This is a genomic window from Streptomyces sp. NPDC048434, assembly GCF_043200375.1.
Taxonomy (GTDB): domain Bacteria; phylum Actinomycetota; class Actinomycetes; order Streptomycetales; family Streptomycetaceae; genus Streptomyces.
On record NZ_JBICXQ010000023.1, the window covers coordinates 111,448 to 164,817 of the forward strand.

General features: G+C 70.8%; 42 protein-coding genes and 2 pseudogenes (1 of these 44 only partly in view). 22 read left to right on the forward strand and 22 right to left on the reverse strand.

Features of this window, described 5'->3' with window-relative positions:
• On the forward strand, nucleotides 1-557 hold the 3' portion of the coding sequence (locus ACGFWI_RS26005) for a hypothetical protein (protein WP_393908431.1). It extends 439 nt beyond the left edge of the window; the window shows 557 of its 996 coding nt (coding positions 440-996); its start codon lies beyond the left edge, outside the window; its stop codon occupies nucleotides 555-557.
• 7 nt (nucleotides 558-564) lie between these two features.
• Here the strand turns inward: ACGFWI_RS26005 and ACGFWI_RS26010 are convergent, their stop codons facing one another.
• The gene (locus tag ACGFWI_RS26010; RefSeq protein ID WP_393908432.1) at nucleotides 565-1,506 is read right to left on the reverse strand and encodes an NADP-dependent oxidoreductase; all 942 of its coding nucleotides are present in this window, start codon (nucleotides 1,504-1,506) and stop codon (nucleotides 565-567) included.
• 431 nt (nucleotides 1,507-1,937) lie between these two features.
• Between ACGFWI_RS26010 and ACGFWI_RS26015 the strand changes: the two are divergent.
• Nucleotides 1,938-2,267: pseudogene (locus ACGFWI_RS26015) on the forward strand (winged helix-turn-helix domain-containing protein); the annotation flags it as partial.
• Nucleotides 2,268-2,341: 74 nt separating this feature from the next.
• Nucleotides 2,342-3,499: an ABC transporter ATP-binding protein gene (locus tag ACGFWI_RS26020; protein ID WP_393908433.1), complete on the forward strand. Its 1,158-nt coding sequence runs from the start codon at nucleotides 2,342-2,344 to the stop codon at nucleotides 3,497-3,499.
• A 94-nt stretch (nucleotides 3,500-3,593) separates the two neighbouring features.
• On the opposite strand, the gene ACGFWI_RS26025 is transcribed toward ACGFWI_RS26020, so the two are convergent.
• From ACGFWI_RS26025 to ACGFWI_RS26035, 3 genes are read right to left on the reverse strand one after another with little or no spacing between them, the layout of a single operon-like run.
• Nucleotides 3,594-4,544 carry an ABC transporter substrate-binding protein gene (locus tag ACGFWI_RS26025; RefSeq protein WP_393908434.1) on the reverse strand — a complete coding sequence of 317 codons (951 nt, stop codon included), beginning with the start codon at nucleotides 4,542-4,544 and terminating at the stop codon, nucleotides 3,594-3,596.
• Nucleotides 4,541-5,215, reverse strand: coding sequence for an ABC transporter permease (locus ACGFWI_RS26030; protein WP_393908435.1), 675 nt, complete (start codon nucleotides 5,213-5,215; stop codon nucleotides 4,541-4,543). The genes ACGFWI_RS26025 and ACGFWI_RS26030 overlap by 4 nt, the downstream gene beginning before the upstream one ends.
• Nucleotides 5,212-5,961: an ABC transporter permease gene (locus ACGFWI_RS26035; protein ID WP_393908436.1), complete on the reverse strand. Its 750-nt coding sequence runs from the start codon at nucleotides 5,959-5,961 to the stop codon at nucleotides 5,212-5,214. The genes ACGFWI_RS26030 and ACGFWI_RS26035 overlap by 4 nt, the downstream gene beginning before the upstream one ends.
• A 300-nt stretch (nucleotides 5,962-6,261) precedes the next feature.
• On the opposite strand from ACGFWI_RS26035, the gene ACGFWI_RS26040 reads away from it, so the two are divergent.
• Nucleotides 6,262-7,134 carry a polysaccharide deacetylase family protein gene (locus tag ACGFWI_RS26040; protein WP_393908437.1) on the forward strand — a complete coding sequence of 291 codons (873 nt, stop codon included), beginning with the start codon at nucleotides 6,262-6,264 and terminating at the stop codon, nucleotides 7,132-7,134.
• A gap of 88 nt (nucleotides 7,135-7,222) precedes the next feature.
• On the opposite strand, the gene ACGFWI_RS26045 is transcribed toward ACGFWI_RS26040, so the two are convergent.
• The 3 genes and pseudogenes from ACGFWI_RS26045 to ACGFWI_RS26055 form a co-directional block, all read right to left on the reverse strand.
• A complete protein-coding gene (locus ACGFWI_RS26045) occupies nucleotides 7,223-7,795 on the reverse strand; it encodes a VanZ family protein (RefSeq protein WP_393908438.1) in 573 nt (190 codons plus the stop codon).
• Between the two features lie 179 nt (nucleotides 7,796-7,974).
• On the reverse strand, nucleotides 7,975-9,291 hold the full coding sequence (locus ACGFWI_RS26050; RefSeq protein ID WP_393908439.1) for an alpha/beta hydrolase: 1,317 nt from the start codon (nucleotides 9,289-9,291) through the stop codon (nucleotides 7,975-7,977).
• Nucleotides 9,292-9,550: 259 nt separating this feature from the next.
• Nucleotides 9,551-9,819, reverse strand: a pseudogene (locus ACGFWI_RS26055) (alkaline phosphatase PhoX); the annotation flags it as partial.
• A gap of 379 nt (nucleotides 9,820-10,198) precedes the next feature.
• On the opposite strand from ACGFWI_RS26055, the gene ACGFWI_RS26060 reads away from it, so the two are divergent.
• The 3 genes from ACGFWI_RS26060 to metG all read left to right on the forward strand — a co-directional run bounded on the left by ACGFWI_RS26060 (nucleotide 10,199) and on the right by metG (nucleotide 15,566).
• Nucleotides 10,199-11,737 (forward strand): VWA domain-containing protein, encoded by a 1,539-nt coding sequence (locus ACGFWI_RS26060; protein WP_393908440.1) that lies wholly within the window; start codon nucleotides 10,199-10,201, stop codon nucleotides 11,735-11,737.
• 438 nt (nucleotides 11,738-12,175) lie between these two features.
• Nucleotides 12,176-13,651 (forward strand): MFS transporter, encoded by a 1,476-nt coding sequence (locus tag ACGFWI_RS26065; RefSeq protein WP_393908441.1) that lies wholly within the window; start codon nucleotides 12,176-12,178, stop codon nucleotides 13,649-13,651.
• Between the two features lie 196 nt (nucleotides 13,652-13,847).
• Entirely contained in the window at nucleotides 13,848-15,566 is a 1,719-nt protein-coding gene (metG, locus tag ACGFWI_RS26070) for a methionine--tRNA ligase (protein WP_393908442.1), read from the forward strand.
• Between the two features lie 177 nt (nucleotides 15,567-15,743).
• Here metG and ACGFWI_RS26075 read toward each other — a convergent pair whose 3' ends face one another.
• Both ACGFWI_RS26075 and aspS read right to left on the reverse strand, forming a co-directional pair.
• On the reverse strand, nucleotides 15,744-17,477 hold the full coding sequence (locus tag ACGFWI_RS26075) for a hypothetical protein (protein WP_393908443.1): 1,734 nt from the start codon (nucleotides 17,475-17,477) through the stop codon (nucleotides 15,744-15,746).
• 202 nt (nucleotides 17,478-17,679) lie between these two features.
• Nucleotides 17,680-19,452, reverse strand: coding sequence for an aspartate--tRNA ligase (gene aspS, locus ACGFWI_RS26080; RefSeq protein ID WP_393908444.1), 1,773 nt, complete (start codon nucleotides 19,450-19,452; stop codon nucleotides 17,680-17,682).
• A 277-nt stretch (nucleotides 19,453-19,729) separates the two neighbouring features.
• On the opposite strand from aspS, the gene ACGFWI_RS26085 reads away from it, so the two are divergent.
• Entirely contained in the window at nucleotides 19,730-21,883 is a 2,154-nt protein-coding gene (locus tag ACGFWI_RS26085) for a SpoIIE family protein phosphatase (protein ID WP_393908445.1), read from the forward strand.
• Here ACGFWI_RS26085 and ACGFWI_RS26090 read toward each other — a convergent pair.
• The 3 genes from ACGFWI_RS26090 to ACGFWI_RS26100 all read right to left on the reverse strand — a co-directional run bounded on the left by ACGFWI_RS26090 (nucleotide 21,823) and on the right by ACGFWI_RS26100 (nucleotide 24,699).
• The gene (locus ACGFWI_RS26090) at nucleotides 21,823-22,959 is read right to left on the reverse strand and encodes an AI-2E family transporter (RefSeq protein WP_393908446.1); all 1,137 of its coding nucleotides are present in this window, start codon (nucleotides 22,957-22,959) and stop codon (nucleotides 21,823-21,825) included. The genes ACGFWI_RS26085 and ACGFWI_RS26090 overlap by 61 nt on opposite strands.
• Before the next feature lie 98 nt (nucleotides 22,960-23,057).
• Entirely contained in the window at nucleotides 23,058-24,011 is a 954-nt protein-coding gene (locus ACGFWI_RS26095; protein WP_393908447.1) for a pirin family protein, read from the reverse strand.
• Between the two features lie 214 nt (nucleotides 24,012-24,225).
• Complete coding sequence (locus ACGFWI_RS26100) at nucleotides 24,226-24,699, reverse strand: SseB family protein (RefSeq protein WP_393908448.1); 474 nt, start codon at nucleotides 24,697-24,699, stop codon at nucleotides 24,226-24,228.
• A 163-nt stretch (nucleotides 24,700-24,862) separates the two neighbouring features.
• On the opposite strand from ACGFWI_RS26100, the gene ACGFWI_RS26105 reads away from it, so the two are divergent.
• The 7 genes from ACGFWI_RS26105 (at nucleotide 24,863) to ACGFWI_RS26135 (ending at nucleotide 34,688) form a co-directional block, all read left to right on the forward strand.
• Nucleotides 24,863-26,689, forward strand: coding sequence for an acyl-CoA dehydrogenase (locus ACGFWI_RS26105; protein ID WP_393908449.1), 1,827 nt, complete (start codon nucleotides 24,863-24,865; stop codon nucleotides 26,687-26,689).
• A 288-nt stretch (nucleotides 26,690-26,977) separates the two neighbouring features.
• Nucleotides 26,978-28,273, forward strand: a complete 1,296-nt coding sequence (locus ACGFWI_RS26110; protein ID WP_393908450.1) for a M18 family aminopeptidase — start codon at nucleotides 26,978-26,980, stop codon at nucleotides 28,271-28,273.
• Between the two features lies 1 nt (nucleotide 28,274).
• On the forward strand, nucleotides 28,275-30,389 hold the full coding sequence (locus ACGFWI_RS26115; protein WP_393908451.1) for a BTAD domain-containing putative transcriptional regulator: 2,115 nt from the start codon (nucleotides 28,275-28,277) through the stop codon (nucleotides 30,387-30,389).
• 164 nt (nucleotides 30,390-30,553) lie between these two features.
• Entirely contained in the window at nucleotides 30,554-31,378 is an 825-nt protein-coding gene (locus ACGFWI_RS26120; protein ID WP_393908452.1) for a DUF4232 domain-containing protein, read from the forward strand.
• 375 nt (nucleotides 31,379-31,753) lie between these two features.
• A complete protein-coding gene (locus ACGFWI_RS26125) occupies nucleotides 31,754-32,776 on the forward strand; it encodes a hypothetical protein (RefSeq protein WP_393908453.1) in 1,023 nt (340 codons plus the stop codon).
• A gap of 157 nt (nucleotides 32,777-32,933) precedes the next feature.
• Nucleotides 32,934-33,809, forward strand: coding sequence for a helix-turn-helix domain-containing protein (locus tag ACGFWI_RS26130; RefSeq protein WP_393908454.1), 876 nt, complete (start codon nucleotides 32,934-32,936; stop codon nucleotides 33,807-33,809).
• Nucleotides 33,810-34,034: 225 nt separating this feature from the next.
• Nucleotides 34,035-34,688: a DUF4232 domain-containing protein gene (locus ACGFWI_RS26135; protein WP_393908455.1), complete on the forward strand. Its 654-nt coding sequence runs from the start codon at nucleotides 34,035-34,037 to the stop codon at nucleotides 34,686-34,688.
• 70 nt (nucleotides 34,689-34,758) lie between these two features.
• On the opposite strand, the gene ACGFWI_RS26140 is transcribed toward ACGFWI_RS26135, so the two are convergent.
• On the reverse strand, nucleotides 34,759-36,567 hold the full coding sequence (locus ACGFWI_RS26140) for an NHL domain-containing thioredoxin family protein (RefSeq protein WP_393908456.1): 1,809 nt from the start codon (nucleotides 36,565-36,567) through the stop codon (nucleotides 34,759-34,761).
• 64 nt (nucleotides 36,568-36,631) lie between these two features.
• Between ACGFWI_RS26140 and ACGFWI_RS26145 the strand changes: the two genes are divergently transcribed.
• Together ACGFWI_RS26145 and ACGFWI_RS26150 are read left to right on the forward strand one after the other, a co-directional pair.
• Nucleotides 36,632-37,162 carry an LURP-one-related/scramblase family protein gene (locus ACGFWI_RS26145; RefSeq protein ID WP_393908457.1) on the forward strand — a complete coding sequence of 177 codons (531 nt, stop codon included), beginning with the start codon at nucleotides 36,632-36,634 and terminating at the stop codon, nucleotides 37,160-37,162.
• A 151-nt stretch (nucleotides 37,163-37,313) separates the two neighbouring features.
• On the forward strand, nucleotides 37,314-38,138 hold the full coding sequence (locus ACGFWI_RS26150; protein WP_393908458.1) for a maleylpyruvate isomerase family mycothiol-dependent enzyme: 825 nt from the start codon (nucleotides 37,314-37,316) through the stop codon (nucleotides 38,136-38,138).
• Between the two features lie 158 nt (nucleotides 38,139-38,296).
• On the opposite strand, the gene ACGFWI_RS26155 is transcribed toward ACGFWI_RS26150, so the two are convergent.
• The 3 genes from ACGFWI_RS26155 to ACGFWI_RS26165 all read right to left on the reverse strand — a co-directional run bounded on the left by ACGFWI_RS26155 (nucleotide 38,297) and on the right by ACGFWI_RS26165 (nucleotide 41,376).
• Entirely contained in the window at nucleotides 38,297-39,550 is a 1,254-nt protein-coding gene (locus tag ACGFWI_RS26155) for a nitrate/nitrite transporter (RefSeq protein ID WP_393908479.1), read from the reverse strand.
• Between the two features lie 98 nt (nucleotides 39,551-39,648).
• The gene (locus tag ACGFWI_RS26160; protein ID WP_393908459.1) at nucleotides 39,649-40,332 is read right to left on the reverse strand and encodes a GntR family transcriptional regulator; all 684 of its coding nucleotides are present in this window, start codon (nucleotides 40,330-40,332) and stop codon (nucleotides 39,649-39,651) included.
• 177 nt (nucleotides 40,333-40,509) lie between these two features.
• Nucleotides 40,510-41,376: a GNAT family N-acetyltransferase gene (locus ACGFWI_RS26165; RefSeq protein WP_393908460.1), complete on the reverse strand. Its 867-nt coding sequence runs from the start codon at nucleotides 41,374-41,376 to the stop codon at nucleotides 40,510-40,512.
• A 207-nt stretch (nucleotides 41,377-41,583) separates the two neighbouring features.
• On the opposite strand from ACGFWI_RS26165, the gene ACGFWI_RS26170 reads away from it, so the two are divergent.
• Entirely contained in the window at nucleotides 41,584-41,760 is a 177-nt protein-coding gene (locus ACGFWI_RS26170) for a hypothetical protein (protein WP_393908461.1), read from the forward strand.
• A gap of 24 nt (nucleotides 41,761-41,784) precedes the next feature.
• Here ACGFWI_RS26170 and ACGFWI_RS26175 read toward each other — a convergent pair whose 3' ends face one another.
• The 5 genes from ACGFWI_RS26175 to pdhA are packed head-to-tail and all read right to left on the reverse strand — an operon-like array spanning nucleotide 41,785 to nucleotide 46,891.
• Nucleotides 41,785-42,195, reverse strand: coding sequence for a VOC family protein (locus ACGFWI_RS26175; RefSeq protein ID WP_393908462.1), 411 nt, complete (start codon nucleotides 42,193-42,195; stop codon nucleotides 41,785-41,787).
• A 51-nt stretch (nucleotides 42,196-42,246) separates the two neighbouring features.
• A complete protein-coding gene (locus ACGFWI_RS26180) occupies nucleotides 42,247-43,164 on the reverse strand; it encodes a helix-turn-helix domain-containing protein (RefSeq protein ID WP_393908463.1) in 918 nt (305 codons plus the stop codon).
• A 6-nt stretch (nucleotides 43,165-43,170) separates the two neighbouring features.
• Nucleotides 43,171-44,664, reverse strand: a complete 1,494-nt coding sequence (locus tag ACGFWI_RS26185) for a dihydrolipoamide acetyltransferase family protein (RefSeq protein WP_393908480.1) — start codon at nucleotides 44,662-44,664, stop codon at nucleotides 43,171-43,173.
• 23 nt (nucleotides 44,665-44,687) lie between these two features.
• On the reverse strand, nucleotides 44,688-45,671 hold the full coding sequence (locus ACGFWI_RS26190) for an alpha-ketoacid dehydrogenase subunit beta (protein ID WP_393908464.1): 984 nt from the start codon (nucleotides 45,669-45,671) through the stop codon (nucleotides 44,688-44,690).
• A 2-nt stretch (nucleotides 45,672-45,673) separates the two neighbouring features.
• Nucleotides 45,674-46,891 (reverse strand): pyruvate dehydrogenase (acetyl-transferring) E1 component subunit alpha, encoded by a 1,218-nt coding sequence (gene pdhA, locus ACGFWI_RS26195; protein WP_393908465.1) that lies wholly within the window; start codon nucleotides 46,889-46,891, stop codon nucleotides 45,674-45,676.
• A gap of 327 nt (nucleotides 46,892-47,218) precedes the next feature.
• On the opposite strand from pdhA, the gene ACGFWI_RS26200 reads away from it, so the two are divergent.
• The 3 genes from ACGFWI_RS26200 to ACGFWI_RS26210 all read left to right on the forward strand — a co-directional run bounded on the left by ACGFWI_RS26200 (nucleotide 47,219) and on the right by ACGFWI_RS26210 (nucleotide 49,519).
• Entirely contained in the window at nucleotides 47,219-47,878 is a 660-nt protein-coding gene (locus tag ACGFWI_RS26200; RefSeq protein WP_393908466.1) for a response regulator, read from the forward strand.
• A gap of 128 nt (nucleotides 47,879-48,006) precedes the next feature.
• On the forward strand, nucleotides 48,007-48,423 hold the full coding sequence (locus ACGFWI_RS26205) for a pyridoxamine 5'-phosphate oxidase family protein (RefSeq protein WP_393908467.1): 417 nt from the start codon (nucleotides 48,007-48,009) through the stop codon (nucleotides 48,421-48,423).
• Nucleotides 48,424-48,475: 52 nt separating this feature from the next.
• Entirely contained in the window at nucleotides 48,476-49,519 is a 1,044-nt protein-coding gene (locus tag ACGFWI_RS26210; RefSeq protein WP_393908468.1) for a phosphotransferase, read from the forward strand.
• Nucleotides 49,520-49,537: 18 nt separating this feature from the next.
• On the opposite strand, the gene ACGFWI_RS26215 is transcribed toward ACGFWI_RS26210, so the two are convergent.
• The gene (locus ACGFWI_RS26215) at nucleotides 49,538-51,151 is read right to left on the reverse strand and encodes a protein kinase (protein ID WP_393908469.1); all 1,614 of its coding nucleotides are present in this window, start codon (nucleotides 51,149-51,151) and stop codon (nucleotides 49,538-49,540) included.
• A 312-nt stretch (nucleotides 51,152-51,463) separates the two neighbouring features.
• On the opposite strand from ACGFWI_RS26215, the gene ACGFWI_RS26220 reads away from it, so the two are divergent.
• Complete coding sequence (locus ACGFWI_RS26220) at nucleotides 51,464-53,134, forward strand: protein kinase (RefSeq protein WP_393908470.1); 1,671 nt, start codon at nucleotides 51,464-51,466, stop codon at nucleotides 53,132-53,134.
• Nucleotides 53,135-53,370 lie beyond the last annotated feature (236 nt).

A 53,370-nucleotide genomic window follows, 5' to 3' on the forward strand; every position in this document is an offset into this window, starting at 1 on the left:
CCTTGGACGGCAGTCTGACCGCCCCCGGCCGCTCCGCGGTCACCCTTGATCTCACCCCCGTCGTGGAGCGGGTCAAGCATCAGCTGTCCCACAACGGCATGGGGCTCGACATCCTCCGCCGGGTGCCGAGGGCCGGGGTGGAGATCGTGCTGCTGAAGGCACCGGACGTGCCGCGGATCGCGGCCGTCTACAAGGTCGTGCAGACCGGGGCGCTGCTGTTGCCGCCCGCCGCGGCGCTGTGCCTGGCCGGCGGGCTGCTGCTGACGCGGCGCCGGCGGCGCGCGCTGATCTGTACGGGGCTGGGCTGCGCCGCGGCCGCCGCCCTCCTGGCCGCCGCGCTCGCGCTGGCCCGCAGCCGTGCCCTGGACGCGCTGCCCGCCATGATCTCCCGGCCCGCCGCGCACGCCTACGCCGATGCGCTCGCCGGCCCGTTGCTCACCGGGGTCTGGGGAGTGGTCGGCGCGGGCATCCTGACCGCGGCGCTGGCCGCGGCGGGACCGCCGACGACCCGGACGCTGCTCGCGCGCCGGCTCGCCCGCGCCGCCGACGGCCGCTGACCTCCGCTCAGATCGCCAGGACCGTCTTGCCCTGTGCCCGGCCGGTACGGCTGGCCTCCAAGGCCTCCGGCGCCTCTTCCAAGGCGACCTCGCGTCCTACGAGGACCGTCAGACGGCCCGCGTCGACCTGGCCGGCGAGGATCTCCAGCAGCTGCTGGGAGGGGCGGTTGACGAAGTTGAAGCCGCGCAGGTTGTTGTCGGTCAGCTCGTCGGCGTCGGCCGAGCCGATGAGCGAGACGGCCGTGCCCCCGTCGCGTACGGTCCGGGTCAGCTCGCCGAACTCACGGGGCCCGCTGGTCATATCGATCAGCACATCGACGCCGTCCGGATGGGCCGCGAGGACCTGGTCGGCGACCGGTCCCACGGTGTGGTCGACGGTCTCCGCGGCACCCAGCGTCCGCATCAGCTCCGCCTTGGCCGGGCGCGCGGTGGCGATCACCTCGGCGCCGCGGCCGGACGCCAGCTGGGTGGCGAAGGTGCCGACGCCGCCGGTCGCGCCGACGATCAGCACCCGGATGCCCTCGGTGACCCGGGTCTCCTCGACCAGGTTGTATGCGGTCATGCCGGCCGTCGGCAGCGCCGCGGACGTGGCGTAGGTGACGCTGCGGGCGGCGTGCGCGAGGCGGCCCTCGTCGGCAACGGCGAGTTCGCCGTACGAACCGCCGCCCTGATCCGGCCGCTGGAACTGGCCGAACACCGCGTCGCCGACGGTGAACCGCCGTACGCCGTCCCCGATCGCGAGTACCTCGCCCGCGCCGTCCGCCCCCAGGACGAGGGGGAAGACGGCCGGTACGGCATCCCCGAACATGCCATCGGCGATCTTCCAGTCGATGGGGTTGAGTCCGGCGGCGGACAACCTCACCAGGACCTCACCGGGCCCTGGTTCGGGCTGTGGCAGATCCATGAGCTGCGGCTTTTCACCGAATGCGCTGACTGCTACGGCTCTCATCGTGGCGTTCCCTTCCACCCTTCCGACCGGTGGCCGAAGTGGATCGTAAGCACGCCGGTGGGGCCGGACGCGGCAGGAGGAGAGGCGGTGCGGCCGAAGCAACTCGTACGGCCCCTCACGCCGGGGCTGTCCGGCCCTCCGTTCGGCGGGGCGCGGCCGTTGGGGCCCCCGGGCCGGCCGTGCGGTCCACGCCGACGGCGCTCCCCGCCGCGTTTCCTCCGGGCCGGGGCGCCTCCCGGCTCCGGGCGCGCCTCCGGCTCCGGGCGGCTCCCGGCTCCAGCGTGGTGAATTCCCCGGTCCGCGGGTCGCGGCGCAGGGTGGTTCCGGCCCCGCACGGTCCGCCTCGGGTACATATGACGCCATGCGCGTACTGGTCGCGGCGGCCGAGGAGTTGGCCGCGGACATGATGGCCGCGGGGCTGCGCCGTGCCCGTCGACACCGTGCGCCGGCCGGCCGTACGCGACGGCCGGGCGCCGGCGCGGTCCCGCACGGAATGCGGGGTGCTGGAGGTGCTGCTGCGCGCCCGTGGCGCGGTGGTCGGCGGCGACGAGCTGATCGAGGAGGTCCGGGAGGAGCACACCAGCTACCGCACCAACGCCGTCCGCGTCACGCTCGGCAGGCTGCGCGCCCAGCTCGGCGACCCGCCGGTGATCCAGACCGTGCCGGGCGCCGGTTACCGCGTGGGCGACGGGGTGGGCGCGGCCGACCTGCCGGTGCCCGTCGGGGAGCCGGAGGCGGGAGCGGTGCCGGGAGCGGTCTGACGGCCCGTAACCCCGTCCGCACCCGATTGCCCGCCTGACGGGTCCGCTCGCGGGCCGCGGGATTCAATGGCTCAATGATCCGGTTCGAGTCCGTCACCAAGCGCTACCCCGACGGGACCACCGCCGTCGACGACCTCTCCTTCGAGGTCGGCGAGGGTGAGCTGGTGACGCTGGTCGGACCGTCCGGCTGCGGCAAGACGACGACGATGATGATGGTCAACCGGCTCATCGACCCCACCCACGGGCAGATCTATGTCGACGGCTCGGACGTCGCCGGTGTCGACCCGGTCGAACTGCGCCGCCGGATCGGCTATGTCATCCAGCAGACCGGCCTCTTCCCCCACCGCACCGTCCTCGACAACACCGCCACCGTGCCCTTTCTGACGGGCTGGAAGAAGGCCACGGCACGCGAGCGGGCCGCCGAATTCCTGGAGCTGGTCGGCCTGGACCCGGCGGTCTACGGCTCGCGCTACCCCGAACAGCTCTCCGGCGGCCAGCGGCAGCGGGTCGGGGTGGCCCGTGCGCTCGCCGCCGATCCACCGGTGCTGTTGATGGACGAGCCGTTCGGTGCGGTCGACCCGGTCGTCCGCGACCGGCTGCAGAAGGAGTTTCTGCGGCTCCAAGCCACCATGCACAAGACGGTGCTGCTGGTCACCCATGACATCGAGGAGGCCATCCGGCTCGGCGACCGGATCGCGGTCTACGGGGAGGGACGGATCGAGCAGTACGACACCCCCGCGAGCGTCCTCGGCGCCCCCGCCACCCCCTACGTCGCCGAATTCGTCGGTACCGACCGCGCGTTGAAGCAACTGTCGGTCACCGGTATCGACATCGGCGACCTCGAACACCCTCCACTCGTCGGGCTCGGCGAACCCGCCGCGGACGCCGCGAGACGGCTGCGGGCCGAGGGCGCCCGCTGGGCGGTGGTGCTGGACGAGGACGGCGCACTGCATGGCTGGGCGGGCACGGAGGAGCTGGCGGGAGTGGCGGGCACGGTTGCCGGTCATGCCCGCCGGATGGAGGCCTGGGTGCCGGTGACGGGCACCCTCAAGGCGGCCTTCAGCGAGATGCTCAAACACGATGCCGGCTGGACCGCGGTCCTGGACGGCCACCGGTTCCTGGGCGTCCTCACCCCGACAAAGCTCCATGAGGCACTGCGCCGCACCATCGACTCCGATGAACGGGGAGTACCCCGGGAGCGGGCCGAGGTGGATTCCGTTCCTACGGAGTGAGCTCGCAGGGTGGGCCGGGGCTGTTCCACGTGAAACGCCTCGCCCTGCCTGCCTGGCGTTTCACGTGAAACAGCCCCGCCCTCACCGGCCGATGTCAGCCCTTGGGTAACAGCCCTTTGGACTGGAGGTAGTTGCGGGCCACATCCGCCGGCAGTCGCCGCCAGCTGTCCACCTGCTCGTTGAGGTGCGCCAGGTCGGCGGTGGTCAGGACCTTGTTGAGGCGGTTGAGGGCGGCGGCCACCCGTTCGCTGCCCGCGCGGGCGCGGTTGACGACGGGGACGACGTAGTCGGCGTTCTGGAGTTTTTTGTCGTCGGCAAGCAGCACCAGACCGAACTGGTCGAGGGTGGCATCGGTGCTGGTGGTCAGCACCATCTGGTCCTGCCCGTTCTGTACGGCCTGTTTGGCCGGCGTGGTGCCGACGCCCTTCGGATCGATGGCCGTGATGTTGATCCCGTACCGCTTCCTGAGCCCCGGCGCGCAGAACGGCCGCTGCACACACTCATCGCCCGCCGCCAGACGCACCGGCAGCTTGGCGCGGCCCAGGTCGCTGAGGGTCTTGAGATGGTGCTTGCGGGCGAATGCGGCGCTCACCGCGAAGGCGTTCTGGTCGACGGCCCGGCCGGCCGGGAGCACGGTCAGACCGCGGGGGCCGGCGAGCCGGCGCAGCGCGGCCATGGTCGCACCGCGGTCCGGCGAGGCGACCGGGGCCGCCTTGGCTCCCTTGTCCTTGGCGTTGAGCCAGTCGGCGGAGGTCGCGGCGTACTCGGGGACCACATCGATCTGCCCGGCCTCCAGGGCCGGTTCGTACAGCTCACGGTTGCCGACCGTCAGGACATGGGTGCGGTATCCGGCGTGGCTGAGCAGCGCCGCATACATCTGGGCGAGCAGCTCGCTCTCCGTGAAGCCCGCCGAGCCGATGGCCAGATCGCGGCTGTCGCCGGGGGAGGCGGTGATCGCGGAGCGGGTCTCCAGGGAGGGGCCGCCGGCGCAGGCCGAGAGCCCGAGGGCAGTGAGGACCGCAAGCGCCGCGGCAGCCGCTCTCACCGGATCCGCCCCCGCGCCCAGTCCGGCACGAACCGCTGCGCCAGCTCGAAGGCGGCCTCCATCAGCAGCGCGAACACCGCGACCAGCACCGCGCCGGCGACCACCTGAGGCGTGCTGGCCAGGTTGAATCCCGCGGTGATGATCCGGCCGAGGCCGCCGCCGCCCACCAGCGCGGCCAGCGTGGCGGTGGCCACCAGCTGGACCGCGGCGATCCGGATGCCGGTCACGACGAGCGGAAAGGCGAGCGGCACCTCGACCCGCCACACCAGCTGTGTCCCGGTCATCCCCATGCCCCGCGCGGCCCGCACCACGCTCTGGTCCACCTCGCGCATCCCGACGTACGCATTGGTCAGCAGCGGCGGAATGGCGAACAGCACCAGCGCGATGATCGTCGGCCACTGCCCGTACCGTCCGATGGGCGTCAGCAGAAGCAGGACCAGTACGGCGAAGGTCGGCACCGCCCGGCCGATATTGGCGAGATTGACGGCCAGCGCGCCACCGCGGCCGAGATGGCCGAGGGTCAGCGCGACCGGCAGTGCGATCAGGGCACTGATGACCAGGCAGGCGAAGGTGAGCACGAGGTGCTGTTCGAGACGGTGCCAGACCCCGTTCTCACCGGACCAGTTGGCGGCCGTGGTCAGCCAGGTCCACACCGCGGAGAGGGTGTTCATGTCCGCCGCCCGGCGGCTGTGGCCGGCCGCTTCGCTCCCCCGCCGGCCCGGGTCCGCACCCGCGCCTTGCGTCCGGCCCGGCGCCAGGGGGTGAGCAGCCGTTCCGCGCCGAGCAGCAGCAGGTCGAAGACGATCGCGATGAGCACGCACAGCACGGACGCGGTGAGCACCTGCGCCTTGAAGAAGGAGTTCATTCCGGCGTAGATGAGGTTGCCCAGCCCGCCGTACCCGACGATCGCCCCGACGGTGGTGAGCGCGACGGCCGAGACGGTGGCGATCCGCAGCCCGGCCATCGCGGCCGGCACGGCCAGCGGCAGTTCGATGGCCAGCAGTTGGCGCATCGGCCCGTACCCCAGGCCGCGGGCGGCCTCCTTGGCCTCGGCGGGGACCCCGTCCAGCCCCGCCAGGATGTTCCGTACGAGCAGGGTGAGGGAGTACAGGGCGAGGCCGACCACGACGAGGGTGGCGGACAGCCCGTAGACCGGCAGCAGCAGCGAGAACATCGCCAGCGACGGGATGGTGTAGATGACCGTGGTGATGCCGAGCACCGGTCCGACCGTCCAGCGCCTGCGGCGGGCCAGCAGCGCCAGCGGGACCGCGATCACCAGCCCGAGCGCCACCGAGATCACCGTCAGCTGGATGTGCTGGCCGACCGCGTCGAGCAGGATCTGCCGACGGGTGCTCAGGTAGTCGCCGCAGATCCAGTCGTTACGGGCCAGGCAGTCGTCCGGCGGCGGTGCGGTCACGGTACGAGTCCACCCCGGCGGGGGCGGGGTGTCGCGGCGGACGCGTCCGATCGGGGTGGGCGCGGACGGCCTCCGCCGACGGCCGCTCCGCCCGCCCCCTTCCTCTCCCCACCTCGCGTACACACCCCACGTATACACACAGCGTGTACTGCCTATGTATAGTCCAGCTGAGCCTGTTCGACCCGGGTGACCGAAGGTCGGCGCGACGCGGCGATGCCATCCACGCGTCGGCTTTGCCATGCGCAAAAAGCGCAGGTCATGGGCTCACTGCCCACCGCCCACGCCCGAAGAGAGACCCGCATGCCGAAGCAGAATTCCGCGGCCCGCAACACGTCCATAACCGGGCTGCTGGCGGCCACCACCCTGGCCCTGACCCTCAGCGGCTGCGCCAGCTACGACGTCACCGCCCCGGCCGACGCCCGCGCCGACGCCCCGGCGGCCGACGTCCAGGCGAAGGACGCCCGGCTCGCCGCGTCCGAGGACGCGAAGAACGGGGACGGCAGGAACGGGGACGCGAAGGACGGCGGGCAGACCACGGCCGGGAACGGCGCGGGCGGTGACGTCGACTGCCGCACGGCGAAGTGCGTCGCGCTCACCTTCGACGCGGGCCCCAGCGAGCACACCAACCGGCTGCTGGACATCCTCAAGAAGGAGAAGGTGCACGCGACCTTCTTCATGCTCGGCGAGAACCACGTCGACAAGCGCCCCGCCGAGGTGAAGCGGATCGACGCCGAGGGCCATGAGCTGGCCAACCACACCTGGTCGCACCAGATCCTGACCGACATCCAGCCGCGGGAGGCCAAGCGCGAGCTGTCCCGCGTGCAGGAGGCGGTCCGCAAGATCACCGGCAAGAAGCCCCGGCTGATGCGCCCGCCGCAGGGCCGGACCGACGAAGAGGTGTCCAAGATCAGCAAGGAGCTCGGCCTGGCGCAGGTCCTGTGGAGCGTGACCGCCAAGGACTACCAGACCAACGACTCGGCCCTGATCACCAAGCGGGTGCTCGACCAGACCGAGCGCGACGGCATCATCCTGCTGCACGACATCTACAAGGGGACCGTGCCGGCCGTCCCCGGGATCCTCAAGGAGCTGAAGAAGCGCGGCTACACGGTCGTCACGGTCTCCCAGCTGCTCTCCCCGGCGAAGCCGGAGCCGGGGATGGTCTACCGCCCGTAGCGCCCGGCGCGGAGCGGACGCCACGGGACGGGCGCCACGCAGCGGACGCCACGGCACGGGTATACGGGGCGGGCACCCTACGGGGTTCCTACGGGGCGGGCGCCTTGGAGGCCCTCGGCTGCCCCACCGCCGCCCCCTTCCCGCTGAGCCGGTGCCACCAGTGCCGGCGCCGCGGATGCACCGCGCGGCCCAGCCGGTACCCCAGCAGCAGATAGCCGATCAGCGCGCCGGCACAGTTGAGGATCACATCGTCGATGTCGAACGCCCGGCCGGTGATCAGCGCCCCCTGCACCAGCTCCACCAGCAGCATCACCAACGCCGTCGCCACCCCGACCCGGAGCAGCCCGCGCGCCCGCGGCACCAGCACCGGCAGCAGCACCCCGAACGGCAGCCCCAGCAGGACGTTGCCGCCGAGCTGCTTGACCGTATCGGCCAAGTGCGGCTGCGCCAGATAGCTCCGGATCGAGTCACCGGGGCGGAGGTTGGGGTGGGTCAGCGGCACCGAGGCCGCCGACGGGGTCAGCGTGACCCGCGCCAGCGCCACCGCAAAGGCCACCATCGCGGCGAACGCCAGCACCAGCAGAAGGATCCGGACGGCCAGCGGGGCCCGCGCGGCCATGGGTGACCATGCCGCCTCATCGCCCTGTTGCGTATGCGCCATGAGGTCACTCCCCGGTATGCGAGATGCGCAGTGCGCCGATGGGAAGTTCGGTTACCCGGGGTCCGACGAATCATGTAGCCGGGGGCGACGGCTGCCCTCACGGCACCCACGCCACCGCCTCACCACAGGCAACAGGGGCGCCGGACAGCTCCGGCGCCCCTGCTCGGCTCATGTGCGGCTCACCCCCGGGGGCGCTCCGCCTCCACCCGTCGGCGTCCCTTGTCGTCGGACGCCGTCGGCGCCTTGGACGGTCCGGTCTGCCGCCCCGGGCCCGGGGCGCCGCCCTTCCCCGCCGCTCCCGCGCCCGGCTTGCGCTGCGGAGCGACCGCCTGCGTGTCCTGCGGGAACGTCAGCTGCTGGCTCTGCCACTCCAGGGCCGGCCCGACCTCGCGCCGCCAGGTCGCGAACTGGTGGCTGCCCTGCGGCAGGATGATCGAGTCGACGGTCATCGGCGACTTCGCTGCATGGATGAACTTCATGGTCTCGCCGTAATCCGCCTCGCCCTTACGGCTGCTGGCGACCAGCGCGGAGATCTGCGGCGTGGGAAGGTTCTTCAGCCGCCACAGCAGATCGTGCTCGCGCTCCCGCTGGGCGCCCGTCGGGCCGGGCCCGAAGAGGCTGCCGGTGGTCAGATCGTCCTTGATCGCGTAGTCACCGGAGAGCGAGACCGCCGAGGTGTAGGCCTTCGGGTTCCGCATCGCCAGCTGCAGCGAGCAGGTGCCACCGGACGAGTACCCGAACGCGCCCCAGGCACTGGGGTCATGGCCCACCCGATAGGCCGACTTCATGGCGTCCGGCAGATCCTTGGTGAAGAACGTCTCGGCCTGCGGCCCGCCCGGCACATCCACACACTCGGTGTCGCGCGGCGGCGCGATCGTCGGCCGGACCATCACGATCACCGTCGGCTGCATCCTGCCCTGCGCGATCAGCCGGCCCGCGTTCTGCGGCACCTGGAGGTGCTGCGCCAGGTTCATGATCCCGCCGGGGTAGCCGCTGATGACGACCATGACGGGGAACCGCTGACGGCGGAACTGCTGCTGGAAGTACTGCGGCGGCAGATAGACGAAGCCGGGGTTGATGGCCCGCGTACGGCGGCCGACGATCCGTACCGACTCGACCTTGCCCACCCTGTTCGCGGGCCCCTTGGGCAGTCCGCTCACCCGATCGAGGCCCTGCGGACCGGCCGGTTGGACCAGGCCGGCCTTCATGTTGCCGACCGAGGCGTACTGACCGCCGCCCTGGCTCACGGACACCGGGGCCTTGTCGTTGTTGCCCAGCAGCTCGTCCCAGTTGCCGTAGAACTCGAAGTTCGTGTTCACGGCGAGGGCGAGTGCACACACGATCGACACCTGGGTGACCAGGATGGCGCCCAGTCTGCCCAGGACGGCGCCCACCCCGCGCCGCGACAGCCGGGGCCAGAACCGGACCGTGGCAGCGACACAGAGCACCGCCAGCACGATCACCGTGTATTCGAGCGACTGACTGGTCAGCCCCATGCGCCCACATCTCCCGTCACCCTCGAAAGGGTTCTTGCCTTCTTACCGGCCGCCTAAGGCTCAACGGGCGGCTCTGGACAATGGTCACCGGAGAAGACGGGCACACCTGCGCATCGGATACCTGAACGACTTACTTCTTACCCAGCTCTTGCCACATCGTTTCCGCGGCGTGATGTGGGACGGGGCCCGGGGCACCCGGCCGGGACAGGGCTCGTGGGACGGAGGAGGCGGTCCCCGCCCCACGAGCCCCCGGCGTCGGTCACATCCCGATGTCCCGTCCGTCCTCCCGCCACACACTCACCACGGAAGGCCGTACCAACTCACCTTCCCCGTCCGGCCATTGCGACGCGGACTTCTCCACACGCGCCCCGTCCACCTCACCCGGATGCTGCACGGCGACCCTCACCCTCCGCTCCTGCACGATCGGCCCGCAGGTCTCGGCCCTGGTGGGCACCGTCAGGAACTGCTTGACCTCACCGCGCCGGGCCCCGGCGGTCGCCACCCCGACAGCCCGTCATGGCTGCCCAGCGCTTGAAGCGCAGGCCGGGGAGCCGGTGCGCAGGTCCGGGGCGGGGGGTGCGTACCGTCGGGGCAGGCGATGCGTACCGTCGGGGCAGTTGGCAGGTCCCGTCGGGGAGGCTCGTACGGACTGCGAGGAGGTTTTGTGGACGGCCGGGGAGCCGGTGCGGACGGCCGAACAACCTCGTACGCAGGGCGAACGCGCCCAGGCCGCACCGGCTGAAACCAGCTGCCTCCGCAACACCCCCGGATGGCCCACCACACAAGGCGCGGGGTCCCACGATGAGGCCGGTGTCGGCCGCTACCCTTACGTATCCGTCCTGGTCAGGGACATGTCTGTGCTTCACGGACATACGCCGCACCCACCACCCGCAAGAGAGGTTCGCCGATGGGCATTCGGAGTCTGCTGCGCAACGCTTTCGGTCGCTCCAAGGCGACCCGTGAAGAAACCGGCGCGGCCCCGAGCGGCGCCGACAAGCCGGAGTCCGCAACCATCCCGGAGGCTCGCGAAGAGTCCACCCCGGCCGCCACCACGCCCGCTCCGGAGGCCGAGGTCCCGGCCGCACGGACGGCCCCCACGGAGACTCCCGACACGGACCCGGCTCCGACGACCGCGACGCTGCCTGCACAGGGCGGCCGGGCGGACCGGGGAGACCGGGCGGCGGAGACCTCCGCGGCGCGGGAGGACAAGGCTGCGGCCGATGCCGCCGCGACGGCCGAGCCGTCCACCGCAGAGGAAGCCACCACTGAGCCGTCGGCCGCCGAGGCGACCGTGACGGCCGGGAAGCCCGAGGCGGACGCCGCCGAGGACAAGGCCCGCGCGGACAGCGGCAACGACAAGGACGAGCCCGCGGAAGAGGCCTCCACGGCCGCCGCCCCGGCCTCCTCCGACGCCGTCTCCGACCTCGTGAGCCAGGCCTTCGACAACCCGAGCCAGGCACCGGCGGCCGACGCCGAGCCGGCCGTTGATTCCGCGGAGTCGGTGGCCGAGCCGGAGCCGGTGGCCGAGGCGAAGGCACCTGCCGAGGCCGAGGCGACGGCCGAGACGGTGGCAGAGGTCGCCGCAGAGCCTGCGGACCAGGCAGTTGCCGAGGCCGAGGCCAAGACGGCGGCAGAGCCGGAGGCCGCACCCGAGCCGGAAGCGAAGCCGGAACCCGCAGCCGAGCCGGAGGCCGAAGCCGAAGCGAAGCCGCAGGCAGTGGACCGGCCCGGGTCCGCGGGCTCCCTCCCCACCGCGCCCCCCGCGCTCCTCAGCCTCTACAAGTCCGCGGCCGCCACCCTGGACAAGCACGGCCTCGCCACCCAGCGCGCCGCCGTCTACCTGGTCCTCGACCGCTCCGGCTCGATGCGTAACTACTACAAGGACGGCACGGTCCAGAACCTCGCCGAGCAGGCCCTCGGCCTCTCCGCCCACTTCGACGACGACGCCACCGTCCCCATCATCTTCTTCTCCACCGACATCGACGGCACCGCCGACATCGACCTCACCAACTACGAGGGCCGCATCGCGGAACTGCACGCCGGCCTCGGCCACATGGGCCGTACGAACTACCACTGGGCCATCAACGCCGTCGTCGAGCACTACAAGAAGTCCGGCTCCACCGCCCCGGCCTTCGTCATCTTCCAGACCGACGGCGCCCCGACCTCCAAGCCGGCCGCCGAGAAGGCGCTCTGCGAGGCGGCCGGGCTCCCCATCTTCTGGCAGTTCATCGGCTTCGGAGACCCGGACGCCAAGGGCTTCGACTTCCTCCGCAAGCTCGACGACCTGGCCGTCCCGGAGAAGCGTGCCGTCGACAACGCCGGCTTCTTCCCCGCCGGCCACGACCCGCGCAGCCTCTCCCACGACGAGCTCTACCAGCAGCTGATGGTCGAGTTCCCCGAGTGGCTCGCCGAGGCCCGCACCGCGGGCGTCATCAAGGACAACTGACCGCTCCTCCCCTTACGACACCTCACCGGCCGCGGCCGGGCCCGTCCGGCCCGACCGCGGCCGCTGTCGTGTGCACACCCCGGGAAGCCCTCGAATCCCCTCGGCCGGGAAACCGCGGGAATCCGCAGGAGCCCGCAGGAACCACCCCTCACCCCCTTCACGCGACAGCGGCCCCCACGAGCGGCGTGCCCCGCCCGCGCCCCCACCACAAGAGGCGAGCCCTCGCCCCGCTACCTAGGCTGAATGGGTGCAATGCTCCGTTTGATCCGGTTGCTCCCGTGTGGGCGGCGGGGTGGCCGGGGTGGCCGTACCAGCCAGGCAAGGCGGGTCGTGATGAGTGACGCGAGCCATGAGGGAGGCCCCGCTCCCCCTCCCCGTGCCAGTACTCCCAGTTGGGCCGCGCGGACGGAGCCCGATCCGCGCCGCTGGTGGGGGCTTGTGGTGATTGCGATTGCACAGTTGATGGTGGTGCTGGACGCGACCATCGTGAATATCGCGCTGCCGTCAGCTCAGCGGGATCTGGGGATGTCGGATGCGAACCGGCAGTGGGTGATCACCGCGTACACGCTCGCGTTCGGCGGGCTGCTGCTGCTCGGCGGGCGGATCGCCGACCTGGTGGGGCGGAAGAAGACCTTCATGATCGGGCTGGTCGGGTTCGCGGTGGCGTCGGGGCTGGGCGGTGCTGCCACAGGGTCCGGGCTGCTGTTCGGGGCGCGGGCGCTGCAGGGCGCCTTTGCGGCGCTGCTGGCGCCGTCCGCGCTGTCGTTGCTGACCACGACGTTCACCATCGGAAAGGAACGGAGCAAGGCCTTCGGGATCTACGGGGCCATTGCCGGTGGGGGCGCGGCCATCGGATTGATCGCCGGCGGACTGCTGACCGAATACCTGGACTGGCGCTGGTGCCTGTATGTGAATATCCCGATTGCCGTGATCGCCTTCGTCGGTGCCGCCGTATTTCTGCACGACAAGCCCGAGCGGGGGCGCGTGCACCTGGACATTCCGGGGGTGGTGCTGGGCTGCGGCGGCCTGGTCGCGATCGTCTACGGGTGCAGTGAAGCCGAGCCGCGGGGATGGGGGGACGGGCTGGTCATCGGGTTGCTGGTCGGGGGCGTGGCGCTGCTGGGTGTCTTCGCGTGGTGGCAGACGAGGGCGCGGCATCCCCTGCTGCCCTTGCGCATCGTCCGCAACCGGAATCGCGGGGGCGCCTTCCTGACCATGGCGCTGGCGGTCATCGCGCTGTTCGGGATGTTCCTGTTCATGACCTATTACCTGCAGACCGTGCTCGGGTATTCACCGGTCAGGACCGGGGTGGCCTTCCTGCCGATGGTGGCGGCGATCGTCGTCGGCTCGACGCAGATATCGGCGCGGCTGCTGCATCGGATCCCGCCCCGGTTCCTGATGGTCCCGGGCGCCGTCCTCGCCTCCGTGGGGCTCTTCACGCTGACGTTCCTGACGGCCGAGCCCGCATATGTCTCGCATGTGCTGCCGGCCATGCTTCTCGTCGGTCTCGGCATGGGGCTGACCTTCATGCCGGTGCTGGCGACCGCCACGTCCGAGGTGCCGCCGCGCGACTCCGGCGTCACGTCCGCGACGGTCAACACGGCACAGCAGGTGGGCGGTTCGATCGGTACCGCGCTGCTGAACACGATCGCGACCTCGACGAGTGCGGCGTATATCGCGGACCGGCTGGCGGACGCGGCCCGCCGGAGCGCGGGCCCCGGCCTCACCCCGGCGCTGCGGGAGCAGATCGTGAAGGCCGGGGTGGTGCACGGGTTCACCGTCGCCATCGGGGTGGGGTCGGCGGTGATGCTGCTGGCCGCTCTCGTCGCCGGGCTGATGGTCACCGGCCGGGCCCCGAAGCAGGGCCAGATCCCCACGACGGACAGTGCGGAGTCGGCGGACGCGGCGGTGTGAGGGCAGCGCGGGGTCACGCCCGCAGGGGCAAGGCAGCGGCGAGGTCCGTAAGGTGCGGGGCGGGGCATCCGCGGCGTGCGGGGGCGGGCGGTCGCCGCCGAAAAACCCGCACGGGCACCCCCACCCCGTCCAGTACGATATTGACGTTCCGTAAAGCAAATCCTCACTCACCGTAGCGACTTGGGAGCAGCCGGCAATGGCTCGACACCTCATCACCAGCGCCCTTCCGTATATCAACGGGATCAAGCACCTGGGCAACATGGTGGGGTCCATGCTCCCGGCCGACGTGTATGCACGGTATATGCGGCAGCGCGGGCACGATGTGCTCTACATCTGTGCGACGGACGAGCACGGGACCCCGGCCGAGCTGGCGGCGAAGGACGCGGGGCAGTCGGTCGACACCTTCTGTGCGGAGCAGCACGACAAGCAGAAGGCGATCTACGAGGGCTTCGGCCTGGAATTCGACTACTTCGGGCGGAGCTCGTCGCGGGAGAACCTGGAGCTGACGCAGCACTTCGCGCGCAAGCTGCACGAGAACGGCTTCATCGAGGAGCGGGCGATCCGCCAGGTCTTCTCCGTCGCCGACGACCGCTTTCTGCCGGACCGCTACATCGTCGGTACGTGTCCGCACTGCGGCTACGACAAGGCGCGCGGCGACCAGTGCGAGAACTGCACCCGGGTGCTCGACCCGACCGATCTCATCGACGCCCGGTCGGCGATCAGCGGGAGCGGTGAGCTGGAGGTGCGGGAGACCAAGCACCTCTTCCTGCTCCAGTCGAAGCTGCAGCACGAGGTCGAGGGCTGGCTGGACGGCAACGGCAGCAAGGAGTGGCCGACGCTGGCCTCGTCCATCGCCCACAAGTGGCTGACCGAAGGCCTTCAGGACCGGGCGATCACCCGTGACCTGGACTGGGGCGTTCCGGTGCCGGCCGATGTGTGGCCGGAGCTGGCGGCCGAGGGCAAGGTCTTCTACGTATGGTTCGACGCGCCGATCGAGTACATCGGGTCGACGAAGGAGTGGGCGGACGCCGTCTCCGACGGGAGCCGCGACTGGAAGTCGTGGTGGTACGAGGCCGATGACGTCCGGTACACGGAGTTCATGGCCAAGGACAATGTGCCCTTCCACTCCGTGATGTTCCCGGCGACGCAGCTCGGCACCCGCGAGCCGTGGAAGAAGGTCGACTTCCTCAAGGCCTTCAACTGGCTCAACTACTACGGCGGGAAGTTCTCCACCTCCCAGCGGCGCGGCATCTTCACGGACGCGGCGCTGGAGCTGCTGCCCGCCGACTACTGGCGCTACTTCCTGATCGCCAACGCCCCGGAGTCGGACGACACCTCCTTCACCTGGGAGCTGTTCTCGTCGTCGGTCAACAAGGACCTGGCGGACACCCTCGGAAACTTCGTCAACCGGGTGCTGTCGTTCTCCCGGAAGCGGTTCGGTGACGAGGTGCCCGCGGGCGCCGAGGCCGGTGCCGCGGAGCAGAAGCTGGGTGCGGAGATCGCCGGGCTGCTGACGGAGTACGAGGGCCACATGGAGGCCCTGCAGTTCCGTAAGGCCGCGGCCTCGCTGCGCGCCCTGTGGAGCGCGGGCAACTCCTACCTGGAGGAGAAGGCCCCGTGGCTGGAGATCAAGACCGACAAGGACGCGGCAGCGCTGACCCTGCGTACGGCCATGAACCTGATCCATCTGTACGCGGTCGTCTCCGAGCCGTTCATCCCGGCCTCGGCCAAGGCGATGCGGGGTGCCTTCGCCCTGGAGAACGACACCGCGGTGTGGGTGACCCCGGAGGAGGCGAAGGCGCTGGCCTCGGTGCCTTCCGGGACGCCGTTCACGGTGCCGCCGGTGCTCTTCGCGAAGATCACCGAGGAGGACCTGGAGTCCTACCGCGAGCGCTTCGGCGGCGCGGAGCAGTAGGCCCGGCCCGCCCGCGGGCGTCGCTGCCGGCCGGAGCACCGGAGCGGTAAGTCCGCCCGAGCACGAGCGTGTTCGCGGCACGGACACCTGAGAACCGCCACGCGCCCGTCCAGCCCTTGCGGCCGGACGGGCGCGAGCGCGTTCGGGCGTCGGGCCGGTCCCCGGACAGGCCCCGGCTCAGGGCCGGGCTCGGTGCCGGGCCGGCGGGGACACATAGACGCTCAGCCGTCCGAAGTCCGGCACCTTCGGCAGGGGTACCCGCCGCCAGTGCCGGGCGTAGGCCGGCGGCTTGTCACCGTTGGCCAGGACGACGGCGACCGGGCGGCCCGCACTCAGCCGGGTCAGGCCCGCGGGGGTGATGCTCGCGTCGTGACCGCCGGACTGCCGGGACGCACAGCCCGCCTGATACGCCACCCGTACCGCTTCCTCGCCGCTCACCACGCAGGGGGGACGTACCCCCGCCCGACGCAGCGACGTGGTGATCCGGTCGATACCGGCCTGGGCGTGTGCAGTGCTGCGCACCATCGTGTGCCAGACCACCAGTTGGATGACCTGGTGGCTCATCAGCGCGAGGACGAGGAGGGCCACCGCCCAGGCGTTCCGGCGCGGCAGGAGGGTCAGCCAGTACAGGAACCAGGCGGCGGGCATCATCAGCAGCGCGTAGGCGGGCAGCAGGAAGCGGGGGGCGGCGTAGTCCACCGTCAGGAGGTAAGGGGCGGCGAGGCACAGGCCGACCAGGGCCGGGAGGACGACGGGGGCCGGTCCGTACCGGTGCAGCGGGCCGCGGGGGTCGCGCAGGCGCACCAGCGGCCAGGCGGGACCGTGGCCGTGCCGCCCACCGCCGGGCGCGGGGTCGGCCGCCGGGTCCGGTCCGAAGCTGCCGGGCCGGATGGGCGCCAGCCCGAGGGGGTGCCGGGCACCGCTGCGCGCCGCCGGCTCGTACCCGTACAGCCCGCCGCGGGGCTCGCGGGCGCGCAGCGCCGCCCACACCGCTCCGGCGACCGCCAAGGGCAGCACCAGCCACCACACCGCCGTCACCGGGTGTTCCCAGGTCAGATGGCAGGGGCGGCACAGCGTCTTGCCCTGGAGTGCCCGTGCGTGATCGTCGAAGGACAGATGCCAGCCGAGACCGCCCTGGATCTGCCCGGCCCGCTGCAGCCGTGTCAGGAGCCCGCCGTAGGACAGATACGCCTCCACGGCCCACTCGGCGCAGCCCAGGGCCAGGCCGGCCGGCACCGCCAGCAGCACGGTGGGGCGCCGCCAGGACGGGACGCACAGCGCCGCGGCGAAGAGCGGCACGGCCAGCCACACGGCGTCGGCGGGACGCATCAGCGCGGCCACGGCCACCGCGACGGCGAGTCCGGCGGCGGCACCGCGGTCGGCGCGCGGGGCCAGTTGGCGGGACGGCTGCCGTACGGCCCGCAGGAAGCAGCCGGTGGCGGCGAGCGCGGCGTAGCCGACCCACAGGTTGGGCATCGCCTGCGGACCGTAGAAGAGCGTGATCCACAGACCGGCGAACAGCGCACCCCCCAATGCCGGTACGGGGGCGGGCAGCAGGCGCCGCCAGATGCACAGGGTGATCAGGAGCGCGGCTCCGGAGAGCACCGCCAGGTAGCAGTGCAGCACGACGGCCGAGGTCGTCAGGGCGGCCATCGGTGCTAGGAGGAGCGGGATACCGCGGGCGCGCGGTGCGCTGAAGAACGCGGCCGGCGTATGGGGGTCGACCTGGCTGACGTACACCGTCTCGTCCCAACCCAGGCCGGGGGTGGCGAGGGCGAAGGCGAGGAGGCAGGCGGTGAAGACGACGGACACGGCGGTGAGCCACCACAGGTCGCCGGCCGGGACGGGGCGCGTCGTACGGGCCGGCGGCCCCAGGGCGGACCTGGCGGAGAGGAGACTGGCTTGCTGCATGAGCACCACAGTGCGTGCCGTACCGGGGCACGGCCACATGAATGGGGCGGTCGGGGCATTCGGGCCGGGCCGGAGCCCGCCTCCGAGCGCACACCGCGGCCGTCCGCCCAACGGCACACCGGGCCGCAAACGGGCCGGGGCGGCGTTTCACGTGAAACGCCGCCCCTCAGCCCGTTCGAGGCGTTTCGCCCCTGGGTGATGCCTACTTCGCCTGCGGCTTGCGGATGGAGAGGTGCAGCTCCTTGAGACGCGCCTCCTCGACCTCGCTCGGGGCGCCCATCAGCAGGTCCTGGGCGTTGCCGTTGAGCGGGAAGGCGATGGTCTCGCGGATGTTGGGCTCATCGGCCAGCAGCATGACGATGCGGTCGACACCGGGGGCGATGCCGCCGTGCGGCGGGGCGCCGAACTTGAAGGCGCGGAGCATGCCGCCGAACTCCGCCTCCACCGTGTCCTTGTCGTAGCCGGCGATCGCGAAGGCCTTGTACATGACCTCGGGCTCGTGGTTACGGATGGCGCCCGAGGACAGCTCGGTGCCGTTGCAGACGATGTCGTACTGCCAGGCCAGGATGTCCAGCGGGTCCTTGGTCTGCAGCGCCTCCAGGCCGCCCTGCGGCATGGAGAAGGGGTTGTGCGAGAACTCGATCTTGCCGGTGTCCTCGTCCTTCTCGAACATCGGGAAGTCGACGATCCAGCAGAAGCGGAACTCGTCCTCGACGAAGCGGCCGACGCGCTTGGCGGCCTCGACGCGGACCGCGCCCATGATCTTGGAGACCTCGTCGAACTCGCCGGCGCCGAAGAACACGGCGTGGCCGGGCTTGAGGTCCAGCGCGGCGACCAGCGACTTGACGTCGTCCTCGGTGAGGAACTTGGCGATCGGGCCGGTCAGCTCCGTCTTCTCCGCGTCGCCGCCGACCCGGACCCAGGCCAGGCCCTTTGCGCCCTGCTGGACGGCGAAGTCACCCAGCTGGTCGAAGAACTTGCGCGACTGGTCGGCGGTGTCCGGCACGGCCAGGGCGCGGACGTGCTTGTCGGCGAAGGCCTTGAAGCCGGAGCCGGCGAAGACGTCGGAGACATCGACCAGCTCCAGCTCGGCGCGCAGGTCCGGCTTGTCGGAGCCGTACTTGAGCATCGCCTCGCGGAACGGGATGCGCGGGAAGGGAGAGGTGACCGTGCGGCCGTTGCCGAACTCGGTGAAGAGCTCGGTCATCAGCTTCTCGACGGGGCGGAAGACATCCTCCTGCTCGACGAAGCTCATCTCGATGTCGAGCTGGTAGAACTCGCCCGGCGAGCGGTCCGCGCGGGCGTCCTCGTCGCGGAAGCAGGGCGCGATCTGGAAGTAGCGGTCGAAGCCGGCGATCATCAGCAGCTGCTTGAACTGCTGCGGGGCCTGCGGCAGCGCATAGAACTTGCCGGCGTGCAGACGCGAGGGGACCAGGAAGTCGCGGGCGCCCTCGGGGGAGGTCGCGGACAGGATCGGGGTCGCCATCTCGTTGAAGCCGAGGGACACCATCTTGTGGCGGATGGCGGAGATAACGGCGGTGCGCAGCATGATGTTGCGGTGCATCCGCTCGCGGCGCAGGTCGAGGAAGCGGTACTCAAGGCGCTTCTCTTCGTTGACGCCGTCGTCCGCGTTGATCGTGAAGGGGATCTGGTCGGCGGCGCCGAGCACCTCGACGTCGGAGACCTCGATCTCGATCTCGCCCGTCGGCAGGTCGGGGTTGACGTTGTCGGCGCCGCGCGCGCTGACCTTGCCGTCGATCCGGACGACGGACTCCTTGGTCAGGGAGCCGAGGGCCTCGTTGGCAGGGGTGCCGGGGCGGGCGACGAGCTGAACGAGACCGTAGTGGTCGCGCAGATCGATGAAGAGGATGCCGCCCAGGTCACGTCGATTGTGCAGCCAGCCGCTGAGGCGGACGTCCGTGTCGACGTCCACGGCTCGGAGCTCGCCGCAGTTATGGGACCGGTACCGGTGCATCGCTCATCCAAGTCGTCGCGAGGTCGAGGTGAGGAGTTGTCGGGAGAGGGAGAGGAAAAGGTGTACGGGCTCGGACGCCCGGTCGCTCTCCCCGCGGATCACCCGAAAGGCCACCCCAGGATTGACATAACCGCTCCAGGTTACCGTCCCGGCCCGCACGTCTTCGTTGACATATACGCATCAGCGTCGCCGGGAGCGGAGCGCGGCGTCCCGACTGGGACGATGGTCACGTCCGGCTCGCTGGTCGGGTCCCGCCAAACGCACATAAAGTGATGCAATGCGCACCGAGGATCTCCTGGCCGCCATCGCGACCGGCCTGTGGCGCTGGGACAACGCATCGGGACGGGTGACCCTCGACGCCGAAGCGGCCCGGCTGCTCGGCCTGCCCGCCGACCCGGTGGAGCTGACCGAGGCCGCGGTGCGCTCCCGTTTTCATCCCGTCGACTTCGCCGAGATCAACGGGATCGTGCAGCTCGCGGTCGCCGAGAAGACGCTCGCCGAGGCCCGGCTGCGCATCGTGGACGAGCGCGGGCGGGTGCAACGCATCGTCCGCTCCCGCTCCCGCCCCCGGGTCGTCGACGGCGGCTTCGAGCTGGTCGGAACCCTTCAGGAGGTGCCCGAGCCGCAGCCCGGGACCTCCGCCGCGCACACCCCGATAACCGGCGACTGGCGGCGTTCGCGCGAGGCGTTCCTGCTGGACGCGGGCCGGGGGCTGGCCGAGGCACGGTCCACCGCCGAGGTGCTGCGGGTCGCGGCCGGGCTGTCCATGCCCGGGTTCATGCCGGACGGACTGGCGGTCTTCGGCACCGAGGGCGACCGGCTGTCGGTCATCGGCCACCACGGCCACCACGGCGACGACGAGCGGCCGTTCGTCGCCATGACGCTGGAGACCGACTATCCGGCCGCCGAGGTCATCCGTACCGGCCGGGCCATCTATCTGCCCACCCCCGGGGACTACAGCCGCCGCTACCCCGGCACTTGGCCGCTGGCCGCCCGCTTCCGCCGTACGTCCTGGGCGTTCCTGCCGCTGGTCAACGCGGGCCGGACGATCGGCGCCTGGATGGCGGCGTTCGCCCAGCCGGTGGCGTTCACGCCCGACGAACGCTCGGTGCTGACCACCGTCGCCCGGATGCTGGCGCAGGCGCTGGCCAGGGCCGGTGTGCAGGAGGAGCAGCAAGAGCTGGCGCTGGGGCTGCAGCGCAGCATGATGCCGACGGTGCAGCCGGACATCCCGGGGATGACGGTTGCGGCCCGCTATGTCCCGACCGGCGGCGGGCTGGAGGTCGGCGGCGACTGGTACGACATGATCCCGCTGCCGTCCGGGCGGATCGCGCTGGTCATCGGGGATGTCCAGGGGCACGACGTACGGGCCGCGGGCCTGATGGGGCAGCTGCGGATCGCGCTGCGGGCCTACGCCTCCGAAGGCCATCACCCCGATGCGGTGCTCTCCCGTGCCTCCCGGTTTCTGGCCGGGATCAACGAGACCGAGCTCCGCGGCCACGGCGAGGATCAGCGCTTTGCGACCTGCCTCTACATCGAGGTGGATCCGGCGACGGGGCTGCTGGACATCGCACGGGCCGGCCACCCCGACCCGGCGATCCGGATGAGCGACGGCACGATGCTGGTCCGGCCCACCGCGGGCGGACTGCCGCTGGGCATCGTCCCGGACACCGACTACCCCACCACCCGGCTCGTCCTGGAGCCCGGCGAGACCATGATGGTGTGCACCGACGGACTGATCGAGACCGGCGGCCACGATCTGGAGACCGGCTGGGCACGCCTGCGCGACATCATCGAGACGCATGAGAACGGCGAGGACGGCGAGAGCCTGGAGCGGCTCGCCGACGCCCTGGTCCAGGCGGTGCACGGGCCCTCCTCGCACCACACCACCGGACCGCTGGTGGACCGCCGCGAGGACGACATCGCCGTGCTGCTGCTGAGCCGCGAGGGCGCCGGCTGCGGGATCGGGACCGGCGGCCTGCTCGCGCCACAGCCCGTACGGCGCACCGTGCTCTCCGTCGCGCAGGCCGAGCCGGAGCGGATAGCCGAGGCGCGCCGTCAGGTCCGTGACGTGCTGCACGACTGGGCCGACCCGGACCAGGTCGACTCGGCGGTGCTGATGGTCTCCGAGATGGTCACCAACGTCCTGCTGCACACCGACGGGGACGCGCTGTTGGTCGCCGAGATCACCGGCGAGCGAGGCGCCCGGCGCATCCGCGTCGATGTCGCGGACAGCAGCGACGAGCTGCCGCACCGCCGCTGCCCCGGCGAACTGGCGTCGTCGGGACGCGGTCTGCTGCTGCTGGAACTGCTGGCCGGGGCGTGGGGCGTGGATCCGCGCGGGGACGGCAAGTCGACATGGTTCGAGCTCTACGAGGACGCGGGGGACGCGGCGGGTCCGGTGTCACCGCAGTCCGGGCCCTCGGTGTAGTACACCCGCAGCTCGTGGAGCACTCCGGTGACGGCGGCGGTCAGTGGTACGGACAGCAGCATGCCGAGGATTCCGGCGACGCTGGCGCCCGCGGTGATCGCCAGCAGCACCGTCGCCGGATGCATATGGACCGTACGGCTCTGGATCATCGGCTGCAGTACATGCCCCTCCAGCACCTGCACGGCCAGGACGACGCCGAGCGCCCAGAGTGCGATCACAAAGCCACGGTCGGCCAGCGCCACGAGGATCGCCACGGTGCCGGAGATGAAGGCGCCGAGGTAGGGGATATAGGCGCCGACGAAGACCAGCGCGCCCAGCCCGACGGCGCCCGGCACCCGAAGGATCAGCAGTCCGACGGTGATGCAGATGGCGTCGATCAGGGCGATGAAGGTGGTGCCCCGCATAAAGCCCTCGATGGACTCGAAGCCGCGGCGGGCCATCCGCTCCAGCTGCGGTGCGGAGCTGCCGGGCGCCCAGTCGTTCAACGTGCGTACGGCCCTGTGGGAGTCGCGCAGGAAGAAAAAGGTCAGCAGCAGGGCCAGGACCGAGGCGGCGAGGAACTGACCGACCGCGCTGACCCCGGTCAGCAGCCCCGAGGCCGCGGTGCCGCCGAAATTGGTGACCAGTCCCTTGGATTTGGAGGCGAGATCGTCGAGCGATGTACCGGCCGCACCGAAGTGCTGGGAGAGGTCCTTGGCGGCTTGCCTGAGCGAGGAGATGATCTGGTCACCGGAGTCGACCAGCGCGTTGACGACGATGAACCCGGCACCGCCGACCACCACCACGAGGACGGCACAGGTCAGTCCGGCCGCCAGTGAACGGTTGAGCTTCATCGCCACCAGCCGCCGGTAGAGCGGTCCGAGCAGCCCGCTGCCGAGCAGTGCCAGCAGTACAGGCGTGACCGCCGCGCTCAGTTCGACGCACAGCCACACGACGAGGGCCACCACGGCCGCGATCAGCAGCCCCATCAGACACCAGGCCGCGGCACGGCGGGCCTGGACCGGCAGCAACGGCTGTGAGGGCAGTGGCCGTTCGGGCTCGGCGCCGCGCCCTGTTCCATCCGAATCGTTTTGCACCCCGACAGTCCACCATGGCCGGAGGCCCGGGTGCGGCCCCCGAAACGGGTCAGGGGCGGCGTTTCACGTGAAACACCGCCCCTGCTGCCGACATGACGTCAGCGCTCGTCGGCGGGGACCGTCCCGAGCCGGCCGGCCTGGAAGTCCTCGAAGGCCTGCGCCAGTTCGGCGTGGGTGTTCATCACGAACGGGCCGTAATGCATCATCGGCTCGCGGATCGGCAGCCCGCCCAGCAGCACCACCTCGAAGTTCGGACTGCGCGACTCCTGGGACTCGTCCGCCCGGATCGTGATCGAGTCACCGGAACCGAACACGACCGCCTGGCCCATACGGAACGGGCGTCCCTCCACACCGGCCGAGCCGCGTCCGGCCAGGCCGTAGGCGAGGGCGTTGAAGTCCTTGCGCCAGGGGAGGGTCAGCTCGGCGCCCGGGTTCACCGACACATGCATCATCGTGATCGGCGTATGCGTGATGCCCGGCCCGTTGTGGCCATCGATGTCACCGGCGATCAGCCGCAGCAGCGCGCCGCCGTCACCCGAGGTCAGCAGCTTGACCTGGCCGCCACCGATGTCCTGGTAGCGGGGGGCCATCATCTTGTCGCTCTTCGGCAGGTTCACCCACAGCTGGAGGCCGTGGAAGAGACCGCCGGACATGACGAGCGACTCCGGCGGCGCCTCGATGTGCAGCAGGCCCGAGCCGGCCGTCATCCACTGGGTGTCGCCGTCATTGATGACGCCGCCGCCGCCGTGCGAGTCACGGTGCACGAAGGTGCCGTCGATCAGATACGTCACCGTCTCGAAGCCGCGGTGCGGGTGCCAGGGCGTGCCCTTGGGCTCTCCTGGCGCGTACTCCACCTCGCCCATCTGGTCCATCATGATGAACGGGTCGAGGTGCTTGTAGTCGATGCCGGCGAACGCCCGGCGCACCGGGAAGCCCTCGCCCTCGAAACCGCTCGGAGCGGTGGCAACGGCCAGCACGGGGCGGGCGTGCGCCGCGACGGGCGCCGCCACACGCGGCAGGGTCAGCGGGTTCTCAACGGTCACAGCGGGCATGACGGCCTCCTCGGTCGTTCGCTCAACTTAGTTGAATGGTGAACAATCTGCAAGGCGTGCGGCATTCCCGCGCGTATTTCCGCAGGTCGAAGGGGGTTGATCCGGCCCGGCTCAGCCCCCGGACCGAGACACACATCGGGCCGGCCCCACTCCCGGGACCGGCCCTCGACTCAGCCGCAGCGGCGGCCATCAGCCATCTGCACAGCAGTGGCGGTCAGCCATACATGCGCCGCATCGCGAAGTCGACCATCTCCTCCACGGCCTTCGCATCGAAGACCATCCGGTGATCACCCTCCATGTCGAGGACGAACCCGTAGCCGGTCGGCAGCAGGTCGAGCACCTCGGCACCGGTGATCACGAAGTACTTGGACTCCTTGCCCGCATACCGCCGCAGCTCCTTGAGGGAGGTGAACATCGGGATCACCGGCTGCTGGGTGTTGTGCAGCGCCAGGAAGCCGGGGTTGTCACCACGCGGGCAGTAGATCTTGGACGTGGAGAAGATGCCCTGGAAGTCCTCTGCCGACGTCGAGCCGGTGGTGAAGGCGCGCACCGCATCGGCGAGGGAGGGCGGGGACGGCTCGGGATACAGCGGCTGTTCGCCGTAGCTCCCGGGGGCCGGTTGCTGCGGCGGGGGCGGCGCTCCGTATTGCTGCTGCCCGGCACCCGCGTTCTGGTCGTAGCCGTACATGCGCCACAGCGTACTGAGTCGGCGATCCGTCGGGGGACGCTCGTCACAGATGGGCGGTAGGGGTTGATTCTTATTACCGGTGGGTAGCATCATCGTAGGCACTTGCTACTTGCTGGTATTGCGTTTGAGGTCCTCCCTCCCGAACCCTTACGGAGCCGTATCCATGGGGCACTACAAGTCGAATCTCCGCGACATCGAGTTCAACCTCTTCGAGGTGCTCGGCCGTGACAGCGTGTACGGCACCGGACCGTTCGCGGAGATGGATGTCGACACCGCCAAGAGCGTGCTGTCCGAGATCGCCCGGCTGTCCGAGAACGAACTGGCCGAGTCGTTCGCCGACGCCGACCGCAACCCGCCGGTCTTCGACCCGGACACCAACACCGCTCCGGTTCCGGACACGTTCAAGAAGAGCTACCAGGCCTTCATGGACGCCGAGTGGTGGCGTCTGGGCATCCCGGAGGAGCTCGGCGGCACCACCGCGCCCCGCTCCCTGCTCTGGGGCTTCGCCGAGACGATCCTGGGCGCCAACCCGGCCGTGTGGATGTACGCCTCCGGCCCCGCCTTCGCCGGCGTCCTCCACGAGGAGGGCACCGAGGAGCAGCACCGCATAGCCCAGCTGATGGTGGACAAGCAGTGGGGCTCCACGATGGTGCTCACCGAGCCGGACGCCGGTTCGGACGTCGGCGCCGGCCGCACCAAGGCCGTGCAGCAGGAGGACGGCTCCTGGCACATCGAGGGCGTCAAGCGCTTCATCACCTCCGGTGAGCACGACATGTCCGAGAACATCGTGCACTTCGTCCTCGCCCGCCCCGAGGGTGCCGGTCCGGGCACCAAGGGCCTGTCGCTCTTCATCGTGCCGAAGTACGACTTCGACTGGGAGACCGGCGAGCTGGGCGAGCGCAACGGCGCCTACGCCACCAACGTCGAGCACAAGATGGGCCTGAAGGCCTCCAACACCTGCGAGATGACCTTCGGCGCCAACCACCCGGCCAAGGGCTGGCTGCTCGGCGAGAAGCACGACGGCATCCGCCAGATGTTCAAGATCATCGAGTTCGCCCGGATGATGGTCGGCACGAAGGCCATCGCCACCCTCTCCACCGGCTACCTCAACGCGCTGGAGTACGCCAAGGAGCGGGTGCAGGGTCCGGACCTGGCGGCCTTCACCGACAAGACCGCCCCGCGCGTCGCCATCACCCACCACCCCGACGTGCGCCGCTCGCTGATGACGCAGAAGGCGTACGTCGAGGGCATGCGCGCCCTGGTGCTCTACACCGCGACGGTTCAGGACGACATCCTCGTCCAGGAGGCCGCGGGCGAGGACGCGAGCGCCGCGATCCGCCTCAACGACCTGCTGCTGCCGATCGTCAAGGGCTACGGCTCGGAGAAGTCCTACGAGCAGCTGGCGCAGTCGCTGCAGACCTTCGGTGGCTCCGGGTACCTCCAGGAGTACCCGATCGAGCAGTACATCCGGGACGCCAAGATCGACACCCTCTACGAGGGCACCACCGCGATCCAGGGCCAGGACTTCTTCTTCCGGAAGATCGTCCGCGACCAGGGCCAGGCGCTCACCGCCCTCTCCGACGAGATCAAGAAGTTCCTCGCCGACAACCTCGGCGGCGAGGAGCTGGAGCAGGCCCGCGGCGAGCTGGCCAAGGCGGCCGCCGACCTGGAGGCGATCGTCGGCGCCATGCTGACCGACCTCGCGGCGACCGAGAAGGACGTCAAGTCCATCTACAAGGTCGGTCTGAACACCACCCGCGTGCTGCTGGCCTCCGGCGATGTCGTCATCGGCTACCTCCTGCTCAAGGGCGCGGCCGTGGCCGCCGAGAAGCTGGCCGGCGCCTCGGCGAAGGACAAGGCCTTCTACACCGGCAAGATCGCCGCGGCGAAGTTCTTCGCGCACAACGTCCTGCCGAATGTCAGCGTCCAGCGTGGTCTGGCCGAGTCCGTCGACCAGTCGCTGATGGAGCTCGACGAGGCCGCGTTCTAGGAGCGGGTTTCCGCAACCCGCCGCGGCGGCCGGTCTCAGAGTTCTCTCAGATTGACCGTCCAGACTGATGGCGCCCGCCTCTCTTCCCCCGGAGAGGCGGGCTTCGTCATGTCCGGCAGGCAACAGGGCCGTACGGGCCGGTGCGCGGCCCGCACATCGCGGCACCGACCGGAATCCCCCGCTCCAGGGGGCTTTTCGGTCCCGAATACTGAAATCCTGGCCGGAAGGGAGCGGAGTCACGATGCAGGCGCACGGGGAATGCGGGGTCCGGCTCCTTATGCTGAATCCATGACCAACTCCGCCCGCTTCGATCGCGGCCACACCGACGACCTGATGTCCTTCCTCGCCGCCAGTCCGTCGCCCTACCACGCGGTGGCGAATGCGGCGGAGCGGCTGGAGAAGGCCGGGTTCCGGCAGGTCGCCGAGGTCGATGAATGGGACGGCGGGACCGGCGGGAAGTATGTGCTGCGCGGCGGCGCGCTCATCGCCTGGTACGTGCCCGAGGGTGCGAGCGCCTCGACTCCGTACCGAATTGTCGGAGCTCACACCGACTCTCCCAATTTGCGCGTCAAGCCGATTCCGGACACCGGATCCCGCGGCTGGCAGCAGATCGCCGTCGAGATCTACGGCGGCACGCTGCTCAACACCTGGCTCGACCGGGACCTGGGGCTGAGCGGGCGGGTGACGCTCGCGGACGGCAGCCACCGCCTCGTCCATGTCGACCGGGCGTTGCTGAGAGTGCCTCAGCTGGCCGTGCACCTCGACCGCTCGGTGAACGCCGACGGCCTGAAGCTGGACAAGCAGCGGCACATGACACCGATCTGGGGCCTGGGCGAGGTGGCCGAGGGCGATCTGATCGCCTTCGTCGCCGAGGAGACCGGCATCCAGGCCGGCGACATCAAGGGCTGGGACCTGATGGTGCACAGCATCGAGGCGCCCGCCTATCTGGGCCGCAACCGCGAGCTGGTGGCCGGTCCACGGATGGACAACCTGCTCTCCGTACACGCCGGGACGGCCGCGCTCACCGCCGCGGCGGCCGCCGGCAGCAAACTGACCGGCATTCCGGTGCTGGCCGCCTTCGACCACGAGGAGAACGGCAGCCAGTCCGACACCGGCGCGGACGGGCCGCTGCTCGGCACGGTCCTGGAGCGCTCGGTCTTCGCCCGCGGCGGCTCCTACGAGGACCGGGCGCGGGCCTTCGCCGGCACCATCTGCCTGTCGTCCGACACCGGACACGCCGTGCACCCCAACTACAGCGAACGGCATGAGCCGGGGCACCACCCGATGCCCAACGGCGGGCCGATTCTCAAGGTCAATGTCAATCAGCGCTATGCGACGGACGGCAGCGGACGGGCCGTCTTCGCGGCGGCCTGCGAGCGGGCCGCGGTCCCGTGGCAGAGTTTTGTGTCCAACAACTCGATGCCGTGCGGGACCACCATCGGGCCGATCACCGCGGCCCGGCACGGCATCGCCACGGTCGACATCGGCGTGGCGATCCTGTCCATGCACTCGGCACGCGAGCTGTGCGGCGCCGAGGACCCTTATCTGCTGGCGAACGCCCTGACAGCCTTCTTGGAGGGCTGAGTTGGAATTCTCACTGCTCGGTCCGATCGCCGTGACGACCGGCTCCGCGGAGCTGTCGCTCGGGCCCGCCAAACGGCGCAGTGTGCTGGCGCTGCTGTTGCTGCAGCCCAACACCACCGTCCCACTGGAGCAGTTGATCGACTCCCTGTGGGAGGACGAGCCACCCGAACACGCCCGTACCGTCGTCCAGGGACATGTCTCGCGGCTGCGCGCCACCCTCGCCGAGGGCGGTGCGGAGGCGTACGGCATCGAGCTCACCACCCATGGCTCCGCCTATCTGCTGCGGCTGCCGGAGGAGCTGATCGACGCCCACCGCTTCGGTGAGCTGGTGGCACTGGCGCGCCCCGAGGCGGCGCCGGCCGATGCCGTACCGCTGCTGCGCGAGGCGCTGGGGCTGTGGCGCGGGCCCGCGCTGACCGGCACGGTCACCAGCCCGCCGTTCGCGGCCGCCGCGCATGCGCTGGAGGAGCGCCGGCTGACGGCCGTGGAGGCGCTGGGGCGGGCGCACGGCGCGCTCGGCGAGCATGAACAGGCCGCCGCCATCCTCTACTCCGCGGCCGTCAACCACCCCTTGCGGGAAGGCCTGATCGCCGGGCTGATGCGGGCGCTGTTCCATACGGGGCGGCAGTCCGATGCGCTGGAGTGGTTCCATCGCACCCGCCGGCTGCTCAACGAGGAGCTGGGTGTCGATCCCGGCGAGCGGCTGCGCGGCGCGTACGAGGAGATTCTGCGGGCGGAGGCGGCCGGCGGGGGACGGACGGGCGCGGCGAAACCTGCGGGCGGGGCGCGTGCAGCGGGCTCCGCTCCGGGTGGGGCGCCGTCCGGAGCGGCTCGTTCCGGGACGGTTTCCGGAGGCGGGCGCCCCGGGGCTGCCGGAGCGGACCGTTCCGCAACGGGCGGTGGGTCACGGCCCGTTGATGGTGAAGGGCGGGCACCCGTCCCGGGGGCGGACGGCAGCGATGAGGCGCGCGGTGGCCCTGGTGCGCCAGGTGCCGACGGGTCGGGGACAGGCGCGACGGACGGCGTTCATGACGGGTCCGGCTCCGGGCGGGCCGGTGCGGCACCGCGGCTGCTGCCCCGTCCACCGGCCCGCTTCCTGGGCCGGGAAGATCAACTCTCCGCACTCACCGCGGTGCTGACGGATCGTACGACGGGCGAGAGCCCGCTCGTGGTGGTGGCGGGACCGGCCGGCGTCGGCAAGACCGCCTGCGCCGTGCAGTGGGCGCATCTGCACGCCGGGGCCTTCCCCGACGGGCAGCTCTTCGCCGATCTGCGGGGCTTCGGCGAGGGCGACGAGGCACCGCCGGCCGAGATTCTGCGCGACTTCCTGCTGGCGCTCGGCACTCCGCCGGAGCGGGTGCCCGGCTCGGCGCAGGCCGCCTCGGCACTGTTCAGGTCGCTGGTCGCGGAGCGCCGGCTGCTGGTCGTCCTCGACAACGCCCGCAGCTCGGCGCAGGTACGGCCGCTGCTGCCCGGTGGCCCGCACTGCGCCACGGTCGTCACGAGCCGCAGCCGTCTCGACGGGCTGGTCGCCACCGACTGCGCCCGGCCGGTCGGTCTCCAGACGCTCGGCCACGAGGAGGGCGCGGCGCTGCTCGGCGCCATGCTGGGCCCGGAGCGGGTCGCCGAGGACCCGGCCGCCGCGCGGGAACTGGTCGACCTGTGCGACGGTCTGCCGCTGGCGCTGCGGGCCGCGGCCGCCCAGCTGACCGCCCGGCCGCGCTGGCGGCTGGCCCGGCTGGCGGCGGCGCTGCGCGACGAACGGCGGCGACTGGCGCTGCTGTCGGCGGAGGACACCGGCATCGCGGCGGCGCTGCGGATGTCCGTCGCCCGGTTGTCGGCGGACGATGCCCGGCTGCTCAGCGCGCTGGCGACCAGCGCGGACGGGCACCTCAACGCATCGTTGGCGGCCGCGCTCGCCGGGTACGACCCGGAGCGCACCCAGGACGGTCTGGACCGGCTCACGGAGATGCATCTGGTGGACGAAGAGGCCACCGATGTCTACACGATCAGCACGCTGACGCAGTTGTTCGCGCGAGATGAGCGCGGTGAGAGCGGCGAGGAGGGCACCAGCGGAACGGGTGACGGGAGCAAGGGGAGTGACGGCAGCGGCTGAGCCGTCGCCGGGCGCCCCGCCCCGGGCGCGGGAGCGTTAGGCGCACGTTAGTGGCACGGCAGCGGCGAGCGGCAATCTGGTGGTCGGCCGCAGGACAGAGCACAGGCCGGACCGCAGGACGTACCGCAGGCGCGGTGCGGACCACCGACCGGGGGAGACCGGAAATGCCGTCCAGCCACGCCCACTCCGAAGCAGTCATCGAGACCGGCGCCAGGACCGCCATCGGCGCCCCTCGTGGGTCCCGTACCGTCCGCCGCCGTACGCTCCGGATCGCCGCGGCCGGGCTGACCGCCGCCGCCGCGCTCACCCTCACCGCCTGCGGCGGCCAGGACAACCCGCTCAAGACCAGCGCCGCGAAGCCGTTCAACCCGGCGCCCCAGGACTCCAAGACCCCGGCGGCGCAGGGTGAGGATGCCGCGCAGGGCGGCAAGCGGACCGACGGCGGCCGGACGGAGCAGGCGTCCGCGGGGCATGGCGGCAACGGCACCGGAACGGGTGCGGGGACGACGACCGGGGCGGGCACGCACCGCGCGGACAAGTCCGGCGGCGCCCCCGGCGTCCGGCACACCGCCTGCGACGCCGCGAAGATCCGCATCGTCGCCAAGCCGCTGAAGCGGCCGGTCAACCACCTTCTGCTGGCGGCCACCAACACCTCCGGCGCCACCTGCGACCTCTACTACGCCCCCTCTCTGCGGTTCGGCGAGGCGCAGTCCCCGCTCGCCGAACTGCCGGACAGCAGGCCGCAGGCCGTGGTCACCCTCGCCCCCGGCGAGTCCGGCTACGCCGGCGTGCTGACCTCGTCCGCCGACGGCTCCGGCCGCAACGGCCACACCGTGACCTCGCTGTCGGTCAGCCTCCCCGGCCGCGACGGCAAGGGCAGCATCGGCGGCTCGGCGGCGGTGGCTCTCCCCGGAGGCAAGACGTACCTCGATGACAGCGCGTGGGTGACGTACTGGCAGTCGGACGCGAGCGCGGCAGCGGCCTGGTGAGCCGCGTCCGGTGCTCCGGAGTCCGGCCGACTCAAGGCCGGCGATCGGCCTCCTGACAGGCCGTCGACCACGGCCCGGGCCGAGGCCACCGACGCCACCGACGCGAAGACCTCCTGAACCAGGGCGCCCGCAATCCCCCAGCGGGCGCCCTTTCGCGTGCCCGGCGTCCCGTCATGTCTCATGCAGCGGCCCGCCCTGTCCCGGGCTTCCCCCCTCTCCGCAGGTCACAGCCGTGTGCACGGTCGGGACATCTCATGGGACGAGGAACCTCCGGCCGGCCCCCGGGCCCCGCTCGACGATGGATTCCGTCGCCGCGAGCAGACCATCCGGCGGCTCACCGAGCGGCCAACCGGCCGCCTACGGAGGGGAATCGGCATGTCCGAGCACAGCACCACGCACCCGGCAGACAGCACAACACCCGCGACCCACCAAGCGCCCACGGGCCACAAGCGGTCGCCGTTCCGCAGGACCCTCCTGCGCACGGTGCTGCCCACGGTTGCCGCGGCCGGTATCGGCGTCGCCGGGTTCGCGGGGCTCGCCCATGGCAGTCAGGCGGCCCCTGCGACGGCCGCCGACGGGCACTCAGCGGCTGTCGCCCAGCTCTCCCGCGACACCTCCACCACCGGCTCCACCCTCACCGCTCACACCGCGAGCGCCGGTTCCGCACGGCAGGCCGCGGCCGCCGACTTCCCCACCTGGGGCACCCGTTGGGTGGTGCACGCCACCGCGGACAGCAACTCCCCCGCCGTCGGAATGATCAACAAGACGGCTCCGGGACAGGACCGGATCACTGCCGACTACCAGGTCGACACCGGCCACAAGGTCTGCGAGGGCAGCACCTGCTCGACGTTCATGGCGCACCTCACCGGGCCGGTCAGCGGCTTCCTCAGCGTGGTCGCGGTGGACATCCCACAGGACCGGCTGCCGGGCGTGCCGGTCCAGGGCGGCGGCGGGCAGCCGCAGCCCGGCGGCTCCCGTCAGGACATGCTCAACCGCGCCGCCACCTGGCTGACCGCCAACAACGGTGCCCAGGTGCCGTACAGCCAGGCCAAGACCTGGAAGGACGGCTACCGCCAGGACTGCTCGGGCTACGCCTCGATGGCGCTCGGGCTGCCGACGCCCGGCACCAACACCGTGGGCCTGGCCACCAACCGCAACATCACCCGGCCCCTCTCGCTGGGCGAGCTCAAGCCCGGTGACCTGCTCATCGACGCGGCCGGCGACAACAACACCCGGCATGTCGTGATCTTCGAGAAGTGGAACAACGACGCGCACTCCTCGTACACCGCCTACGAGCAGCGCGGCGGCCACGGCACCGACCACCGGACGCTGACCTACGGACTGCCCGGCGGTGACGCCGAGTTCAAGCCCTACCGTCCCGTGAAGTTCGGCGACTGACCCCGTTCCGGGGCACGAGGCCTGACGCAGGACCGCACGCTGTTTCACGTGAAACGTCACCATCTGATCCGGGACCGATCCGGATCGTGTAACGAGGGGCACTTCCGCCACAGGGGAGCGGAGGTGCCCCTCGCGCGCGCATGTCCGCTGTGCTGAAATGCGAGATGTGCCTGGCAATCAGAACCACGGCGCCCATGTCCGCCGTAAGCCGTTAGCCCCTCTACCCGACGAACTCTCCGGCCCCGTACGCGACTTCGTCGCCGGCCTGCGCCGTATGCACGGCGAACTCGGATACAGCCTCAAGGAGTTGGAGGGCCGCCTGCCCGCCAGCCGCTCGTCCCTCTCACGCTATCTGCGCGGTCAGAGCCTGCCGGACGAACGGCTGCTGGTGCAGTGGTGCAAGCTCTCCTTCACCGGTGAGGACCGGCTGCCCGCACTTGTCGAACTGCTGCATCGCGCGCTGGAGGCGGCGGACGCGGGCGAGCAGGAAGCGGCGGAGCGGGACGGTGTGCCCGAGGCGGGGACCGAGGCCGGTGCGGAAGCCGGGGACACCTCGACGGCCGGACGGCGTCGGCTGCGGCTGGTGCTCACCGCACTCGGGGCCGCCGTGGTGGCCGCCGCAGTGGCATGGGCCGTACCGGCGCTGACCGGCCCGGACGGCGCGTCGGACGGCGGCGACGGCCGGGCGCAGGGCTCACAGGCCGCGGCATCGGCCACCGGGTCCGCCCGGATCACCGTCCACAACGTCGAACGGGACTGCCAGCACCGGCGCACCGAGAACTGCGCACTCGGCCTGGCCCGCGACCCGTACCGGCTCTATCGCCGCTCCAACATCGTGGGGCACATCTGGCACGGCGATGTGCTGCGCGCCGTCTGCCGGATCGCCAATGGGGTCTCGGTCACCGACGAGGTGGGCGGGCACAGCAGCATCTGGTTCCGGGTTGATCACGACGGCAAACAGGTGTGGGTGCCGGGTATCCGAATTCGCCCGGAACAGCTGGAAAACACCGAGCTGCCCAGCTGCCCGGACTGATCTCCGGCACCTGCCGCGGGGCGATCCCGACCCGGCCACAAGCTGATCTTCACCCCGTGCCACGGACTGATCTTGACTTCGTACGACCCATCTGACCTGCTATGACGCCACTTCGGCACCGGGCACGTCGAACCCGCCCTGGCGCATCGACCGGCAATGGATATCGTGGCCGTGCCATGACAGACACACCTCGCTGACTGCAGCACTCCACTGGGGGAACCACCCATGACCGCACGCCGCTCCCGCAGCCGCTCCGCCGCGTACGCCGCACTGGCCCTCGGACTGGCCGGTTCGCTCGCGCTGACCGGTTGCAAGAGCCACTCCTCGAAGAAGTCGAAGAAGTCCTCCTCCTCGTCTTCCAAGAGCAAGAAGCGCAGGATCATCGGCGGGGGTGCGGCCGCAGCGGGCGCGGGGGCAGGGGCGGCGTCCCGGCGGGTGCCCGACTGCTACCCCAGCACCTACAAGGTCACGTTCTCCCAGCAGACCGGCCCGAAGAGCCATGTGGCAGTGAAGTTCAGGAACTCCACCAGCCGCGACTGCAAGCTCTACAACGCGCCGCTGCTGCGCTTCAACAACGCCAAGAGCCCGCTGCCCCTGCTGCAGGGCACGCCCGGCCACCTCGACGGCACCCGCATCACCGTGCCCGCCCACGGTTACGCCTACGCGGTCATCCCGACCAACACCGCGGCCACCAAGGGCACCGAGCAGAAGTCGGTGACCATCGACTTCATGGGCATCTCGGCGAGCTCCGTCACGCACGGTCCGGTCACCGTCAACTTCCCGGAGAAGCGGCTCCACATCTCCGTCGGCAAGAGCAAGGTCACCAACTGGAGCTCGAGCATCCACGGGGCCCAGCTGGCGGGCGGCGTCGGGAACTAACCCGCCGCCCCTCCGGCCCCCACCGGCCGGCCTCGTCCCGGGCCCGGCCGACGGGCCCGGGATCTCGCTCCTACTCGGCGTCCAGCCCCGCCAGGACGAGCCCCAGCCGGGCCACCCCGCCCTCGGCGATCTCGACCGGGACGCCCCAGTCCTGCTGGTGCACATGGCAGGCGGGGTACTCGATGTCCGGGGCGTCGTCGCAGGACGCGGCCATCGCCGAGACATGCAGCACACCCTCGGTCACGCCGTCCGCGAGCACCAGATCGCGCGCGAGATCGGTGCCCGCCCCCGCGCCGTCGGCGAGCAGCTCCGGCGGCGTCGCGCTGACCAGCAGCCGCGTCGAGGGGCCGTAACGGGTGTCGAGCTTCTGGCCCACCGGGGCCTGGAAGACCACGTCCAGCCGCAGCGCGCCCGGGGCGACCTCGGTGGCCGCGCGCTGGGTGCGGTGCGCCACCGACTCGACACGGATCGCCTCCTCGGGCAGCCGCAGCCGGGTCAGCCGGTGCCGCGCCGACTCCACCACCACGATGTCGTCGTCGACGAGCACCGCGGCGGACGGCTCGCGCAGATCCGTCGCCAGCGTCGTCACCTCGCCGTTCGCGGGGTCGAAGCGGCGCAGTGCGTGGTTGTAGGTGTCCGCGACGGCGACCGAGCCGTCGGGCAGGGCGGTCACGCCCAGCGGGTGCTGCAGCAGCGCCTGGCCGGCGGCGCCGTCGCGGTGCCCGAAGTCGAAGAGGCCGGTACCGACGGCCGTACGGATGGCATATCCGTCACCCGCTTCGGCGGGCTCCACCCAACGGACCGCGCTGGTCTCCGAGTCCGCGATCCACAGCCGGTCGCCGGCCGCCGCGAGGCCGGACGGCTGGGCGAACCACGCCTCGGCGGCCGGGCCGTCCACCAGGCCCTCATTGGTCGTGCCGGCCGCGACCTCGACCGTCCCGGCGGCCGGGTCGTAGGTCCAGAGCTGGTGCACCCCGGCCATCGCGATCCACAGCCGGTCCTGCCACCACGCGATGTCCCACGGCGAGGAGAGATCCACCTCACGTGCCGGTCCGGAGGTCGGCGAGCCCTGCCACCACTGCTTGCCGGTACCGGCCACCGTCTCCAGCGCACCGGTCTCCGGGTCGAAGACGCGGATGGCGTGGTTGACGGTGTCCGCGACGGCCACCCGGCCGTCGGGCAGCAGCGCCAGGCCCTGCGGTTCATTGAAGGAGTCCGGCGTCAGACCGCGCTCGCCGGTGCCGATCCGGCGCAGCACCTGCTCGCCGTCCGCGGCCAGCTCCACCAGCTGATGCCGGGTGGTGTCCGAGACCAGGAAGCTGCCCGCGGGCAGCCGGACCGCCTTGCCGGGGAAGCGCAGATCGGTGGCGACCGGCTCCGGCGGTACGTAGGGGCCGTCGCCGCGGCGCAGGGTGCCCTTCGCCGCGTGCTCGGCCTCCAGCTCCTCGACGAGCTTCTCGATGGCGTGCGCATGGCCCTCGCCGGCGTGCTGGGCGACGACATACCCCTCGGGGTCGATCACCACGAGCGTCGGCCAGGCCCGCACCGCGTACTGCTTCCACGTGGCGAGCTCGGGGTCGTCGAGGACCGGGTGCTCGACCCCGTAGCGCTCCACCGCATCGACGACCGCCTGGTGCTCGGCCTCGTGCACAAACTTCGGGGAGTGCACACCGACGATCACGACGGTGTCGCGGTGCCGCTCCTCCAGCTCCCGCAGCTCGTCCAGGACATGCAGACAATTCACACAGCAAAAGGTCCAGAAATCCAGGACGACTATGCGTCCTCGCAGGTCAGCGAGGGTGAGATCCTTGTTACCGGTGTTCAGCCAGCCACCCTTGCCGATCAGCTCGGGGGCGCGGACGCGTGCACGTGAAGCCATGTGCACATTCAACGTCACTCCGGTGCGTGCGCATTCCGCAGGTCCCCGGGGGAACACGTCAGCCATGCAGCAATCTCCCGGGGGGCCGCCCCCGCACACGGGCAAGTACGTGGTTCGCGACCGCATCTTCGGCATCGGCGACGACTACTGGATCGACGACGAGCACGGGCGGCACGCCTTCCTCGTGGACGGGAAGGCGCTGCGGCTGCGGGAGACCTTCGAGCTGAAGGACACCGAGCGGCGGGTGCTGATCACCATCCGCAAGAAGATGCTCAGCCTGCGCGACACGATGACCATCGAGCGGGATGACAAGCCGCTGGCCACGATCAAGCGCAAGCGCCTCTCGCTGCTGCGCAACCACTATCGCGTCGAGCTGGTGGACGGCACCGAGCTGGATGTCAGCGGAAAGATCCTGGACCGGGAGTTCGCGATCGAGTACGACGGCGAACTGCTCGCGGAGATCTCGCGGCGCTGGCTGACCGTGCGCGACACCTATGCGGTCAATGTCGTACGCGACGATGCGGATCCGCCGCTGCTGATCGCCATCGCGGTGTGTGTGATCCGGCTTGCGGAGCGGGAGCGCGGGGACGACTGAGGAGCGGGCTTCCCGGCCGTACGGCGCACCCCTCTGCGGCCCGGGTACATCGGCCTACGATGGTCACCCGAAAGCACTGCCGGGGTGCCCGTGCGCAGCGTAACTTAACTGCACAGAAAGCAGCCCGCGTACGAACCGTCCGAGGGGTCCCGTGACCGTCCATTCCAGCCTTCAGTCCTCCATCGATGCCTGGACTCACTCCATAGAAGCGATAACCGAGCTGGTCACTCCGCTCGTCGAAGGCGAGTGGAACAGGGCGACGGGCCTCCCAGGATGGTCTGTTCGCGATGTGGTCTCCCATGTCATCGGCCTGGAATGCGAAATGCTGGGCGACCCGCGGCCGATCCATACGCTGCCGCGCGATCTCTACCACGTACGCAGCGAGTCGGCCCGACGCATGGAGGTGCAGGTCGACGTCCGCCGGCACCACACCGCGCCCGAGATGCTCAGCGAACTCGAATACACCGTCATCCGCCGCTCCCGGCAGCTGCGCAACGAGTCCCGCCAGCCGGACGCCGTCGTGCACAGCCCGCTCGGTGAGGACCGGTCGCTGGAATTCGTGCTGCAGCAGCGGGCGTTCGACGTCTGGGTCCACGAGCAGGACCTGCGCCGGGCACTGGGCAAGCCCGGCAATCTCGACTCCCCCGGCGCTTATGTGACCCGCGATCTGCTGGTGAAGGTGCTGCCCGGCATCGTGGCCAAGAGGGCCCAGGCGCCCGCCGATTCGGCGGTGGTCTTCGATGTCAACGGACCGCTGGAATTCCTGCGCACGGTCCGCCTCGACGCCGAGGGGAACGCCACGATCGACGGCAGTGTCTCGCTCGGCCCGACCGTGACACTCGCCCTGGACTGGGACACCTTCCATCTGCTGGCCTGCGGCCGGGTCCGCCCGTCGGCCGTCGCCGAGCAGATCAAGGTCGACGGCGACGATGAGCTGGCACGGGCGATCCTGGACAACTTCGCCATCACGCCGTAGCGGGGAGGTTTCCGGTGGGGGCCACCTCACCCGATGCCCGAACCGTCGGCCCGGCCGGCCCACGAGGAGTTGGCCCCGGAGTGAGCCGTTTCACGTGAAACAGCCCTGTCCGTTCCACGTGAAACGGACCCGGCCGCCGACCGCTCGGCCCGCGAGCCTCACGCCGGAACGTGGACCGCCTCGACCCGGCTGACCACCAGCCGTTCGCGCTCGCGCCGTGCCGCACGCCGACGCAGCCGCAGGATCTGCGAGACGCCGGTCGCCTCCAGAACGAAGATCGAGGCGAAGGCGATCCGGTAGTTGTCGCCGGTCGCGTCCAGCAGGACGCCGATGGCGAGCAGCGTCGTCATCGAGGCCGTGAAGCCGCCCATGTTGACGATGCCGGAGGCGGTGCCCTGACGCTCCGGCGGGTTGGCGGGCCGCGCGAAGTCGAAGCCGATCATCGAGGCGGGGCCGCAGGCACCCAGCACCGCACACAGTACGATCAGCAGCCCCATCGGCGCATGATCGGCCGGCCAGCACAGGACGATCGCCCACATCAGAGCCGTCGCGCCGACGGTGCTCAGTGCCAGCGGCGTGCGGGCCGCGTGGTGGCGGGCGATGATCTGGCCGTAGATCAGGCCCACCGCCATGTTGGAGAGCACCACGAGGGTGAGCAGTTCACCGGCGGTGCCACGCGACAGACCCTGCGACTCGACGAGGAACGGCAGGCCCCAGAGCAGCAGGAACACCATCGCGGGGAACTGGGTGGTGAAGTGCACCCACATCCCCAGCCGGGTACCGGGCTCACGCCAGGCGTCCACGATCTGCCGGCGCACGAACCCGGCGCCGGTGTGCTCGGCGGAGGGGGGCGGCGGCTCGAAGCCCTTGGGGTGATCTGTGAGGAAGAGCAGCAGCACGATCAGCACGACGATGCCGCCGACGGCGCTGGAGGCGAAGGTCGGGGTCCAGCCGAAGGTGTGCAGGAAACGGGCGAGGACGAGCGTGGAGATCAGATTCCCCGCCATGCCCACGAGCGCGGCGATCTGCGCGATGAACGGGCCACGGCGGGCCGGGAACCACCGGGAGCCCAGCCGCAGCACGCTGATGAAGGTCATCGCATCCCCACAGCCGAGCAGCGCACGCGAGCCGAGCGCCATCGCGTACGACGAGGAGAGCGCAAAGCCGAACTGGCCGACGGTATAGAGCACCACGCCGAGGGTCAGCACCTTCTTGGCGCCGAGCCGGTCGACCATCAGGCCGACGGGGATCTGCATCCCCGCGTACACCAACAGCTGAAGGATGGAGAACGTCGACAGCGCCGAGGCGTTGATGTGGAAGCGCTCGGCGGCGTCTAGGCCTGCCACACCGAGGCTGGTGCGGTAGGTGATCGCGACGAAGTAGACCGCAACGCCGATGCCCCAGACGGCCATTGCCTTACGGCCGCCCGGCGGGTCGGCGGGCAGCAGCCGGGCGGAGCCGCCGCCTATGCCGGAGCTGCTGGAGCTGTCGGCCCTTTCGGTACCACCGCTCATCGCACGTCCCCCTGCGCGAGGTTACGGACCCAGCTGACGTGCCGCTGCACGGCGTCGGTCGCAGCGTCCGCATCCCCTGCCCGCAGGGCCTCGAGGATCTCCGCGTGCTCGGTGATGTTCTTGGCGATCCGGTCCGGGTGGGCATGCATCACCGCAACCCCCATGCGCAGCTGGCGGTCGCGCAGCTGCTCGTAGAGCCGGTCCAGGATCTGATTGCCGGCGCTGCGCACAATGGCGGCGTGGAAGGCGCGGTCGGTGACGGAGACAGCAGCCAGATCACCGGATGCGGCCTGCTCCCGCATCGTCTCCAGCAGCTCGGTCAGCTCGCCGATCAGCGCCTCGCTCACGGGCACGGCCTTGGCGGCGGCATGCTTCTCCACCAGCAGCCGGGTCTCGACGACATCGGCGATCTCCTGCGCGGAGACCGGCAGCACCAGCGCGCCCTTCTTCGGGTAGAGCTTGATCAGCCCCTCGACCTCCAGCCGCAGCAGCGCCTCACGCACCGGCGTCCGGGAGACCCCCACGGCGTCGGCCAGCTCGCCCTCGGTGAGCAGCATCCCGCCCTCGTAGCGGCGGTCCAGGACGGCGTCCTTGATGTGCGCATAGACCCGTTCGGCAGCGGGCGGTTGCTTGGCGGTGGGCTCTCTGACAGGCGCGGTGGGCGTGGCGGCGGTGGGCATGCGCACAGGATAGATACAACAGGTATGCGTTCCGCGCTTCATTCCGCGATGCGGACGGCAGGGAGGGTATTTGTCCTGGTAGGGGCGCTATCAGAGCTGTCGTCACGACGGGACGGCAGCCGGGCGGCAGCCGGGCGGCGGGCGGATCCCCGGCCCGACCGCCGCCCGGTCATGCCGTCAGCCCGGCATCCGCCCCTGGGCGACCAACCGCTTCACGACCTGCGCATGGGCGGGTGCACAGCGCTCACGTGCCTCCCGGCGGTCGAACCAGGCGAACTCGGCGATCTCCCGGCCGGGGGCCGGCGCGATGTCCTGGGGCCCACCGGTGAAGCAGGTCATATGCAGCCGGCGGCCGTTCTTGCCATGGGCGACGTCATGGATGACAAACGCCTCCGTCAGGTCCTCAGCCGGCACCACCAGGCCGAGCTCCTCGCGGAGCTCACGCGACAGCGCCTCCCGTGCGGTCTCCCCTGGCTCATACTTGCCGCCCGGGAGATAGAACGTGTCATTCCCCCGCGTCCGCACGCTCAGCAGCCGCCCGTCGCGCAGATGCAGCCAGCTCACCGACTTCAGCGGCGCGGCACGCTCCAGGGCGATCAGCGGATGGCCGGTCTCCTCGTCCGTCCGCCGCCCCCGCTCCGTGAAGCCCAGGTGCGCCAAGAAGCCGCGGGCCGCGCCGTTCCCCTCAAAGACCTCCAGGGCCAGCGCCCCGTGCAGCGCCGCCGCATGCTCCAGCAACTCCCGCCCGACGCCGCGCCCTTGGGCTTCCGGCGCCACGAACAGCCGGCCGACCTCGGCGGGACCCCCGCTGCCGTCCCCGGACCCGCCGGGCAGCAGTCCGAGCAGCCCGGCGACGATGCCTTCGCGCTCGGCGACCCAGTTCTCCGCCCGTACGAGGTACACCTCACGGAGGATCCGGGCCCGTTCGTCCTGGCCCTCCCCTTCGGTGAACGGGTGCGCGCGCTGCACGGCCCGGGACCACAGATCGGTCACCACGTCCTGGTCGGAGGCACGGGGGCGCCGGATGATCGTTTCGCTGCTCATTTCGCCGACCGTAGGCAGCACGGCCGACCGCGGCAAACCCTTTCCCGCAACGGGCCCGGACTCCGTCGAAGGGGGACCACGGGGTGACGTCAGGTCCGCCTCAAGTCTGACAAGAGTCCATACCTGCCGCGTACGAATCGGCGCGGATCCCGTGGGTGAATGGAGGCAGGGAGTCGGGGAGGCTCCCATACCCAAGGGGAGTTGACCATGCAGCCCAGGACGAACGCCGGCCGCCGTACGCGGAACACCGTCGTGCTGGCATTGATCGTCGCCGGCCTGTGGGCGGGCGTCGCACTGACCCGCGGCGCCGCGCACCCCGACGAGTCCGGCCCGGTCGGGCCGGTGGCACACTTCAGCCGCGCGGTGGAGCTCATCCGCGGCTGACCGGCTGCGGTGCGCCGACGCCCGCTACGCCTTCCTCGGCTCGCCGCGGTAGGTACCGAACGACCAGCGGTTGCCCTCGGGATCGCGGACGCCGAAGCCCCGCGATCCGTACTCGGTGTCGGTCAGCTCATCGGTGATCTCCGCGCCCGCCGCCCGGGCCCGGGCACACAGCTCGTCGGGGTGATCGGTCACCACGTAGCCGCCGAACGACCCCGGCCGCAGCGGCCAGCGGTCCTCGTCCGCGTCCTTGACGGAGCCGAGCATGATGCCGCCGCCTTCCGGCCAGGAGAGCTGGGCGTGCTCGACGCGCTCGCCCTCCCCGTAGACCACGGTCTCCTCGAAGCCGAAGGCATCGACCAGGAACCGGATCAGTGCACGGGCGTCGTGGGCCCGCAGGGTCGGCCATACCTGGGGTGCGGGCGTGGTGTCGGACATGATCGCTGGACCTCCTGGATCGGGTATGCGCCCCCTGGCGGGCCGCTGACCTCAGCATTCCTCGACGGCGTCCCCGGGGGCTTGGACGTTTCGGAACTCCTCGGCGAGCCATGTGCTGGGCGGGCAGCCGGCCAGCGAGCGGAACTCCCGGGCGAGATGGGCCTGGTCGAAGTAGCCGCAGCGCACGGCCAGATCGGCCAGCAGCGACGGGGTGCCCGTGCGGGCCGCTGCGCCGAGTAGCCGGCGTGCCCGGTCGAAGCGGATGACGCGGGCGGCGGTCTTGGGCGTCAGGCCGGTTTCCTCCCGGAAGCGCGCGGTCAGATGGCGGGTGCTCCAGCCGATGTCGTCGGCGAGTGTCGCCACCGTTGCGGTGCCCCGCGACTGTGCCAGCAACCGCCAGGCGCGGACGACCTCGGGCGCCGGAACGGAGCCGCTCGGTCCCGGGGAAAGGCGACCCAGCAGATAGGCGTCCAGCAGCGCGAACCGCTCCGGCCAGCTGCGCGCCGTCCGCAGCCGTTCACCGAGGTCCGCGCCCTGCCGTCCGAGCACCGCGTCCGCGGGAAGGTCGATGCTTGCCAGTTCTCCTGCGGGCAGCCCCAACAGGGTGCGGGCACCCAGCGGATGCAGGCCGACCTGGATGCCGGACTGGCAGCCCTGGTGGGTGATCAGTGCGGGGCGGGTGTGCAGCCCGCCGAGGAGGGTGCCGTAGCTGCCGGGGGCCTGCCCGGGGTCGGGGTGGCCGGCCAGCGTGAGCGGCTCATCGAGGGTGAAGATCAGGGTCAGCCGCGGCGAGGGAAGCCCACGGTGCCGGCCCGGTGGGACCCCGGCCTGCCGGTATCCGGCGTATGCGCTGACGTACGGGCGGAGCGGGGGCGCGGGGAGGGCGAGCGGATGCTCGTCAACGGGGCCGGGCCGGTCCCGAGGCCGGGTTTCACGTGAAACACCGCTCCGAACCGCCCGGCCCCGCATCCTGGCTCATCCCCAGGTGATCAGACGCTTGGGCCGTTCCAGCACGGCCGCGACATCCGCGAGCAGCTTGGAGCCCAGCTCGCCGTCGATGAGCCGGTGGTCGAAGGAGAGCGCGAGGGTGGTGACCTGGCGCGCCTTCACCTTGCCCTTGTGGACCCACGGCTGGAGCTTGACCGCACCGAAGGCGAGGATCGCCGACTCCCCCGGGTTGAGGATCGGCGTACCGGTGTCGACGCCGAAGACGCCGACGTTGGTGATGGTGACCGTGCCACCGGTCATCGCCGCCGGGGACGTCTTGCCCTCACGGGCGGTGGCGACGAGATCGCCCAGCTCCGACGCGAGTCGGGGGAGTGTCTTGACCCCGGCGTCCTTGATGTTCGGGACGATCAGCCCGCGCGGGGTGGCCGCCGCGATCCCGAGGTTGACGTAGTCCTTGTAGACGATCTCCTGACGCGCCTCGTCCCAGGACGCATTGACCTCCGGGTGGCGCTTGATGGCGACCAGGAAGGCCTTGGCGACGAGCAGCAGCGGGTTGACCCGCAGCCCCGCCATGTCCGGGTCCTGCTTGAGCTCCTGGACCAGCTTCATCGTGCGGGTCACATCGACGGTGATGAACTCCGTGACATGCGGCGCGGTGAAGGCGCTGGCGACCATCGCCTGCGCGGTGGCCTTGCGTACGCCCTTGACCGGCACCCGATGCTCGCGGGCGGCGGCATCGGCGAGGCCGGGCTCGGCCGGGGCAGCCGCGGCGGCGGAGACCGGCGCGGCGGCCTCGGTCGGGGCGGCCGGGGACGGCGCCGCTGCCGGGGCGGCGGCCGCATGGACGTCCTCGCGGGTGATGATGCCGTCCGGCCCGGTCGGGGCGATCGCCGCCAGGTCGATACCGAGGTCCTTGGCGAGCTTGCGCACCGGCGGCTTGGCCAGCGGCCGGCCGGCGTGCCCGCCTGTGCCGTTCGCGACCGCAGTCACGGAGGCGGCGGGAGTGATCACCGGGGCGGCGGCCGGTGCCGGGGCGGCCCGCCCGTTCAACTCCGCCTGGAGCGCGGCGCTCGCGGGCTCCGGCTGGGCCGGCACCGCCGCCTGGGGCTTGCGCGCCCGGCGCTTGGTCGAGGACGGCGCGGCGCCGTAGCCGACCAGCACCGCCTGCCGGCCCTGCGGCTCGGCCTCCTCCTCGCCGGACGCGGCGGCCTCCTGCGGCGCCTGCTGAGCCGCCGGCGCCGCGGCGGGCCCGGCTCCGGGGTCGGTGTCCACGGAGATGATGACGGTGCCGACGTCGACGGTGATGCCCTCGCCGAAGTTCAGCTCATGCACCACCCCGTCGTAGGGAATGGGCAGTTCCACGGCGGCCTTGGCGGTCTCGACCTCACAGACGACCTGGCCGTCGGTGACGGTGTCGCCCGGCTGGACGTACCACTTGAGGATCTCGGCCTCGGTGAGCCCCTCGCCCACGTCGGGCATCTTGAACTCGCGGAAGCGCTGGGCATTGGCGGTAGCAGTCATGGTCACGAACTCTCCTCAAACCCTCAGTACGCCAACGCACGGTCGACGGCGTCGAGCACCCGGTCCAGTCCCGGAAGGTACTCGTCCTCCAGACGGGAGGGCGGATACGGGGAATGGAACCCGCCGACCCGCAGGACCGGGGCCTCCAGGTGGTAGAAGCACCGCTCGGTGATCCGGGCGGCGATCTCCGCACCCGCACCGAAGAAGACCGGGGCCTCGTGGACCACGACCAGCCGGCCGGTCTTCTGCACCGACGACTGCACGGTGTCGAAGTCGATCGGGGAGAGCGAGCGCAGATCGACGACCTCGATCGACTTGCCCTCCTCGGCCGCGACATTGGCGACGTCCTGGCAGACCTTCACCATCGGGCCGTAGGCGGCCAGGGTGAGGTCGGAGCCGGTCCGGGCGATCCGGGCCTTGTGCAGGGGGTCGGGGATCGACTCGGTGTCCAGCCGCGACTTGTCGTGGTAGCGGCGCTTGGGCTCGAAGTAGATGACCGGGTCGTCACCGGCGATGGCCTGCTGGAGCATCCAGTAGGCGTCGGAGGAGTTCGAGGGGGTGACGATCTTGAGCCCCGCGACATGCGCGAACAGCGCCTCGGGGGACTCGGAGTGGTGCTCGACCGCGCCGATGCCACCCGCGTACGGGATGCGGATGACGACCGGCACCTTGACCTTGCCCAGCGCGCGGGCGTGCATCTTCGCGAGCTGGGTGACGATCTGGTCGTAGGCGGGGAAGACGAAACCGTCGAACTGGATCTCGACGACCGGGCGGTAGCCGCGCAGCGCCATGCCGATCGCGGTGCCGACGATGCCGGACTCGGCGAGCGGGGTATCGATCACCCGCTCCTCGCCGAAGTCCTTCTGCAGACCGTCGGTGACCCGGAACACGCCGCCGAGCTTGCCGACGTCCTCGCCCATGACGAGGACCTTGGGGTCGGCCTCCATGGAGGCACGCAGCGATTCGTTGATCGCCTTGGCGATGGTGATCTTCTCGAAGACGGCCATGGTCAGTTCCCCTCCGCGGCGGCATCGGCGTCGGCGAACGACGCCTGGTACGCGGCGAACTGCGCGCGCTCCTCATCGACGAGCGCATGCCCGTCGGCATAGACATTCTCGAAGATCGCCATGGTGTCCGGGTCGGGCATGGCACGAACGGCATCGCGGACCCGCTTGCCCAGGGCCTCGCTCTCCTCGTCGATCGAGGCGAGATACGCCTCGTCGACGAGGCCCTCGGCCTCCAGATACGTCCGCAGCCGCAGGATCGGGTCCTTGGCCTCCCAGGCCGCCCGCTCCTCGTCCGCCCGGTACTTCGTCGGGTCGTCGGAGGTGGTGTGCGCACCCATGCGGTAGGTGAACGCCTCGATGAGCATCGGGCCCTGGCCGGTGCGCGCCCGCTCCAGCGCCACCTTGGTCACCGCAAGACAGGCCAGTACGTCATTGCCGTCGACCCGTACACCGGGGAATCCGTAACCGCGGGCGCGCTGGTAGAGCGGCACCCGGGTCTGCTTCTCGGTGGGTTCGGAAATCGCCCATTGGTTGTTCTGGCAGAAGAACACGACCGGGGCGTTGTAGACCGCGGAGAAGGTGAAGGATTCCGCGACATCTCCCTGGCTGGAGGCGCCGTCACCGAAATAGGCGATGACCGCGGAATCCGTGCCGTCCTTCTGCACTCCCATCGCATAGCCGGTCGCATGCAGCGTCTGCGAACCGATGACGATGGTGTACAGGTGGAAGTTGTTGCTGTTGGGGTCCCAGCCGCCGTGATTGACACCGCGGAACATGCCCAGCAGGTTCGTCGGGTCGACGCCACGACACCACGCCACACCGTGCTCGCGGTAGGTCGGGAAGACATAGTCGTCGTCGCGCAGCGCGCGGCCGGAGCCGATCTGGGCGGCCTCCTGGCCCAGCAGCGAGGCCCACAGACCCAATTCGCCCTGGCGCTGGAGGGTGGTCGCCTCGGCGTCGAACTTCCGCGTCAGCACCATGTCGCGGTAGAGACCGCGCAGCTCGTCGGCGGAGAGATCGATCGAGTAGTCCGGATGCTCGACCCGCTTCCCTTCGGGGGTCAGCAGCTGTACGAGCTGGTCCTGCTCCGCCTGCTCGGGCCGACCGGAGTTCCGGGTCTTGGCCGGGGACGCCTGCTTCGCCGACGTCGCCTTTTTGGCGGTGGTGCGCTTGCTGCTGCCGCGGGCGTTTTTCCGCTGCGCAGTGCCTTCCACGGTCACGTGCTGCTCCTCCGTCTGTCCGGCCCCCGGGGTCCGCCGGTGGCCGTATTGCGGCTCACCCGGTATCCGATACGGCGCACGGGGTGTGTGCGAACGCGGCCGGATCCGGGTGGAACAAAGCTCCCGGAAGGTGGCCTGCTCATTGCACGTTACCCATTGTCAAAGCCGAAGTGGAAACGGCGCTGACCTGCGATTTTGCTTGGATTTCCAAGTAAACCGCGAAGGCTTGGAACAACTCCTGGTCACAGCGTTGCAGGCCGCCGGGACAACGGCACGTTATATCGGTGACCTGGAGCACGGGAAGGGTTGATGTGTGAGACTGGTGTGGTGCGCGAAGACGGAAAAATCACGGTATTCCTGCTCGATGACCACGAAGTTGTCCGGCGTGGCGTTCACGAAATGCTGTCGGTCGAGGACGACATCGAGGTGGTCGGCGAAGCCGGTACCGCCGCAGATGCCCTGGTCAGGATCCCGGCGACCCGTCCGGACGTCGCGGTGCTCGATGTCCGGCTGCCGGACGGGAGTGGTGTCGAGGTCTGCCGCGAGATCCGTTCGCAGAACGAGGACATCAAATGCCTGATGCTCACCTCGTTCGCGGACGACGAGGCCCTTTTCGATGCGATCATGGCCGGTGCGGCCGGTTATGTCCTCAAGGCCATTCGGGGCAATGAACTGCTCTCCGCGGTACGCGAGGTGGCGGCCGGGAAGTCTCTGCTCGACCCCGTGGCCACCGCCCGGGTGCTGGAGCGGCTGCGCGACGGCAACGCCGCGAAGGGCGACGACCGGCTGGCGAGCCTCACCGACCAGGAGCGCAGGATTCTCGATCTGATCGGCGAGGGGCTGACCAATCGCGCCATCGGCGAACGGCTCCATCTCGCCGAGAAAACGATCAAGAATTATGTCTCCAGCCTGCTGTCCAAGCTCGGCATGGAGCGCCGCTCCCAGGCCGCCGCGTATGTCGCGCGGATGCAGGCGGAACGGCACTGAAACAGCAGGTCGGCAAGCAGGAGGCGGCAACGCCGTGCCCGGCTCATGGCGATTCAGGACCATCGGCCCGGCTCCTCGGGGCTGCCGGCCCCTACTTGCCGACCGGACCCGCCCCGCAAGGTGGTGACATGTCCACCGACGAATACCGTGCCATCGAGCTGCTGAACCACACGCCCTACGGGCGCGTCTCGGCCAGCCGGCGGGCGCTGCCCTTCACCACCGTCACCCGCCATCTCGTGCTGGACGGGCGACTGGTCCTGCGGCTGCACCGCGGCTACGGCTACCACCAGGCCCTGGACGGCAGCGTGGTCGCCTACGAGGCCGACAACGTCAACAGCGGTGAGTGCGACACATGGTCGGTGCAGTTCACCGGCACGGCCCGGGTCATCGAGCCCACCCCCGCCGAGCGCGAGCTCTTCGGCCGTACCCCCCTGCTGGCCGACGGCGCCCCCTTCGACCCGGTCTTCCTGCGCATCGAACCGGAATTCGTGACCCTGCACTGCCTCACCGATGTGCCGGCCTTCCGTTATGCACACCCTGTGTAAGGCTTTCCGGCACACCCACTCCGACAGGCGCAGTTGATCTAACATCTGGCGCGTGCTGCGCTCATCTGTAGTCCGGACGGCGGCAACGCCCGACAGAGACACCCTCGGATCCCTGCTCCGCCACTACACCGGCGCCGGCGCGCCGCTGTCCTGCGAACCCGTCGCCGAGGGCCTGCTCAACCACGGCTACTTCCTCGCCACCACCCGCGGCCGCTACTTCCTCAAACACCATCTCGACGGCGACCGCGCCGCCCTCACCCGCCAGCACCGCGCCACCCGCCGGCTCGCCGCGCTCGGCCTGCCGGTCGCCCCGCCCGTCGCCGACGCGGACGGCCGGACCGTCACCGTCCTCGACGGCCGCTGCTACGCCCTGCACCCCTGGGTCGAAGGCCTGCACCTGGGCGGCGCCGCGCTGACCCGTGGCCAGTCCTGGCAGCTCGGCGCCCTGCTCGGGCTCGTCCACACCTCGCTGGAGCAGGTCATGGCCGACGAGCCGCATCCGCCCCGGCCACCCTGCGCGGACGCCGGCGCCGATCCCGAGCGGACCTTCGAGATGATCGACGAGCTGCTGGCCCTGGCCCGCGGCGCCCGGCCGCGCACCAGCTTCGACGAACTCGCCGAACACCGTCTGCTGGAGCGCCGGGCCCTGCTGGCGCAGATGGCGCACCACCGTCCGGCCCCCGGCGCGGAACCCCCTGCGGGCTGGGTGCACGGTGACTTCCACCCGCTGAATGTGCTCTACCGCGACGCGGAACCGACCGCGATCGTCGACTGGGACCGGCTGGGCGTCCAGCCGCGCGCCGAGGAGGCGGTGCGCGCCGCCGCGATCTTCTTCGTCCGCCCCTGCGGCACGCTGGACCTGGCGAAGGTGGCGGCGTACGCGCGCGCCTACCGCAGCACCTGCGGAGCCGGCGCCGATGAGCTCGCGGCGGCCGTCCACCGGGTGTGGTGGGAGCGGCTGAACGACTTCTGGATGCTCACCTGGCGCTACCAGCTGGGCGACCGCCGCACCGATCCGCAGTTCCCGGCGGCGGCCGCACTGGCCGTGTGGTGGACCCGTGAATACCGGGCCGTACGGAACGCGTTCACCCGCTGAACCGGGGCCGGGCTCCGGTCAGCCGCCCGCACCAAGCGTGGTGCCGCCGTCCGCGCCGTTGCCGGCGGTGGCCCCGCCGTCCGCACCGGCGGTCGTTCCGCCGTCGGCGGCGCCACCGTCCGCGGCACCTCCGTCAGCGGTGCCCCCGTCCGTGGGACCGCCGTCGGACGTCCCGCCGGTGTCGGTGGGCGGCTCGGACGTCGGCGGCTCGGACGTCGGCGGCTCCGAGGTGGGCGGCTCCGAGGTCTCCGGCGTGCTGGGCTGCTCGGTCGGCGGCTCGCTGTACGTGCTGCCGTCACCGCCCGTGCTGCCCGGGTCGGTCTCCGGGGTGCTCGGCTCCTCCGACGGCGGCTCGCTCGCCTTGTCGTCCTTCGTCGGCTTCGGCGACTGCGACGTGGGGGTTTCGTGCTTCTTGCCCTGGCCACCGGTGTTCTGCAGCGCGAAGGCCACACCCATGGCGACGGCGATCACCGCGAGCGCCGCGATCAGCCAGATCTTGCCGCGGCCGCCCTTGGACGGCCGGGGACCGCCGTCGAAGCCGCCGTCGTCGTCCCGCATACCGGACCGCAGAATCGGCTGCGCCGTGGTGCGCCCGGAGTCGGCGTGCGGCAGCGCGGTGGTGGCCGCGGCACCCATGGACGAGGGGTGACCGCCCTCGTGCACCGCGACCGGGCCGGTGCTCCAGGTGCCGGTGTGGCCACCCTGCTCATGCAGCATCTGCAGCGAGTACTGGACCAGGCCGCGCATCTCCTCGGCGGACTGGAACCGGTCGTCGGGGTCCTTCGCCAGCGACCGCATGACCAGACCGTCCAGCTCCGGCGGCACCGCGTCGGCGACCTCGGACGGCGCCACCGGCATGTCCTGAACGTGCTGGTAGACGACCGACAGCGGGGTCTCGCCGGTGAACGGCGGCCGCAGCGTGAGGAGTTCGTAGAGCAGACAGCCGGTGGCGTAGAGGTCGGAGCGGGTGTCGACGGTCTTGCCGAGCGCCTGCTCCGGGGAGAGGTACTGGGGGGTGCCCATGACCATGCCGGTCTGGGTCATGGTGGACGCGGCGCCGTGCAGCGCACGGGCGATACCGAAGTCCATGACCTTGACGGCGCCACTGTTCGTGATGATCACGTTCGCGGGCTTGATGTCACGGTGCACGATGCCGTGCTGGTGGCTGTAGGCCAGCGCCTCCAGCACACCGGAGACGATGATCAGCGCCTGGTCCGCCGGCGGGGCGTCGGCGTTGAGCAGCAGATCGCGGATGGTGTGGCCCTCGACCAGCTCCATCACGATGTACGGCACGGTGTTGCCGCCGACCAGGTCCTCGCCGGAGTCGTAGACCGCTACCACAGCGTGGTGGTTCAGCCCGGCCACGGACTGTGCCTCACGCGTGAAGCGGGCCTTGGACACCGGGTCCTCGGCGAGGTCGGCGCGCAGCAGCTTCACGGCGACGGTCCGGCCCAGACGTACGTCCTCGGCCGCGAACACCTCCGCCATGCCGCCGCGGCCGAGCCGTCGCGTGAGCCGGTAGCGGCCATCGCCGACCAGCCCACCGTTGCCCCACATCTCCGGTGCGTCGGGGATATTGGAGCCGGTGGCGTCAGGATCGGACGGGCCCTGGGGGCTCTGCGTCGGTGCCATCGGTCCTCGCCGTCGAATCGATCCGCATGAGAGCGGTAAGGTCATCGGTCTTCGCTAGAGCACGCTACAGGCTCCGCGGCATCCGCCGGTCCGTCGTGGACCGGCCATCAAACCTGCCGGAAGCCAAATGCCGCAAGTTCACCAGGGGTAATGAGGCATGCAAAAGCCTCATGGCCGTGACGGGATCTTGCACATCTGGTCACGGAACGGGCACACAGCTTGACGTGTCCGAGGCCTGGGGCAGACTTGGCTGCGGAATTCCAGAATTTGATCGTTATACGTACGGGCAGTGCGCTAGGGGGAAGCGGAACGATGAGCCAGGACGGCACTCAGGGCCAATTCGAGGGCCGTTCGGTCGGCGGCGGACGTTACCAGCTTCGTGATCTTCTTGGTGCCGGTGGCATGGCCTCCGTGCACCTCGCTTACGACAGCGTCCTGGACCGCGAGGTCGCGATCAAAACCCTGCATACCGAGCTCGGCCGCGAGCAGGCCTTCCGTGAGCGCTTCCGGCGCGAGGCCCAGTCCGTGGCGAAGCTCACGCACACCAATATCGTCTCGGTCTACGACTCCGGCGAGGACGAGCTCGACGGCGGCATGGTGCCGTACATCGTCATGGAGTACGTCGCGGGCCAGCCGCTGCGCTCCGATCTGGACAACGACATCGCCCAACATGGCGCGATGCCGACGGAAAAAGCCTTGAAGATCACGGCCGATGTGCTGGCCGCGCTCGAGGTCAGCCATGAAGTGGGCCTGGTCCACCGGGACATCAAGCCCGGGAACGTCATGCTGAACAAGCGTGGCGTCGTCAAGGTCATGGACTTCGGCATCGCCCGCGCCATGCAGTCCGGCGTGACGTCCATGACGCAGACCGGCATGGTCGTCGGCACCCCGCAATATCTGTCGCCCGAGCAGGCCCTCGGCCGCGGTGTGGACGCCCGCTCCGACCTCTACTCCGTCGGCATCATGCTCTTCGAGCTGCTGACCGGTCAGTTGCCGTTCGACGCGGACTCCCCGCTCGCCATCGCCTACGCCCACGTCCAGGAAGAGCCCCCGGTCCCGTCGAGCATCAACAGCTCGCTGCCGCCGGCCGTGGACGCACTGGTGGCCCGTGCGCTGAAGAAGAATCCCAACGAGCGGTTCCCCACCTCCGAGGCGATGCGGGACGAGTGCCTGCGGGTCGTCGGATCCGGGCAGTCCGGGGCGACGCCCCTGATCATCGGCGAGGGCCCGCGGGCGCGCACCAGCGGCTCGTCGGTGTCCTCCGCGGTGTTCCCCACCGCTTCCGGCAACCTGCAGACCCCGCCTCCGCAGAGCGTGCAGCAGCCGTATCAGCCGACCCAGGCCGCCGGATTCGGCCCTTCGACGCCCCCGCCGCCGAACAACGCCTACCCGACGCCCACGCCCGGTCCCATCCCGGGGCCCGCCCCCTTCAACTCGGGTGGCTACCAGCCCCCGCCGGCGTACAACCCGCCGCCGCCCGTGACGGCCTCGATGCAGCCGGCCGTTGGCCCCCGCCCGCGGAAGAACAACACCGCGGTGATCGTCGTCTCGGCCATAGTCGGCGTGATCGTGGTCACCGCGATCGCGATCGGCATCGGCCTGAGCGCCGGCTCCAGCGATGACACGGGCGGTGACATCACCCCGACGTCGGGGTACTCCGACACCGCGTCGGCGTCCCCCACCGAGAGCGTCCGGCCCGAGGACAAGACGGCGACGATCCTGGCGTCCGACTGCACCCACCCGACCAAGAGCTACAGCGACAAGGGCAAGATCCTCATCCCGTCGTTCCGCTTCAAGAATCTGGACTCGGTGAAGAAGTGCATCGAGGCCGCCGGGTGGAAGTACAAGATCGTCGGGCAGGAAGACAGCTCGATCTGGGGCAAGAACACCGTCACCAACCAGACTCCGGCCGCCATCAGCTGGTGGTACCCGAGCAAGGACTCAACCATCGAGCTGACCATCTCGACCGGCCGTAGCGGCTGACGTCAGACGGTAGACGGCCCACCCGGGCCGTCCGTGGACAGCGGAGGGGGGGGGGGGGGGGGGGGGGGGGGGGGGGCGCGCCGGGGGGGGGGGGGGGGGGGGGGGGGGGGGCGGGGGCGCGGGGGGCGGGGGGCGGGGCGGGGGGGGGGGCGGCGCCCGCGCCGCCCCCCCCCCCCCCCGGGGGCGGCCGGGGGGGGGCCCCCCCCGCCGCGCCCGCCCCCCCCCGGGCGGCCCGG

Excerpts from the sequence above, each read along its gene's own strand:
- ACGFWI_RS26100 (WP_393908448.1), bottom strand. The coding sequence starts at position 24,699 with ATGTACGGCTACGACCAGAACGCGGGTGCCGGGCAGCAGCAATACGGA.
- aspS (WP_393908444.1), bottom strand. The coding sequence starts at position 19,452 with ATGCACCGGTACCGGTCCCATAACTGCGGCGAGCTCCGAGCCGTGGAC.
- ACGFWI_RS26105 (WP_393908449.1), top strand. The coding sequence starts at position 24,863 with ATGGGGCACTACAAGTCGAATCTCCGCGACATCGAGTTCAACCTCTTC.
- ACGFWI_RS26175 (WP_393908462.1), bottom strand. The coding sequence starts at position 42,195 with ATGTCCGACACCACGCCCGCACCCCAGGTATGGCCGACCCTGCGGGCC.
- ACGFWI_RS26140 (WP_393908456.1), bottom strand. The coding sequence starts at position 36,567 with ATGGCTTCACGTGCACGCGTCCGCGCCCCCGAGCTGATCGGCAAGGGT.
- ACGFWI_RS26045 (WP_393908438.1), bottom strand. The coding sequence starts at position 7,795 with ATGGCGCATACGCAACAGGGCGATGAGGCGGCATGGTCACCCATGGCC.
- ACGFWI_RS26095 (WP_393908447.1), bottom strand. The coding sequence starts at position 24,011 with ATGCCCGCTGTGACCGTTGAGAACCCGCTGACCCTGCCGCGTGTGGCG.
- ACGFWI_RS26180 (WP_393908463.1), bottom strand. The coding sequence starts at position 43,164 with ATGCGGGGCCGGGCGGTTCGGAGCGGTGTTTCACGTGAAACCCGGCCT.
- ACGFWI_RS26185 (WP_393908480.1), bottom strand. The coding sequence starts at position 44,664 with ATGACTGCTACCGCCAATGCCCAGCGCTTCCGCGAGTTCAAGATGCCC.
- ACGFWI_RS26165 (WP_393908460.1), bottom strand. The coding sequence starts at position 41,376 with ATGAGCAGCGAAACGATCATCCGGCGCCCCCGTGCCTCCGACCAGGAC.
- ACGFWI_RS26145 (WP_393908457.1), top strand. The coding sequence starts at position 36,632 with ATGCAGCAATCTCCCGGGGGGCCGCCCCCGCACACGGGCAAGTACGTG.
- ACGFWI_RS26220 (WP_393908470.1), top strand. The coding sequence starts at position 51,464 with ATGAGCCAGGACGGCACTCAGGGCCAATTCGAGGGCCGTTCGGTCGGC.
- ACGFWI_RS26030 (WP_393908435.1), bottom strand. The coding sequence starts at position 5,215 with ATGAACACCCTCTCCGCGGTGTGGACCTGGCTGACCACGGCCGCCAAC.
- metG (WP_393908442.1), top strand. The coding sequence starts at position 13,848 with ATGGCTCGACACCTCATCACCAGCGCCCTTCCGTATATCAACGGGATC.
- ACGFWI_RS26050 (WP_393908439.1), bottom strand. The coding sequence starts at position 9,291 with ATGGGGCTGACCAGTCAGTCGCTCGAATACACGGTGATCGTGCTGGCG.
- ACGFWI_RS26010 (WP_393908432.1), bottom strand. The coding sequence starts at position 1,506 with ATGAGAGCCGTAGCAGTCAGCGCATTCGGTGAAAAGCCGCAGCTCATG.
- ACGFWI_RS26020 (WP_393908433.1), top strand. The coding sequence starts at position 2,342 with ATGATCCGGTTCGAGTCCGTCACCAAGCGCTACCCCGACGGGACCACC.
- ACGFWI_RS26135 (WP_393908455.1), top strand. The coding sequence starts at position 34,035 with ATGACCGCACGCCGCTCCCGCAGCCGCTCCGCCGCGTACGCCGCACTG.
- ACGFWI_RS26110 (WP_393908450.1), top strand. The coding sequence starts at position 26,978 with ATGACCAACTCCGCCCGCTTCGATCGCGGCCACACCGACGACCTGATG.
- ACGFWI_RS26205 (WP_393908467.1), top strand. The coding sequence starts at position 48,007 with ATGTCCACCGACGAATACCGTGCCATCGAGCTGCTGAACCACACGCCC.
- ACGFWI_RS26160 (WP_393908459.1), bottom strand. The coding sequence starts at position 40,332 with ATGCCCACCGCCGCCACGCCCACCGCGCCTGTCAGAGAGCCCACCGCC.
- ACGFWI_RS26125 (WP_393908453.1), top strand. The coding sequence starts at position 31,754 with ATGTCCGAGCACAGCACCACGCACCCGGCAGACAGCACAACACCCGCG.
- ACGFWI_RS26215 (WP_393908469.1), bottom strand. The coding sequence starts at position 51,151 with ATGGCACCGACGCAGAGCCCCCAGGGCCCGTCCGATCCTGACGCCACC.
- ACGFWI_RS26170 (WP_393908461.1), top strand. The coding sequence starts at position 41,584 with ATGCAGCCCAGGACGAACGCCGGCCGCCGTACGCGGAACACCGTCGTG.
- ACGFWI_RS26120 (WP_393908452.1), top strand. The coding sequence starts at position 30,554 with ATGCCGTCCAGCCACGCCCACTCCGAAGCAGTCATCGAGACCGGCGCC.
- ACGFWI_RS26085 (WP_393908445.1), top strand. The coding sequence starts at position 19,730 with ATGCGCACCGAGGATCTCCTGGCCGCCATCGCGACCGGCCTGTGGCGC.
- ACGFWI_RS26130 (WP_393908454.1), top strand. The coding sequence starts at position 32,934 with ATGCGAGATGTGCCTGGCAATCAGAACCACGGCGCCCATGTCCGCCGT.
- ACGFWI_RS26155 (WP_393908479.1), bottom strand. The coding sequence starts at position 39,550 with ATGGCCGTCTGGGGCATCGGCGTTGCGGTCTACTTCGTCGCGATCACC.
- ACGFWI_RS26190 (WP_393908464.1), bottom strand. The coding sequence starts at position 45,671 with ATGGCCGTCTTCGAGAAGATCACCATCGCCAAGGCGATCAACGAATCG.
- ACGFWI_RS26075 (WP_393908443.1), bottom strand. The coding sequence starts at position 17,477 with ATGCAGCAAGCCAGTCTCCTCTCCGCCAGGTCCGCCCTGGGGCCGCCG.
- ACGFWI_RS26040 (WP_393908437.1), top strand. The coding sequence starts at position 6,262 with ATGCCGAAGCAGAATTCCGCGGCCCGCAACACGTCCATAACCGGGCTG.
- ACGFWI_RS26060 (WP_393908440.1), top strand. The coding sequence starts at position 10,199 with ATGGGCATTCGGAGTCTGCTGCGCAACGCTTTCGGTCGCTCCAAGGCG.